We start from the raw sequence: 55,815 nt of genomic DNA, 5'->3' as shown, positions 1-55,815 counted from the left end.
TCCTTGCCGTAGCCCAGGCGCTTGCCGATGACGTAGGCACCCACCAGACCGGCCACGCCGGCGTTGATGTGCACCACGGTGCCGCCCGCGAAGTCGAGCGCGCCGTCACCGCCCAGCAGACCGCCGCCCCACACCATGTGGGCGATCGGGATGTAGCTGAAGGTGAACCACAGGATGGAGAAGATCACCACGGCGGAGAACTTGATGCGCTCGGCAAAGGAGCCGACGATCAGGGCGGTGGTGATGGCTGCGAAGGTGCCCTGGAAGGCCACGAACACATATTCGGGAATGGTCTTGAGCACGGCCGACAGGGTGTCGGGGGTGATGCCCGAGAGGAACAGCGCGCCGAAGCCGCCGAAGAAGGTGCCTTCGCCCACGAATGTCAGCGAGAAACCATAGATGGCCCACAACAGCGAGATCAGCGAGAACACCACAAAAACCTGCATCAGCACGGACAGCATGTTCTTGGAGCGGCCCAGGCCGCCGTAGAACAGCGCCAGGCCGGGGATGGTCATCAGGATGACCAGCAGGGTGGAGGTCAGCATCCAGGCGGTATCGCCAGAATCCAGCGCCGGGGCGGCGTCCTGCGCCATCGCCAGGCCGCTAGCGCCCAGCAGTCCCATGCCCAGCAGGGACATAACAAGCTTTTTCGTCATGACTAAAAATCTTCCTTCGTAGATGGTCTGTGCGGTAGGCCGACGCGGCGGCTTACAGCGCTTCCTTGCCGGTTTCGCCAGTGCGGATGCGGACCACCTGCTCCAGCTCGTACACAAAAATCTTGCCGTCGCCGATCTTGCCGGTGCGCGCGGCACTTTCGATGGCCTCGATCACACGATCGACCACGTCTTCGGAGACCGCGGCTTCGATCTTCACCTTGGGCAGGAAGTCGACCACGTATTCGGCGCCACGGTAGAGCTCCGTGTGGCCCTTCTGGCGACCAAAACCCTTGACCTCGGTCACGGTGATGCCTTGCACCCCGATCGCCGAGAGGGCTTCGCGAACTTCGTCAAGCTTGAACGGCTTGATCACAGCGGCAATAAGTTTCATTGTTCACCTCTACTAGATTTAACTGGGCAAGGCCGCCGGCACCGGCGGCCATCCACATCACAGGGTCTTGCTGACCGTCACGATGAAACGGTTCTTGTTGACACCGGGATAGCTGTCGCGCTTGTTGCCGCCATACAGGCCGCCGGCCACCGCAAAGCCTTCGCCCAGGTCGTAGCCCAGACCAACGCCGTAGTCGAAGTAACGCACGGCACCGTTGTCCTTGGCGTCGTTGGAGAAGCGGGTGTAGCCCACGGCAGCCTTCAGCGTCAGCTTGGGTGCGATTTCCTGTGCATAAGCCAGGTTCAGGTAACCGGTGTGACGGCCGTCTTCCACGCCGAAGTACTTCTTGCTCACGGTGTGCGAGTACTTCAGGGTGAAGGCGGTCCAGGTCAGGGCACCGTACAGTTCACCGGTGTTGGCCGAGCCGGCGCCGGAGTACAGGTAGGCCAGCGCGCCCACGTCGTAGGTCAGGCCGTTGCCCAGGTCACCCTTGAAACCGCCGTAGACGTCGGTTTCGAGGCTGTTGTTCTCGAGCCAGTCGACCGACGAGTTCCAGTTACCGACGTAGAAGCCGTTGCTGAAGGCGTAGTCGAAACCGCCCTGGAGCGCCGGCTTGACGGTCTTGTCCTTGGAAACGTCTTGGTCCTGACCGCGGAACTTGTAGTTGCTGGTCAAAGCGACATTGCCCGAGAGCTGGGCCGATGCCACGACGGGCAAGCCAGCGAGAGTCATAACCGAGGCAACTGCCAGCACGATTCTTTTCATAAATAACTCCTGCTCCAGATATATACGTATTAGTGATGGTGGGTGCGAATTCACGCCCCCACCACTTCAGCAGGAACCGTGCCAGACAAAACCTACAAAACGGGACACGGGGCCAGCGTTGCCTTTTTTGGAAAGCCCGTGGAACTTTTCGGCATGCACCGGCTTGGGTCGGCCTAAACCCCCGCGACATCAGCACCATGATGGTGCGCACCTCCCCACAAACGGGCAAATCCTCGGGAAATGCCGGAATTGATCTGATTTGGTGCGCCTCGCCACCGGCCGCTGTCGTCACTCTTGGTGCATGGCGGCATCAAACGCAAGGGAATGCCAGGAACCGCCATCGAACGGCCGGCCGTTTCCCGCTTTCCAAGATGCTTCGCCGTCAGTCGTGAAGGAGATGTGCCATGGATGTGGCCGTGATCAAGAGTCGTGCGTTGCGCGGCCTGGATGCCATACCCGTCACCGTCGAGGTGCATCTGGCCAACGGCCTGCCCTGCCTGACGCTGGTGGGCTTGGCCGACACCGAAGTCAAGGAAGCGCGTGAACGGGTACGCGCCGCGCTGCAGAGCTGCGGGCTCGAACTGCCTTTCAACAAACGCATCACCATCAACCTCGCGCCCGCCGATCTGCCCAAGAACAGCGGCGGGTTCGACCTGCCGCTGGCAGTGGGCCTGCTCACGGCCTGCGGCTGGCTCGATGCGGCGCGGGTGGCCGGCTACGAGTTCGCGGGCGAACTGTCGCTCACCGGCGATCTGCGCCCGACACGCGGTGCGCTGATCATGGCGCTGGCCCTGCACCGCATGCCCGAGCCCCCGGCGGCCCCCAGCCTGGTCCTGCCCCTGCACAGCGCGCACGAAGCGGCCCGGGTGCCGAATGCCCGCGTCTTCGGGGTGGGCCACCTGCTCGACGTGGTCGCCCATTTCGTCCAGGATCCCCTGCGCGACGACCTGCCACCGGCGCTGGCCGAACGCATCCAGAACCCGGGGCACGGTTGGCAGCGGATCCAGCCGGCCGCGGCCCGGCCTGCCGCAGAATCGTTGGACGGTGCGGATCTGAGCGAGGTCAAGGGCCAGCCGACGGCCCGGCGTGCACTGGAAATCGCCGCCGCGGGCGGACATGGCCTGCTGCTGGTGGGACCGCCGGGCACGGGCAAATCGATGCTGGCCCACCGGTTTGCCGGCCTGCTGCCGCCGATGTCGCTCGACGAAGCGCTGGAGGCCGCGGCCGTGGCCAGCCTGAACGGTCCGCTGGACGCCGCGCAGTGGATGCGCCGCCCCACGGCCAGCCCCCACCACTCGGCCAGCGCAGTGGCATTGGTAGGCGGCGCCTCGCCACCCCGGCCCGGCGAGATTTCGAAGGCGCACAACGGCGTGCTCTTTCTCGACGAGCTGCCGGAGTTTCCGCGATCGGCCCTCGAGGCCTTGCGAGAGCCGCTGGAAAACGGCTATATCCGCATCGTGCGCGCTGCGCGAAGCGCCGAATTCCCTGCCCGCTTCCAGCTCATCGCCGCCATGAACCCCTGCCCTTGCGGCTACCGGGGCAGCACGGTGCCCAGCCACCCGCCCTGCCGCTGCAGCCCCGACAGCATCCTGCGTTACCAGGGCCGCCTGTCGGGGCCGCTGCTCGACCGCATCGACATGCACGTCGAGGTCCAGCCGGTCTGCCACGGCGCCTTGCTGTCCGCGACGCGGGGCGAAGACAGCAACACGGTGCGGCAGCGTGTGGTGCAGGCCCATGCGCGGGCCCTGGCGCGTCAGGGACAGGCCAATCAATGGCTGGCCGGCGCGGCGCTCGACCGGCACGCTCAGGCCACGGCCGATGCGTGCCGTCTGCTCGAAGCGTCGGCCACGCGCCTGGGTTGGTCGGGACGCGGCCTGCACCGGGCCCTGAAGGTGGCACGCACCATCGCCGATCTGGCAGGCTGCACCGAGGTGCAGGCGGTGCATGTGGCCGAGGCGGTGCAGCTCAGGCGCGTGATGAAAAGCGAGTGAGCGGCCGCAGCCGCGCCCCGGGCGGCGTCAGAACCCTTCGAGCACGATCTTGCCCAGAGCCCGATTGCTTTCGAGCAGGGCGTGGGCACGGCGCAGGTTGGCGGCCCCGATCGTGCCGCCATGCCGGGCGGCGGTGGTGCGCAGTACACCCGCATCGACCAGATCGGCCACCCGTGTCAGCAGGCGGTGCTGGGCGGCCATGTCGGCCGTCTCGAACATCGAGCGCGTGAACATGAACTCCCAATGCACCGAAACGCTCTTGCGTTTGAACGGTACGACGTCGAGCGCCGCCGGATCGTCGATCAGGGCCAGCGCGCCCTGCGGGGCGATGAGCTCGGCGATCTGCGCAAGATGGCTGTCGGTGTGGGTCAGGCTGGCGACGTACTGCACGGGGCCCAGGCCCAGGGCGGCGATTTCCGAGGCCAGCGGCCGCGTGTGGTCGACGACATGGTGAGCGCCCTGGCGCAACACCCATTCGCGGGTTTCCGGACGCGAGGCCGTGGCGATGACCGTCAACCCGGTGAGCTGGCGAGCCAACTGGATCAGGATGGAGCCGACGCCGCCGGCGCCGCCGATGACCAGCAGGTGCTGCGGCTGGGCCGGATCGGCATGCTGGACCCGCAGGCGGTCGAACAGCAGTTCCCACGCGGTGATGGCCGTCAGCGGCAATGCGGCGGCGTCGGCATGGCCCAGCGTGGCGGGCTTGCGCGCCACCAGCCGCTCATCGACCCGATGCAGCGCGCTGTTGGTGCCGGGGCGGTTGAGCGCACCGGCATACCAGACCGCGTCGCCGGGCTTGAACAGCGTCACCTTGGCGCCCACGGCACGCACGACGCCCGAGGCATCCCACCCCAGGACACGGGCCTGGCCCGGCTCGGGCCGGGCATGGGCACGGATCTTCACGTCGACCGGATTGACGGACACCGCGCACACTTCGACAAGCAAGTCGCGTTCTCCGGGCTCAGGATCGGGCAGGTCGATGTCGAGCAGCGATTCTTCGCGGTCGATCGGCAGGTTCTGGCGGTAGGCGACGGCTTTCATGATGCGGTTCTTTCAGAGGGTGACTCGGGACAAGGCCTCATTGTTGGCGGTGTCCCTGCACAGGGAAAGTAGCCAATACGAGAAACTATTTCTGAATACCATTGAAAATAAAGAGGGCAAGACGATGGTGAGACTGGAAGACATTCAGGTGTTCGTGGCGGCCGTGGACCACGGCGGACTGTCGGCGGCTGCCCGTCGCCTGGACCTGACGCCGGCGGTGGCCAGCAGTGCGCTGGCGCGGCTGGAGAAGGTGCTGGGCGTGCGGCTGCTGCTGCGGTCGACCCGGCGCCTGCGGCCTTCCGAAGAAGGCGAGCGTTACCTGCCCCATGCGCGGGCCGCGCTGCAGGCGCTGGTCGACGGGCAGAGCGTGCTGCAGGCCGAAGGCAGCGCGCTGGTCGGCCAGTTGCGGCTGTCCATGCCGTCCGACCTGGGCCGCCACGTGCTGCTGCCCTGGATCGACGCGTTTCAGTTGCAGCACCCCCGCCTGCACCTGTGGCTGCAGGCCAGCGATCGGGCCGCCGATCTCTTCGAGCAGCCGCTGGCAGCGGCCATCCGTTATGGCCAGGCGCCCGACTCCACGCTGGTGGCACAGCCCCTCGCGCCCGACAACCGCCGCGTGCTGTGCGCTTCGCCCGCCTACCTGGCCCGCCATGGCCACCCCGAGAGCCTGGACGATCTGACCCGGCACAACTGCCTGTGTTTTGTCTGGGGCATGCAGGTGATGTCGCGCTGGCGATTTTTTCCGCAGCGCGACACATCGTTGTCTGCAACACCCGAATCGGCAATGCCGTCGCTGCAGGTCGTGCAGGTCAGCGGCGACCGCGTGAGCGACGATGCCGAGCTGGTGCGGCGCTGGGCGCTGGCGGGCCTGGGCATCGTGTACAAGTCCGCGCTGGACGTGGCCGACGATCTGGCGGCGCGTCGTCTCGTGGCCCTGCAACCCTATGCGACCGGCGAGCCCACGCCGCTGAACATGGTGTGCGCGCACCGCTCGATGCTGTCGCCCGCGCTGGTCCGCCTGCGCGACCATCTGCGGCCGCTGCTGGAACAACGCCTGGCGCTGGCGCGCGGCAGGCTCTGACACGGGCGGGCCGCAGGGCAGACCGGCGGTGTTCGCCGCTTGGGGGCGCCACGTGCTGCGGACGTCGCATCGTGTGCGGGTCACACCTTGTGAGCGTCACATCTTGTGAACGTCACATCTTGCAGTCGGCCGAGGCCGCGGGCACGATACCGGGGTCGTAGCGCTGTTCGACCACGGGCCGCAGGCTGCCCTCGACACGCTTCACCCGCGCGACGTAGTTGGGCAGCAGCAACTGGTTGTCATCCGCGCGCATCGTGACCGCGCCGTAGACGGTGTCGATGGTGGCCCCGCGCAGGGCCTTGCTCACATCGGCCGGCTTGACGCTACCGGCCTTGGCCACGCCGGCAAAGATGACCTGTGCGCCGTTGTAGGCCTGGGCTTCGTTGTCGGTGGGCAAGCGTTTGTACTGGGCCTGCCAGGCAGCGACGAACGCTTTGTTGCGCGGCGTGTCGATATCGGCGCTGTAGGTGGTGTTGCCCTGCACGTTGTCGAGGGCCGTGCCGCTGGCATCGATCATGAAGTTCATGATCAGCGCATGGCCGATCAGCCGCTGAGCCGGCGTCAATCCGAATTCCTGAGCCTGCTTGACGAAAGCGATGGCGTCGCGCCCGATTTCCGCCACCCAGATGGCCTCGGCACCGGAGGCCTTGAGCTGGGCGATGTAGGGCGAGAAATCCTTGGTTCCGATCGGCGGGTACAGCTCGAGCACCACCTGCTTGCCCTGGGCCTGGACGGCCTTGGCAAACGCTTCGCCCGAATCCCGGCCCCAGATGTAGTCGGCGGCAAGGACGGCGAACTTCTTCTCCGGAAACGTACTGGCCCATTGTTTGATCATCGCGATGTCCATGCCGTCGGAATGGCTGGTGCGGAAGCTGCGGGCCTTGCAGTTGTCGCCGGTCAGTCGGTCGGACTTGCTGGCGACGATGAAGTAGGCGGCGTCCCAGCGCTGCAGATTCTGCGAAATCGCCAGCGAGATGGACGAGGGGATGGCCCCGATCAGCAGCTTGTAGCCTTCGCGGGCGAGTTTTTCGGCGACGCGGCGTCCGGCGTCGGGTGTGCTCTCGTCGTCGGCCAGTTGCACCTCGACCTTGCGGCCGTCGATCCCGCCTTGGGCGTTGGCCTGTTCGATGGCGAACTGCACACCGCGGATGACTTCGGCACCCTGCTGCGAGAACACGCCGGACTGCGACGACACGAGGCCGATGCGCACCGGGTCCTTGCCCTGCGCGAACACCGGGCCGCTCATGCACAGGCCCAGCGCGAGGGCCGGGACGAGGCGGCTCAGGGCCGCAGTTTTCTGGAAGGTCTGGAACATCCGTCTGTCTCCTGTTGAATCTTGTCGGTACTTGAAATCCGATGGCCCGGCACACCCGGACCCGCGGGAACGTGCGGCCACGCCGGCGCTAGACCATGACGTGGCGGTGCAGTTGCTCGAGGCCCTCCTCTGCCACGCGGCCTTGCGCGACCACGGTGCCCTTGGCCATGGCCAGGTAGCGATCGGCCACCCGCATGACCAGGCTCATGTTCTGCTCGATCAGCAGCAGGGCGGTGCCTTGGTCTGCGACCGCCATGAAGATCTCGGCCAGTTGGTCGACGATGACCGGGGCAAGACCTTCGGTCGGCTCGTCCAGCATGACCAGCGCGGGATTGGCCATGAGGGCACGGCCGATCGCCAGCATCTGCTGCTGCCCACCCGACAGCGCGGTGCCGGGGGTGTGCGCGCGTTCGCGCAGGATGGGAAACAGGCGGTAGATGGCGTCCAGGTGCCAGGGCCCGGGCCGCTGCGTGGCGGCGCCCAGGCGCAGGTTTTCCTCGACGCTGAGATTGGCGACGATGCAGCGGCCCTGCGGCACCACGGCAATGCCGCGCCGGGCCGCATCGTAGGCTCGGGGCCGGCGCAGCACCTGACCGCCGACGCGCAGGGTACCGCCGCGCAGCGCGGCCACGCCCAGCAGGGTGTTGACCACCGTGGTCTTGCCGACGCCGTTGCGGCCGATGAGGGCCACCCGCTCGCCGGCTTCGATGCGCAGGTCGAGGTCGTGCAGGATATGGGCCGCGCCGTAGCAGGCGTTCACGTTTTCGAAACTCAGCAGGCTCATGCTGCACTCCCCAGGTAGGCTTTGCGCACGCGCGGATCGGCCCGCACCGCGGCGGGATCTCCGCTGGCGATCACACGGCCGAGTTCGAAGACCGTGATGGCATCCGAGATGCCGAACACCACGTCCATGTCGTGTTCGACCAGCAGCACCGACACCTGGCGCCGCCGCACCAGCGTCTTGAGATGGTGGGCCAGGTCTCGCGATTCCTGCACCGACAGGCCGGCCATGGGCTCGTCGAGCAACAGAACGGCCGGACGGCCGACCAGCGCCAGGGCCAGATCGAGCCGCCGCTGCTGGCCGTAGCCGAGATCGGCGGCCCGCACGTCGGCCAGCGCCGTCAACGCCAGTTCGGACAGGATGTCGTCGGCATCGGCCTGCGCGCCTTCGCGGTTCATCAGTTCGGAGGCCAGCACGACCTGTTTGCGCACGGGCATGTCGGCAAAGATGCTGGTGCGCTGGAACGAGCGAGACAGTCCGCGCCGGCGCCTTCCGCCGACGGCCAGGGCCGTCACATCCTCGCCCCGCAGCAGCACCTGTCCGCGGGTCAGCCGCCGCCGTCCGGTGATGGCGTCGATGACGGTGGACTTGCCCGCCCCGTTGGGGCCGATCAGTCCACGGATCTGGCCCGGGGCCAGCGTGAGATCGACGCCGTCGACGGCCTTGACGCCGCCGTAGTGAATGGCTACGTCGCGGGCCTCCAGTGCCAATGTCGGGTTCATGGATGACTCTTTCATGAGAACTCCCGGGCGGCGGTCCGCCGCAAGAACAGGCCCGCCAGGCCGCGTGGCGAGAACACGATGGTGACGATCAGCGCAATACCGAAGATCGCCATCCAGTGGCTGGCGTAATCGCCCAGGACGTCCTTGACCAGGAAGTACACGACCGCACCCAGTGGCGGCCCCCACAAGGTGCCGGAGCCCCCGACGACGACCATCATCAGTGCCACGCCGGACACGCTCCAATGGAGGCTTTCCGGCGAGACGAAGCCGGTATTGAGAGCGGCCAGCACCCCGGCCAGCGCGGTCACACCGGCCGACAGGGCAAACACGGCGGCACGCGGCACGAGGGTGCGTATGCCGATGAAGCGGGCGCGTTCCTCGTTGTCGCGAATGGCCTCGGTGATGGCCCCGAAACGCCCGGCCAGCAGCAGCGACAGCAGGGCAACGGTGAACACCAGTGCGCTCCAGCACACCAGGAACATGGCGTGCGGCTCCAGCAACCGGGACAGCTCGACGCCCCACAGCCGATCGGGCCAGGCGATATTCATGCCGTCGGCCCCGCCGGTCAGGCCGCGCGACCGGGATGCCGTGAGGAACAACATCTGCCCGACCGCCAGAGTCAGCATGCCGAAGGCGATGCCCGGCACGCGCACGAACACCAGTCCGAGTACAAAAGCCACGGCGGAGATGCCGAGGATGGACAGCACGATGGCCGACTCGGCGCCGGCCACGCCGGTCTCGATCAGCACGGCCACGCTGTAGCCGGCGCAGCCGAAGAAGGCGGCATGGCCAAAGCTGACCAGGCCGTTCTGCCGCAGCAGCAGTCCGACGCCCAAGGCGAACACGGCATAGATCACGGCCTGCGTGAGAAGCGACAGCACGGTGTCCGAACCGGTCAGTGCGGAGACCAGACCGCCCGCCAGCAGGGCCAGCAGAGTCCAGGACAAGATACGAATGCAGGATAGACGCATGGCGACGGTCCTCACGTACGGCTGCCGGCCAGGCCCGAAGGCTTCCACAGCAGCACGGCGATCATCAAGACAAAAGGCAGGATGGCGGAGAGCGCCGGCAGATAGACGGCGCCGATGGACTGCACCAGCCCCAGCACCAGCGCGGTGGCGAATGCACCGCCCAGGCTGCCCAGCCCTCCGATCACGACGACGACGAACGAATCGATCAGCACATCGCTGCTCATCGAAGGCGACAGGGCCAGGAAAGGCGCGGCCACCACGCCGGCCATGCCGGCCAGCGCAGTGCCCAGGCCGACCACCGTCGCCGACAGGGCGTCGGTGTTGACGCCTTGCATGGCGGTGGTCGCCGGATCGGTACTGGCCGCACGCACGAAAAGGCCGGTGCGTGACAGCCGCATCCACAACGTCAGGCCGACCGCGACCAGCAGCCCCATGGCGATGACGCCGATGCGATAGGCCGGTACGGGCGTGCCGAGCAGATCGACCGAACTGCCCAGCCACGCGGGTGCCGCCACGGACAGACTTTCCTTGCCCCAGATCGTCTGCACCGCGTCTTCGATGATGAGCAGCAGGCCGAAGGTGACAAGCACCACGGTGAGCGGATCGCGCCCCTGGAGCAGCCGGAAGCCGTAGCGGTCGAGCAGCACGCCGAGCAGCGCCATGAGGGCGGGCACCACGACCAGGGCGGCCCAGAAACCGCTGTGCAGGGCCACGGTGTAGCCCAGGTAGGCGCCCAGCATGTAGAGAGAGCCGTGCGCGAAGTTCACCACGCGCCGCAGGCCGTAGATGAGTGCCAGCCCCGAGCACATGATGGCCAGCAAGGCCCCGTAAACCAGGCCGTTGAAGAGATTGATGGTCAACACGTCGTTGTCTCCTGTCCTTGTTTGTCTGTCATGGTTTTGTCTGTCTGTTTTTTGTGTCTGCCGCAGCAGCCGCTGCGATCGGTGCCGAAGTCAGTGGGTGTCGAGTACGGCCTCGGGGGCGCCCAGCGCCAGCCATCCGCCATCGGCCTGCAGGCAGGTTCCGGTGATGAAGCTGGCTTCGTCGGACAGCAGGAACACGATGGCGGCGGCTATCTCGCCGGGCTCGGCCAACCGGCCCAGCGGCGTGCGCCGGGCCAGCGCCGAGATGTCCAGGGCACCTTCGCGCCCGAGTTTGTCGACCAGCGCGGTGTGCACGTAACCCGGTGCCACCGCGTTGACGCGCACGCCGCCGCGCGCCCACTCGCAGGCCTGTGCGCGGGTCATGCCCACGAGGCCGGCCTTGGCCGCGCTGTAGGCGTTGCGGCCGGGAATGCCGGCCCAGCCGGCGATGGAGCTGAGATGGACGATGGCACCCCGGCCCTGTGCCAGCATCGACGGAGCGACCGCCCGGCTGCAGAGAAAACTGCCGCGCAGATGGACCGACAGCACGCGGTCGAAACCCGCCACGTCCTGCTGCAAGGTGGGCAGAGGCTGCTCGCCGATGCCGGCGTTGTTGACCAGCGCGTCGAGACCGCCCCAGTCCCGCACCAGAGTGCCCACGGTGTGCACGACCTGCTGCTCGTCGCTGACATCGCAACCCCAGCCGACATGAGACGGACCCAGGCTCTCGGCCCGGCCCTGCGCGGCGCTGCCGTCGAGGTCCAGCAGCGCCACGCGCCAGCCCTTGCTCGCCAGCCGTTGTGCAGTGGCCCAGCCGATGCCGTCGGCCGCGCCGGTGACGATGGCGCGCTTCATGGCAGGGCTCCGGATGGCCGCAGGCTGGCGAGATCGAGGCGGCGGATCAGGCGGTTCTCCTGCGCCACGATGAGGTGCTCGGAAGCCGACAGGTAGGCCGGGAAATCCGGGTGGGTGTCGCGCGCCGAACTGCGGCTCTCGTAATCGGCCAGGCTGGCATAGGCCCACAGATGCACGAACTGGTTGAGCGGGCCGATCTGGCTGGTGTAGAAGCCCAGGGGGTGGCCCAGCGTCTGCAGCAGCACCGGCATGGCGAAGCGGTCGAAGACGTCGATGAACTCGTCCATCTTGCGCAGGCGGATGGTGTAGATGCGGTGATCGACCAGCGGCAGTGCGCAAGCCGGGCGGGCCGGGGTCATGGCGGATGTCGAGTTCATGCGGCGGTTTCCTGGCGACTGCGTGCGGATGCGGATGCGGATGCGGGTGCGGCAGGCGAGACCGGCGCGTCGCCGGCGCCCTGGGCCTGGGCCTGGGCCTGGGCCTGGCGCGCACGCTCGGCGATATGGCGGGCCGTGAGGTAACCGAAGGTCAGGATGGGGCCGAGCGTGATGCCGGCACCGGGGTAGTTTCCACCCATGATGCTGGCGCGGTCGTTGCCCACGGCATAGAGACCCGGGATGGGGCTGCCGGCGCCGTCCAGCACCTCGCCCTGCACGCTGGTGAGCAGGCCATCGAAGGTGCCCAGATCGCCCATCACCAGCTTGAGTGCGTAGTACGGGCCTTGGCCGATGGGCGCGACGCACGGATTGGGCCGGTGCTCGGGATCGGCGAGGTAACGATTGAAGCTGGTGGTGCCGCGGCCGAACTGGCGATCGATGCCGTCCACGGCCCCGATGTTGTACTCGCGCACGGTGGCCGCCAGCGCCACCGGGTCGATGCCGGCACGGTGCGCCAGTTCCTCGATCGTGCGCCCTTTGCTCAGGTAGCCGTTGCGCAGCAGCGGGCCCTTGGGCAAGGGCGCGGGCTTGGCGTAACCCAGTCCGTATTGGTCGAGCGTGGCCTGATCGCAGATCAGCCACATCGCCGTCTCGGTCTCGCCTTCGCAAGCCCGGATCATGGCCGCACCGACGTCGTGATAGGACTCGGATTCGTTGGTGAAGCGCCGGCCCTGCCGCGTGACGCCGATGATGCCGGGTTTGTAGCGGTCCAGCAGATGCGGGAACACGCCCGGCGGCCCGTTCTTGCGCGGCACCAGCGAGACCGGCATCCACGCGGCCGGGCTGGGAAAGCGCAGGGGCACGCTGCCGCCCACGGTTTCGGCCAGGCGTCCGCCGTCACCGGTGTTCTCGACCGGCGCGGGCGAATGATGGGTGCCGCCTCGGCGCACGTGTGCAAAGGCGGCGCACACCCGCGCCGCATCGTGCGGAAAACCGCCGCAGGCCAGCACCACGCCGTGCCGCGCTTCGAAGGCGACGAGACCCTCGGCGCCCTGGGCGCGCACGCCGCTCACCCGGCCGTGGCTGGTGACCAGTTCCTTGACGGCGGTTCCGGTGTGGATGGGGATGCCCAGATCGAGCGCCGACTGGGCCAGGCGGGCGGCCAGCGCGTTGCCGCTGGTGACCTGGATGCCACGCCGATAGAGCAGCAGTTCCTTGAGGTGATGCGCCAGTCGCCCGGCCACGTACCGGAAGGAGGTCCATGATCGGGTGGCCTTGAAGAAATGCTTCAGGTCGGCATTCGACGAGTTGAACATCATGCCGATGAAGGTGATGGTCTTGAGAGGCGGACGCAGGCGACGCATGTCCGGCCCCAACTGGCGGATGTCGTAGGGGGCGGCCAGGATGGAACGGCCGACATCGACGCCGCCCGGCGCCGTGGGGTGGTAGTCCGGATACAGCGTGGGGACGAATTGCACGGCAGTCTCGCGGGCGAAGAAATCCACCATCTCGGGGCCGTGGTCCAGGAAGGCGTCGATCGCCTGCGCGTCGAAGCATTCGCCGGTTTCGTGCTGCAGGTAGCGGCGAGCGGCCTCGCGGCTGTCGGCCGCACCGGCGCGCCGCGACACCGCGTTGCCGGGTATCCACAGCACACCGCCCGAGTACGCGGTGGTGCCGCCGAAGACATCGGCTTTTTCGAGCACCACGACATCCAGGCCCTGCAGGGCGGCCGTCACGGCCGTCGAAAGACCGCCGGCACCCGAGCCGACGACGACGAGATCACAGACGCGGGCAGCGCCGGGCAAGGAAGGCTTGGACATGGCTTTACTCCTGGCCCGCCGATGCCGGCGATGCCGACCCCGACGTGCCGCTGTTGAAGCCGGGACGCGGCACGAGATCCATCAGCATGTTGGGCATGCCGCCGTCGACCGCGAGTTCGGCGCCGTTGACGTAGGCCGAGCGCGGGCTGGCCAGGAACAGCGCGGCGTTCGCGATGTCGACCGGCTCGCCGATGCGGCGGCTGGCGGTGGCCGCCGCGCGTGCGGCCTCGACGCCGGGCTGCCGGTAGAAGGACTGCGACAGGGCCGTGCGGATCATGCCGGGGCACACCGCGTTGCTGCGGATGCCCTGCCCTGCCCATTCGACGGCCAACTGGCGCGACAGCAGCAGCACACCGGCCTTGCTGGCGCTGTAGGCGCCGCTGTGGCTCTGCGGATAGCTGGCCGAGATGGAGGCCACATGCACCACGCTGCCCGCACCGCGTTCGATCATCTGCGGGGCCAGGCTGCGTGCACACAGCAGGTAACCGGTGAGATTGACCGCCAGCACATGGTTCCAGTCCGCCAGGCTGATGGCGGACAGGCTGCCGGAGCGCAGCAGCCCGGCGTTGTTGACGAGCACATGAGCGGCCCCCAGCGTCTCGCGCACGGCCTGGGCGGCGCGCAGCACGCTGGCCTCGTCGGCGGTGTCGCAGGGCTGGGCCAGCACCTGGGCGCCCTGGGCCTTCAGCGCCTGCGCGGCCTCGGCCAGCCGTTCGGCGTCGCGGTCCCACAAGGCCACGCGGGCCCCGACGCCGGCCAGGGCATGCGCCAGCGCCAGCCCGATGCCGCTGGCCGCGCCGGTCACGACACAGACCTTGTCTTCCAATTCCAGCCATGTGCCATGGCCTGCTGTTGCCTGCTTATCCGCCACTGCGGTCTCCTATGTGGACTGTTCAGCGGCAAATTGTGGAAGCGCAAGGCCGGGACGACACGCCACAAAACCGGCCATTGACTGGACGATTCGTGCATATCCTTTAAAACAAGGGTTAGCACCATATGACGGAATCTGCGACAGGCCGGACATTTCGTGCATGCACATTTCGACAGACGGCAAGGCGCTCCTGCCCCGCGCCCACACCATTCCGCATTACGCCCTCTATGGCGACAACGCACCGGCGGGCTGGAGCAACATGTTCAACTTCGAGTGGATCCCCGAACGCTCGAGCCTGTACGAATGGGAGATCCAGCCGCACCTGCACGGCGCTTTCCTGCAGGTTCTGTTCATGAGCGAGGGCGAAGGACACACGCTGCTCAACGACAGCCGCTGGACCATGCGGGCGCCCGCGCTGGTGCTGGTTCCGGCGGGCCATGTGCACGGTTTCGAATTCAATCCGCGCGTCAACGGCGTGGTGGTGACCGCCGCGCAGAGGCCGCTCGAATCGATGGCGGGCGTGGTGATGCCCGAGCTGATGCAGACCTTGCGCACGCCCATGGTGATGAACCTGCCCGAGGGCGGACGCCATACGGAAGGACTCATGCCGCTGTTCCGAGCCATCGAGCGGGAATGGCGCATGCCGGCGGCCGGCCAGGTGGCGGCGGGCCTGTCGCTGCTGACGGCCCTGATGGTGCAGGTGGCACGCCTCAACGACACCCTCGAGCCATCGGTCTGGCCGGCGTCGTCACGCAAAGGCCAGCAGCTCGAGGTGTTTCGACGGCTGGTGGACGAGCATTTCCGCGAGCGTCTGGGCGTGGCGGACTACGCGGCGCGGCTGGGCATCACGGCGGGCCAGCTCACCCGCCTCACGCGGGAAAGCCTGGGCATGTCCAGCATCGACGTGATCAACGACCGGGTGCTGCACGAGGCCCAGCGCGACCTGATCTACACCGTCAGCAGCATCAAACAGATCGCTGCGAGCCTGGGTTTCGAGGACGAGGCGTACTTCGGCCGCTTCTTTCGCAAACACACCGGACTCAGTCCGCAGGCCTACCGCATGCAGGCGCTGGCGCGGCTGGGCAGCGGCTGAGCCTGGCGCTGGACTGCGGCGGGCACCGCCTTGCCGTCGCCCGTTGCCCGTTACCGCTCCCCGGCTTGGCCTGGGGCCCCCGGACAGACGCCGGGCCAGCGGCCGCCTTGGGGCAAGGCTCAGGCCTTGATCGGCAGGCCCACGTAGTTCTCGGCCAGCGCGGTCGAGGCCGCGGCCGAGCCCACCAGGTAATCGAGCTCGGCTTCCTGGATCTTCTGGCCGAACTCGCCGGTCTCGGGAAAACGGTGCATGAGGCTGGTGAACCACCACGAGAAGCGCTCGGCCTTCCAGATGCGCGACAGGCAGCGCTGCGAGTAGTGGTCGATGCCGGCTTCGCTGCGTTCGCGGTAGAACTCGATGAATGCCGTCGAGAGGTACTTCACGTCCGAAGCCGCCAGGTTGAGGCCCTTGGCGCCTGTCGGCGGCACGATGTGACCGGCATCGCCGGCCAGGAACATGCGGCCGAAGCGCAGCGGTTCGGTCACGAAACTGCGCAGCGGCGCGATGCTCTTTTCGAGCGAAGGACCGGTGACCAGGCGTTCGCGGGCCTCGTCGTCCAGGCGCAGGCTCAGTTCGGCCCAGAAGGCGTCGTCCGACCAGGCCTCGACCTTGTCGGTCAGCGGCACCTGCAGGTAGTAGCGGCTGCGGGTGAGGCTGCGCTGCGAGCACAGGGCAAAACCGCGCGGCGTGTTGGCGTAGATCAGTTCCTCGGAGACCGGCGGCGTGTCGGAGAGCAGGCCCAGCCAGCCGAAGGGGTAGACCTTTTCGTACTCGGTGATGGCGCCTTCGGGCACGCTGGCACGGCAGACGCCGTGGAAGCCGTCGCAGCCGGCAATGAAGTCGCAGCGGATCTCGTGGACCTGTCCGTCCTTCTCGAAGGTCACGCGCGGCTGGCTGGAATCGAAGTCGTGCACGGCGACCTGGCTGGCCGAGTACACGGTCTGCAGGTCGGCGGCGGCACGGGCCTCCATCAGGTCACGGGTCAGTTCGGTCTGGCCGTAGACCATCACGTTCTTGCCGCCGGTGAAACCGTTGAGGTCGATGCGGTGACGCTCGCCCTTGAACAGCAGTTCGATGCCGCCGTGCACCAGGCCTTCGGCGTGCATGCGCTGGCCCAGGCCGGCTTCGTCGACGAGGTCGATGGTGACTTGTTCGAGGATGCCGGCGCGGATGCGGCCCAGCACATAGTCGCCGCTCTGGCGCTCCACGATGATGTTGTCGATGCCGGCCTTGTGCAGCAGCTGGCCCAGCAGCAGGCCTGCGGGGCCCGCACCGATGATGGCGACTTGCGTACGCATGTCTTGTCTCCAGATGTCTATTGGTTGTTCGATGGCCCTAGCGTAGGCTTTGGATGCCGTCGGCACCAGCGCCCGCATGACGACATTGCGCGATGATCGGATCAATTGCGCGATAATCGCGCAAAAGAAGACCTGACAGGAGATATCCCATGCCACGCACCCCCACGGGAGCGCCCGAGCCGGGCCCGGCGACCATCCAGAAAGCGGATTTCATCGAAGGCATGGCCAAGGGCATGGCCGTGCTCGAGAGTTTCGACACCGAACGCCAGCGCCTCAACGCCACCCAGGCGGCCGAGCGCGCGGGACTGACACGGGCGGCGGCACGGCGCCACCTGCTCACGCTGGCGCACCTGGGTTATCTCGAGAGCGACGGCCACGCATTCTGGCTGTCGGCCAAGGTGCTGCGCTTCTCGGGCAGCTACCTGGCCTCGGCGCGGCTGCCCCGCATGGTTCAGGCCACGCTCAACCGGCTGGCGGCGCAGACGCTGTCGTCGTATTCGGTGGTGGTTCGCGACGAGGCCGAGGTCGTCATCGTGGCCCGCAGCGCCACCTACAGCGGCGCCGAGCGCATCCTGGCCTATGGCCTTCATCTGGGGGCGCGCCTGCCGGCGCATGCCACCTCGACCGGGCGGGTGCTGCTGGCCGCACTCGACAGCCGCGCGCTGCTGGCCTGGCTGCGCGTGCGCGATGCGGACGGCCGATCCGCCCCGCGCGAGCTGGCCCGCCTCACGCCGCTGACGGTGACCGACCACAAGGCCTTCAAGGCCCGGATCGCGCAGGTGCGCGCCGACGACTACTGTCTGGCGAGCGAGGAGCATGAACTGGGTGTGCATGCGCTGGCGGTGCCGCTGCGCAACATGCAGGGACAGACCCTGGCCGCGCTCAATCTGGTGGCCTCGCCGCGCACCCACACGCCCGAGCAGTTGCTGCGCGAGCAACTGCCGGTGATGCAGGATGCGGCCCGGGAACTGCGGGCGTTGCTCTAGGCCAGGCCGGCCGTTGCGTCAGGCCACGGCCTGCGCTGCTCGTGCCTCGCAGGCATGGGCCTCGCCGGGGGCCGCATCGGCCGGCTCCAGCAGCATCAGGCCCGAGGCCGTGTTCGAGATCGGGATGTGGTAATTGCGATGCAGGCAGCGCGCATGCTCGCCCAGCGCGCCCCGTGCGGCCAGCCACATCAGGCATTCGACGCCTTGGGTGCCGGTGCGTTCGACCAGTTCGTGGATGCTCAAGCGCGTGGCCCAGCGCGGATCGGCGGTCAGGCTGTCCATGAAGGCCTGGTCGAAACGCCGGTTGATGAAGCCGGCCCGCTCGCCGTCGAGCTGGTGCGACAGCCCGCCCGTGCCCAGGATCAGCACGCGCTGGTCGGTCGGCCAGGCGCGGATGGCCTCGCCGATCGCCGCGCCCAGGTTGTAGCAGCGCCGGGCCGAGGGCAAGGGGAACTGCACGGTGTTGATGCTCACCGGCACCACCTTCACCGGCCATTCGCGGTGCGGCCACAGCAGCTCCATGGGCAGCGTGAAGGCATGGTCGACATCCATTTCCTGGCACGAGGTGATGTCGAATTCGGCCGCCACCAGGTGCTCGATGAGATGCCAGGACAAGGCCGGATCGCCCGCGAAAGGCGGAACCTGCGGGATGCCCCAGCCCTCGTCCCGATTCGTGTAACGCGGTGCCGCACCGACGGCAAAGGTCGGCAGCTTGTCGAGGAAGAAGTTCAGGCCATGGTCGTTGTACAGGCAGACGACCACATCGGGCCGGGCTGTCTCGAGCCACTGCCGGACCGGCACGAAGCCGTCGAAGAAAGGTTTCCAGTAGGCATCCTGCTGCAGGCCCTTGGCGATGGCCCGGCCGATGGCGGGCACGTGCGAGGTGGCGATGGCGCCGACGATATGGGCCATGGTCAGAGCACTCCCGTTTCGTCGTGGGCCGCAGCCAGAAGCCTGGCCTTGAAGGCGTCCTTGCTCATGCCCGTCTGCTGGGCGCCGAGATCCTGCACATCCAGGCCAAGGATGCCGGCGAACTTGGCCAGGTAATACACATTGCCGCCGGCCTCGATGAGATCGCGCACCTGCCGGCTGCGGATGGCGCTGCGCTGGCTGGCGTTCAGCCCGAAACGCGCACAGTAGGCCTCCTCGTCGCGCAGGAATGCGTTGCGGTTGGCCGCGTCGTTGAAGGAATAGCACATCTTGTTGAGGGCATATCCCTTGATGGCTTGATGTCCGTCAAACAAAACGGTGCCGGGTATGGGGCTGCACATGGCAAAGTCTCCTGGTTCGTCGATGCCGTCCAGTGTTGCGGCGCCAGGCCCGGCGATCAACCGGCTTTTTTTCATGATGCCCATGAGCACATACGATCATTTGGACCTCGACGGTCATCTGCTGACGCTGCTGCTGGCCGTGTACGACGAGCAATCGGTGACGCGTGCGGCGCAGCGCCTGGGGGTGACGCAGTCGGCGGTCAGCCATGGGCTGGACAAGCTGCGGGCCATCACGGGCGACGCGCTGTTCGTGCGCGCGGGGCGCGGCATCACGGCCACCAGCCAGGCCGCGCTGCTGGCCGGCCGCGCACGCGAGCTGCTGGCGGGGCTTCAGGGCTTCTCGACGGCCGTGGCCTTCGCCCCCGAGCGCCTGGATCTGTGCCTGACGCTGGCGGCCAACGACCTGCAGCGCGACCTGCTGCTGCCCGCGCTGCTGCGCCGGCTGAGGGCCCAGGCGCCGGGCGTGGTCCTGCGCATCGTGCCCTCGGGCGCCCCCGAGCCGGCTCTGCTGCGCGAAGGCAACTGCCAGTTGCTCATCACGCCCCGGCCGCCGAATGCCGCGGACATCGTGCAGAAACGCCTGTTCGACGACCGCTACGTGGTGTTCTACGATGCCGGCGAACGCGCCGCGCCCACCCGCCGGGAGGACTATCTTGCGGGCGAACACCTGTCGGTCAGCTACGAGATGGGCTCGATGCTGGACATCGACCAGTGGCTGCTGGCCGAAGGCGTGCAGCGCCACGTCGTGGCCACCGTGCCCGGCCTGGCGGCACTGGGCGCCATGCTGCGCGGCAGCACCTGGCTGGCGACGGCGCCCTCGCTGCTGGCGCGGCAGTCGCTGGCCGGCCTGGCCACGGCACCGCTGCCGCTGGCCACGCCCCGGCTGGCGATGTACATGGTGTGGCACGAACGGGTGCGCCACGATCCTGCCCATCGCTGGCTGCGCGGCGAACTCGAAGCCGTGGCGCGCGAGGTTCAGGCGACTTCTTCGGTATCGACCTCGGTACGGGCCTGCGCCGCATAACGGTGGCCGGCCACGGTGCCGGTGTTGACCAGGGCCTCGACCCGCTCCAGCACTGCAGGCGACAGTTGCACCTGTGCCGCGCCCAGGTCGTCCTGCAGATGGTCGACGCGGGTCGTCCCGGGGATGGGGATGATGTGCGGCGCCTTGTGCAGCAGCCAGGCCAGGGCCAGTTGGGCGGGGCTGCAGCCGGCTTCCTCGGCCAGTGCGCGGTAGGCCGGCAGCCACGCCAGATTCCTGGCCAGGTTGTCGGGCTGGAAACGCGGCATGGCGACGCGGATGTCCTTGGCATCGAGCTGCGCGGCATCGGTCACCGCACCGCACAGGAAACCCCGTCCGACAGGGCTGAAAGCCACGAATGCCGTGCCCAGTTCACGGCAGGCCTCGAGCACGGCCACCTCGGGATTTCGGGTCCACAGCGAATACTCGGTCTGCACTGCGGCGATCGGATGTTCGGCATGGGCCCGGCGCAAGGTGGGGGCCGACACTTCCGAGAGCCCGACCGCGCGGATCTTGCCTTCGCGCACCAGGTCGCCCAGGGCGCCCACGCTTTCTTCGATGGGCACCTGCTTGTCCCAGCGATGCAGGTAGTAGAGGTCGATGACATCGGTGCGCAGCCGCTTGAGCGCCGCCTCGCAGGTGGCCTTGAGCGTGGCCGGCCGGCCATCGATCACCCGCTTGCCGTCCACGCCCTGCATGCCGCACTTGCTGGTCAGGGTGAAGCGCTTGCGATGAGGCGACAGCACCTCGCCCACCAGGGTCTCGTTGGCGCCGAAGCCGTACAGCGCTGCCGTGTCGAACAGCGTGACGCCTGCATCGAGCGCGGCCAGCAGGACACGCTCGGCCTGCTCGCGCGCGGGCGGCACGCCGTAGGCATGGCTGAGGTTCATGCAGCCCAGACCGATGGGGCTGACGGAAAAGGGCCCGAGGGCGCGGCTGGCAGTCATGGCGATTCCTTGCAGGGGATGGGGTGGAAAAAACAAAAAGGGCCGGAAGCCCTGCTCGCATGAAACAGGTCCTCCAGCCCGATGGCTGTGGCGGCGCCGGACGGGGCGGCTGTGCAGGGGGATGCCGCGGCGGGCAATGCCCCGCTGCACGTCTGCTTCAGGCCAAGGCCCGAAGCCCCGGCATCAAGCCGCCGCGTTGAGCTGCTGCTCCAGCTGGTGCAGGACACGGTAGCACGGCAGCACGCTCTGCACGCTGGAGTTGGGCTCGCGGCCTTCGCGGATGGCCGCGAAGAATTCGCGATCCTGCAGCTCGATGCCGTTCATGGAGACATCGACCTGGGAGACGTCGATCTTCTCTTCCTTGCCGTTGACCAGATCGTCGTAGCGGGCGATGTACGTGTCGCTGTCGCCGATGTAACGGAAGAACGTGCCCAGCGGGCCGTTGTTGTTGAAGCTCAGGCTCAGGGTGCAGATGGCGCCGCTCTTGCTCTTGAGCTGGATCGACATGTCCATCGCGATGCCCAGCGTGGGATGGATGGGGCCCTGGATGGCGTTGGCCTGCACGATCTCGCCGGCCTGATACGCAAACAGATCGACCGTGTGCGCGGCGTGGTGCCACAGCAGGTGGTCGGTCCAACTGCGGGCCTGGCCCAGCGCATTGGTGTTGGTGCGACGGAAGAAATAGGTCTGCACATCCATCTGCTGGACGTTGAACTCGCCGGCCGTGATCTTGTTGTGCACGTACTGGTGGCTGGGGTTGAAGCGGCGGGTATGGCCCACCATGGCCACCAGGCCGGTTTCCTTCTGAACGGCGGCGACGGCTTCGGCGTCGGCCAGGCTGTCGGCCAGGGGAATCTCGACCTGCACGTGCTTGCCGGCCTTCAGGCACTGGATGGACTGCGCCGCATGCATCTGCGTGGGCGTGCACAGGATGACGGCATCGAGCTCGGGCAGGGCCAGGCTGTCGGCGAGGTCGGTGGTGACATGGGCGATGCCGTACTTGTCGGCGACTTCGCGGGTCTTCTCGAGATCGCGGCTGATCAGCGAGACGACTTCGACTCCGTCGATGTTCTTGATGCCGTCGAGGTGCTTGATGCCGAAGGCGCCTGCACCTGCGAGCGCGACTTTGATGGTCTTCTGGGTCATGGGTTTTCCTGGAAGCAGCTCCGCGCGGACGGGACCGGCGCGGAGCCTGGGATGGACGGCTGAAGCGGACGCGGGGTCCGGATCAGTTCTCGAGCACCAGGTGGCCGACTGCCGTATTGGAGGCGGGCACGTGGTAGAAGCGGTGACGCACGGTGGGAGCCGGACCGCCATCGATGTCGTTCATGGCACCGCGGGCGATATGCCACATCACCAGTTCGATGCCTTCGGAGCCGGCCTCGCGCACATAGTCGATGTGCGGCACGGCGGCCAGGCCCTTGGGGTCGGCGATCATGCGGTCGAGGAAGGCGTTGTCCCACTCGCGGTTGATGAGACCGGCGCGCGGTCCCTGCAACTGGTGGCTCATGCCGCCCGTGCCCCAGATCTGCACGTTGAGGTCCTTGGGGAAGCTCTCGATCGCGCGGCGGATGGCAGCGCCGAGGTTGAAGCAGCGCTGGCCCGACGGAACCGGATACTGCACCACGTTGACGGCGAAGGGGATCACCGGGCAGGGCCAGACGAAGTCTTCTTTCGAGGGCTGGCCGCAGACCAGCGACATCGGCACCGTCAGGCCGTGGTCGACGTCCATCTTGTTGACGATGGTGAGGTCGAAGTCCTGCTGGATCACGGACTGCGCGATGTGGGCCGCGAGTTCGGGATGGCCCACGACCTTGGGCACGGGGCGCGGACCCCAGCCTTCGTCGGCCGGCTGGTATTCGGCCGCGGTGCCGATGGCGAAGGTGGGGATCAGGTCCAGGCTGAACGCCGTCGCGTGGTCGTTGTAGACCAGGAAGATGACGTCGGGCTTGTTCTCCTTGAACCACTCCTTGGTGAACTCGTAGCCGGCGAACACGGGCTTCCAGTAGTCTTCCTGGGTCTTGCCGAGGTCGATGGCGGCGCCCACGGCGGGGATGTGCGAGGTGTAGACGGATGCGGTGATGCGTGCCATGTCAGATGCTCGCTTTCTTGCCGGCCTGGCCTTGGGGTTGGTGCTGGGTCTGTGCGTCGCCGTCCTCGCCCACGTAGCGGTTGCCCTCGGCGGAGCGGCCGCCCTGGATCATCATGTTGCGGTACTCTTCCTCGGTCATGCCGGTCATCGAGCCGGCCATCTGCTGGAAGCTCTTGCCGTCGGTGGCGCCGATCTTGGCCAGGAAGTAGATGTTGCCGCCCAGCGAGATGCAGCGGTTGAGGTCGCGATCGAGCACGGCCTGCTTCTGCGCCTCGCTCATCGGCCATTCGTTCAGATAGGCCCGCTCGTCGGCCTTGAAGCGCACGCGGTTCTCGGCCTTCATGAGCGACATGCAGAACTGGTTCAGGTGATAACCCAGCCGCGACTGTTCGGCGTCGAAGATGGTCGTGCCGGGCACGTCGGTATACGGTTTCTCGAGTGACATGTCAGTCTCCCCAATAAAGTCTCGTCGGATTGTCGACCAACAGCTTGCGCTGGAGTTCGGGCGTCGTGGCAACGTGGGGTATGAAATCGACCAGCAGCCCATCGTCGGGCATGTGGTTCTTGAGATTGGGATGCGGCCAGTCGGTTCCCCACAGCACGCGGTCGGGGAACGTCTCGACGATGCGGCGGGCGAAAGGAATCACGTCGCGGTAGGCATTCTGCTCGCCGTCGAGCGCGGCCGGGCCGGTGAGCGACAGGCGCTCGGGGCAGCTGACCTTGCTCCAGACGTTCTCGTGCTCGCGCATGAACTTCACGAAGAGCTCGAATTCCGGTCCGTCGACGGGCTGGCTCACGTCGGGCCGGCCCATGTGGTCGACCACCACGGTGGTCGGCAGGCTGGTGAAGAAGTCCCACAGCTCGGGCAGGTCGACGGCTTCGAAATAGATGACCACATGCCAGCCCAGGGGCGCGATGCGGTTGGCGATCTCGAGCAGTTCGTCCTTGGGCGTGAAGTCGACCAGGCGCTTGACGAAGTTGAAACGCACGCCGCGCACGCCGGCGGCATGCAGCTCCTGCAGTTCCGCATCCGAGATGCTGCGCTTGACCGTGGCCACGCCCTTGGCGCGGCCGTTCGAGGCCTTGAGCGCATCGACCAGGGCGCGGTTGTCGGCGCCGTGGCAGGTGGCCTGCACGATCACGTTCTTGTCGAAGCCCAGGTGGTCGCGCAGCGCGAACAGCTGGTCCTTGGAGGCATCGCAGGGCGTGTATTTACGCTCGGGCGCGAAGGGGAACTGGTCGCCCGGACCAAAGACGTGGCAGTGGGCATCGACGGCGCCGGCGGGCACCTGGAAACGCGGCTTGGAAGGACCGGCGTACCAGTCGAGCCAGCCCGGTGTTTTTTCGAAACTCATTCGGGGTCTCCTTGGATGATGGATGGGCGCGGGGCTCAGTCGATGTAGCGCAGGCCGGCTTTTTCGAGCGGTTCGCGCATCTTGTACATGTCCAGGCCGAGCACGCCCGAGGCCAGCTTGGCGCGCTTCTCGCCTTCGAAGGATTCGCGTTTGGTCGCGGCCTCGAGGGTCTGGACGGCGAGAGCGGCCGGCACGCAGACCACGCCGTCGTCGTCGGCGACGATGACATCGCCGGGGGTCACGAGCATGCCCGCGCACACCACGGGGATGTTGACCGAGCCGATGGTGGCCTTGATGCAGCCCTTGCTGCTGATGGCCTTGCTCCAGACGGGGAAGTTCATTTCCTGCAGCGTGTTGACGTCGCGCACGCCCGCATCGATGATCAGCGCGCGGGCGCCACGGGCCTGGAAGCTGGTGGCCAGCAGGTCGCCGAAATAACCGTCGGTGCATTCGGCCGTGATGGCGGCCACCACGATGTCGCCGGGCTGGATCTGCTCGGCGGCCACGTGCATCATCCAGTTGTCACCCGGATGCAGCAGCACGGTCACGGCCGTGCCCGAGACTTTCGCGCCGGGGTAGATCGGACGCATGTAGGGCTTGAGCAGGCCGACGCGGCCCATGGCCTCGTGCACCGTGGCCGAGCCCAGCGCGGCCAGGCCGTCGGCGGCAGCGCGATCGGCGCGCTGGATGTTGCGGTAAACGACTCCGAGTTCGTACATCTTGTTCTCCTGAAAGAGGTTGGGCGGGCTCAGTGGCCGCGGGCCTTGAGGGCGGCATCGAGACGCGGGAAGACGCGCCGTGCGTTGCCCTCGTAGATGCTGTGGCGATCCGCGTCGGTGAGGATGGTGGACGACTCGATGTAGCGCTTGGTGTCGTCGTAGTAGTGGCCGGTGGTCGGGTCGATGCCGCGCACCGCACCGATCATTTCGGAGGCGAACAGGATGTTCTTGACCGGAATGACCTTGGTCAGCAGATCGATGCCCGGCTGGTGATAGACGCAGGTGTCGAAGAAGATGTTGTTGAGCAGGTGCTCGTCGAGCAGGGGCTTCTTGAGCTCCTGGGCGAGACCGCGGAAACGGCCCCAGTGGTAGGGCACTGCGCCGCCGCCGTGGGGGATCAGGAACTTCAGCGTGGGGAAGTCCTTGAAGAGGTCGGAGGTCAGGCACTGCATGAAGGCCGTGGTGTCGGCGTTGAGGTAATGCGCGCCGGTGGTGTGGAAACACGCGTTGCAGCTGGTGCTCACGTGGATCATGGCCGGGATGTCGAACTCGACCATCTTTTCGTAGATGGGGTACCAGTGGCGGTCGGACAGCGGCGGGCTGGTCCAGTGGCCGCCCGAGGGATCGGGGTTCAGGTTGATGCCGACGTTGCCGTATTCGTTGACGCACTTCTCGAGTTCGGGAATGCAGGTGGCCGGATCGACGCCGGGCGACTGCGGCAGCATGGCGGCAGCGATGAAGTTGTCGGGGAAGAGCTGGGAGACGCGGTAGCACAGCTCGTTGCAGATGGCGGCCCAGGTCGACGAGACGTTGAAGTCGCCGATGTGGTGGGCCATGAAGCTGGCGCGCGGCGAGAAGATGGTGAGGTCGGAGCCGCGCTCCTTCATCTTGGCGAGCTGGTTGAGCTCGATGCTCTCGCGCAGTTCGTCGTCGCTGATCTTCAGCTCGCTGGCCTTGGGGCCCAGTTCGGGCGTGTTGAGGTTGGCGATCTGTTTGTCGCGCCAGTCGGCAAGCGCCTTGGGCGCGGTGGTGTAGTGGCCGTGGCAGTCGATGATCATGTGTAGTCCTTGTTCAACTCTGGATGAGAAAAGCGCGGGTGAAAACGTATCGGTGCGGAACTCAGTGCGCGGCGGTCGCGGCGCGGGCACCGGCGCCGCGGCCGGATTCTTCCGGGTGGGCCCACTGCTTGACCAGCAGCGCGACCACGGCGATCAGGCCGGGAATGGCCACCACCGTGAAGATGCCGCCAAAGCCCATCTGGTGTGCCGACAGCTGGGCCACCAGGAACGAGCCGGCGATGCCGCCGAAGCGGCCGATGCCCAGCATCCACGACACGCCCGTGGCGCGGCCCTGGGTCGGGTAGAAGGCGGCGGCCAGCGCCGGCAGCGAAGACTGCGCGGTGTTCATGATGGTACCCGCCACGAAGACCATGACCACCAGCAGGCCGTCATGGCCGACCGTCTGTCCGATGAGGTAGATGGACACGGCGGTCAGCAGATAACCCAGGGCGATGATCTTGTTGGCGTTGTAGCGGTCCATCAGCCAGCCGAAGAACACGGCACCGACGCCGCCGAGCGGGAACAGCGCGGCGATCAGCGTGGCGCGATGCGGTTCCATGCCGGCCTCGCGGAACAGCACCGGCATCCAGTTGATGAGGGCGTAGAAGATCACCAGGCCCATGAAGTAGGCGACCCACAGCATCAGCGAGCCGATCCGGTACTCGGCGCTGAAGACCAGACGCAGACCGGTCTTTTCCTGGCCGTCGGCGTTCATGATGGCCTGCTTGCGTTCGCTCAGGCGGAAGGATTCGATGCCGTTGGCCGACGGGGAGATACGCGCCAGCACACGCCGGATGCGCGCCACCGGCTGGCCCCGCGCCACCATGTAGCGCACGGATTCGGGCATGGCCAGCAGCATCAGCACGGCCAGGCCCAGCGGCACCACGCCGCCCAGCACCAGCACGCTGCGCCAGCCGAAATGCGGAATCATCCAGGCGGCCAGGAAACCGCCGAAAGCGGCTCCCAACGGAAAACCGCAGAACATGGCATTGGTGAGCGTGGCGCGGCTCTTGTCGGGGCAGTACTCGCTCATCAGCGTGACGGCATTGGGCATCGCTGCACCCAGGCCCAGGCCGGTGACGAAACGCCAGCCCACCAGATGCTCGAGCGTGCCGCTGAAGGCCGAGGCCAGGCAGGCGCCGCCGAACACCAGCACCGAGCCGATCAGCACCCGCTTGCGCCCCAGCCGGTCAGCCAGCGGGCCGGCCGAGAGTGCGCCCGCCGCCAGGCCGAAGAGCGCGGCACTGAGCACCGGGGCCAGGGCCGGCTTGCTCACGCCCCATTCGGCGATCAGCGAGGGCGCGATGTAGCCGATTGCCGCGGTATCGAAGCCGTCGAGCAGCACGATCAGGAAACAGATGCCGAAGATCAGCCACTGATAACCCGAGAAACGATGGGCGTTAAAAAAGGCCTGGACGTCCACGGCCTGCTTCGTATCCGACATGATTTTTTGTCTCCGCTGCGCAGTTGCACTGCATTGGTTTGCCGCCGCGCGTGCTCGAAGCCGGGCGGCCGTGACAGCCCGGCCGCGCACGGGCGCCCCGGGATCTGTCTTGCTGTCCATTGTCTCGGGGGCGCATGGCTGCGGCTACCAAGCCTGGGCGCTATCAGCTATGCCGAATTGATATGATAGACAGGAAACCTCGACGAATACATATACTTCGCCCGCCATGGACCTCAAACAGCTCGAATACTATGTGCACGTCGCCGAACTGGGCAGCTTCACCCGTGCCGCCAATGTGCTCAATGTGGCACAACCGGCCCTCAGCCGCCAGATCCGGCTGCTCGAGGTCGAATTGCGGCAGAACCTGCTGGTGCGCAACGGCCGCGGCGTGACGACGACCGAGGCCGGCAAGCTGCTGCTCGAGCACGGCCGCGGCATCCTGCACCAGGTGGCCCGCACCGTCGAGGAGTTGGGGCGGGTCAAGGGCAGTCTGTCAGGCCGCGTGGCCATCGGCCTGCCGCCCAGCATGGCGCGCGCCATGACGCTGACGCTGACACGCGAGTTCCGCCGCCGCCTGCCCTACGCCACCCTGTCCATCACCGAGGGCCTGTCGCACAGCATGCAGGAAAACCTGCAGAACGGCCGCCTCGACATCGCCCTGCTCTACAACCCCCAGGCCTTGCCCGAGCTGGAGATCAAGCCGCTCATGCAGGACACGCTGTTCCTGGTGGCGCCGGTCTCGGAGGGCCTGGCCGCCGGTCCGCTGCGCCTGGCCGAAGTGGCGCGCATGCCGCTGGTGATCCCGGCGCGCCCCAACGCGATTCGTATGCTGGTCGAGACGCAGATGGCGGCGATCGGCCAGCGTCCGGCGATCGCGCTGGAGATCGACGGCGTCTCCACCATCCTGGATCTGGTCGCCGACGGCGCCGGCATGGCCATCCTGCCGCAGTACGCAGTGGCCAGCCATCCGGGCGAGTTCTCGATGCACGGGATCGTCGAGCCGGAGCTGCTGAGCCTGGTGGCCGTCGCCACCTCGGCGCGGCGCACCCACACCCTGACCCAGCAGACGGTGTTCAAGCTGATCGAGGACGTCTGCGCCAAGCTCTTCGCCGGGCGCATGCTGGACTGAAGCGGGCCGGCTGCCGGCCGCGCTCAGCCGACGACCCGCCGGCGCAGCGCGCTCAGCGGCTGGCTGCGGCGCAGCACATCCTCGGCCAGCCAGTCGGCAGCCCGCCGTGCGCGCCGGGCCACCACGCCGTCGGGCAGGATGCGGCAATCGGCCTGGACATCCCAGAACACGTAGTCGCCTGCAAAACCCACGCGGTGCAGCCGTTCGACCAGGGCCTGCAGGCGGGCGCGGTGCAGGCCCTCGCCCGGGAACAGCAGGTCGTCGGGCACCAGCGCGGCGCTCGGCCCCTCGGCCGGCGCGGCCACCGGCTGCAGGGCATCGGCAAGCTGGACCATAAAAATCGACTCGGGCGCTATGCCCTCGAGCTGCGACAGGTCGGCCGGCTCGGCCAGCCATTCGCGCACATCGAGCGCCAGGCCCAGGTTGGGCTGTTCGGCGGCCTGGATGAGATCGGCCGCGACCATGAAGTCGCGCACGTGGCTGGCCCCCGGATGGGCCCGCAGGGCGATCCGCAGGCCGGGCGGCACGGCCAGCAAGGCCAGCTTGCGCAGGTCGCGCACGGTGTGGGCAAAGTCGCGCGAAGCGGCCGCCAGCGTCGAGGCCTCGATCACCAGCGTGCGGCAGCGCAGACGCCGGCACTGCAGGAGCAGCGACTTGGCCACGTTGAGCTTGTGCTGGTGCAAGGCACCGTCCAACCCTTCGTAGTCCAGCGCCACGCTCAGGGCGGCCAGGCGCAAGCCCTGCCAGTCCTCGATCGCATCGCCCTGCCCGGCCAGGCCTTCGGCACGGGCCACGACGGCGGTGAGACCGGCCTTGCGCACCTCGGCCAGCCGCTGGGGCAAGGGACCGGCCAGCGAGTCCAGGTCGACGCAGAAATCGCCCACGGGCGTCATGGCGCGGGCCTCGCCGTGTGGTGGACCAGCTCGAAGCTCACGCCGCCCATCGAGGGCTGGGTGAGCGCACCCTTCTGTTCGACGTGCAGGATGGGCGACTCGACGAAATGCACGCCGCGCTGGCCCAGCTCGCGCACCAGCTCCAGCACATCCGGCGCACCGAAGGCCAGCCGGTGCAGGCTTTCCTCGCCGTTGATGTCGAGCGCGTCGAGCTCGGGCTCGATGAGCTGCAGGAAAAACTGGCCGCAGGGGCTCTCCAGCACGTAGCCCTTGGGCAGGATGCCGAAGCGGGTGTCCTGCGGCATGAGCTGGAAACCGAAGAGTTCGGCATAGAACGCCACCCAGTCGTCCGAGCGGCCCATGCCCACGTACTGCACCACACCGAAGAAATGCATGCCCGCCAGCGCCGGCGGGCGGCTGTCGATGGCGGGGATCGGTACGAAATCCACGTCGTAGATCGAGAACTCCCGGTAGCGGTCGATCAGGTAGATCTGGCTGTGGCCCACGCCGTGCACGGCGGGAATGTTGAGTTCCATCACCTCGACATGGCTGCGCACCGGCCAGGCGCCGCGATCCTGCAGCACCTGGTAGGCATAGGCGGCGTTGCGCACGCGCAGGGCGATGGCGGCAATGCGCGGCATGTCGGCCGGCCCTTCGGGGGCGGCGCCCTCCACATGGGCATTGACGATGACGTTCATGCTGCCCTGGCGGTAGAGCACGACCTCGCGCGAGCGGTGGCGGGCGATGGCACGGAATCCCATCGATTCGAGCACCTGCCCGAAAGCCAGCGGGCGGGCGGTGGCGTATTCGATGAATTCGATGCCGTCCAGGCCCAGGGGGTTGGGCATGTCGCCCAGGGTTTCGCGGGGCAGGCCGGGCGACGGGCCTTCGGACTCGGGGTGGGTGATCATGGTCAGGCGGGCGCAGGGCCCGGAACGCAAGAAAAGGAGATGGTCGCCATTGTCTTGCAAAAACGGCGAACCACCCCGAAGCGCGTGTCCGGCGCCTGCCCGTTCACCGGCCGGGCGGCCTCAGGCGCCGGCCAGACGGGCGGCGGCATTGATGCCGCCATAGGCGTCGTAGCCGTCCACGCGCTGCACCACTTCGAAGTTGAAGCGGTCGGCCACGGTGTCGGTGTAGCAGTGGAAGTAGTCGCCGTCGGGCGAGCGGTCGAACAGCACGCCGGCTTCGGCCATGCGCTCGATGAGCGGCTGGGGCAGGTCGGTGCGGGCGATGAGGTCGTCGTAGTAGTTGCGCGAGATCGGCACCAGCCTGACGCCCTGCGCCCGCAGCGCCTGGACCGCCGCGAAGATGTCGGCGCAGGCCAGCGAGATGTGGTGCACCGCGACGCCGCCCTGCGCATGGGCTTTGCGTGCGGTATCGGTCTGCTGGCTCTGCGACACGTTGAGCACGAACCGCAGGGCCTGGCCGGCGCCGCCCACGCCGGTGCTGGAGACCAGCCCGAACGGATCGGCGAACTCGACCGTGGCCGCCGGCTGCAGGCCGAGCACGGCGCGTGCGAACAGCATCCAGGTGTCGCGCTGGTCCACCGTCATGCCGAGCGCGATGTGGTCCAGTCCGGTGATGCCGGCGCTGCGCGGAACGGCGGCATCCGCCTCGAGCACGAAGTCGGCGGCGAACAGGCCGTCCTGGCCGAGCGCCCGGGGCACCCAGTGCAGCACGATGCCGCCCGGCGAGACGATGGCGGGCATGCGGGTTTCGCCCGGGCCGATGGGGCTGTCCAGGCGGGCCGAGCACAGCGCGGCGGCGCGGTCGGCGGCCTGCTGCGGGTCATCGGCCAGAATGCCCATGGCGCACACCGTCGGGCCGAAATGGCCGAAGCGCGAGCGGGCAAAGGAGCCCGGTTCGGCATTGAGGATGAGCGCGGCCTCGCCCTGCCGGTAGAGCGTGGCCTTTTTGCTGCGGTGCTCGCCGGCGCGGGCAAAACCCATGGCACGGAAGAGCGCGCCCAGAGACTGCGCGGCCTGTTCGTCGACGGCGAATTCGACGAAGGCCACACCGCCCAGAGCCTGCGGCTCGGGCGGCGCGAACAGCGGCACGGCCGGCAGCGGCTGGGCCTGGCCCGCGGCGCCCGCTTCGTGGGCCAGGCGTTCGCGCACGCGGTCTTCGAGGAACAGCAGCGAACGCATGGCATCCACGGCCGTCCGGCGGTTGGGGGTCTCGCGGAACACGTCGTTGAAGATCTCGAGCGACAGGTTGCCGCTGTAGCCCGAACGCAGGGTGTGATAGAAAAAATCCTGCACGTCGAGCTGCCCCTGGCCGGGGAAGTTTCGATGGTGGCGGGCCCACTGGATGACCGACATCTCGAGCAGCGGCGCATCGGCCATCTGCAGGAAAAAGATCCTGTCGCCGGGGATGTCGGCAATGCCTGCAGGATCGTCGCCCAGCGACAGCGTGTGGAAGCTGTCGAGGATCAGGCCCAGGTGGGCGTGATCGGCCTGCTGCACGATGGACCAGGCCTGCCCGTACAGGTTGACATGGCGCCCCCAGGCCAGCGCCTCGTAGCCGACCTTCAGCCCGCGGCGTGCCGCGCGCTCGGCCAGTTCCCGAAGCTGTGCGGCGCTGCGGGCCGGATCGTCGAGGGCCTGCGGCGAGGTGTTGGAACAGCACAGCACCAGCGGGCAACCCAATGCCTCCATCACGTCGAACTTGCGTTCGGCGCGCTCCAGGCTGCGCTGGAACAGCGCCTCCGGCATGCCCTCGAAGTCCCGGAAGGGCTGGTAGAGATCGATGCCCAGCCCCAGGTCGTCGGCGCGCTGGCGCAGTTCCCGCGCGCTGCCGGGGAAGTGCAGGAAGTCGTTCTCGAAGAGCTCGACGCCGTCGAAGCCGGCGGCCGCGATGGCCTGCAGCTTCTGCTCCAGCGATCCGCTGAGGGAAACGGTGGCAATGGATTTACGCATGGTGGTTGTTCACTCGCTGAAGAATGCGGACCCGGCCTCAGGCCTGGCGGCGGCCCAGTTCACGCATGGGCGTGCGATAGGTTTCGCGGGCGGTCAGGGCCGCGATCGAAGCCACCACGCAAGCCGCCAGCGTGAACACCGCGACCGGCATCCAGGCCATGTCGCCGGTGCCCTGCAGGGCGGTTGCAATCGTAGGCGCAAAACCGCCCAGCGCGAAGCCGAGCTGGGTGCCCACGGCCATGCCGGACAGGCGCACCTTGGTGCTGAACATCTCGCCGTAGAACGCCGGCCAGACGCCGTTGGAGGCGCTGTAGGCCACGCCCGACATCAGGATGCCGAAGACAAAGACCAGCGGAATATTGCCCTGGCCGATGGCCCACAGGTAAGGGAACATCAGCAGGCCCGGGACGATCGCACCCAAGATGAAGACCGGCTTGCGGCCGATGCGGTCGGCCAGGATCGCCCACAGCGGAATGGCGGCCAGCGCGACCACGTTGGTCAGGATCGCCACCCACAGCATGGTCGAGCGCGCGATGCCCATGGTGTTGGCCGCATAGGACAGCGCATACACGGCAAAGATGGTGCTCACCGCCGAGACCAGCGCCATCAGCACGATGCGCACGACATCGGCCTTGTAGTCGCGGAACAGCTCGACCAGCGGCATGCGCGGGGCCCGCTTGGCTTGTGCCTCTTCCTGGAACACGGGGGTCTCGTCGAGCGTGCGGCGGATGATCACGCCCAGCAGCACCACGGCGGCGCTCAGCCAGAACGGCACGCGCCAGCCCCACGACAGCAGTTGCTCTTCGGGCAGTTGCGAGATCGGCAGGAACACCGCGGTGGCCAGGATCAGCCCGGCCTGCGTGCCGCTGAGCGTGAAGCTGGTGAAGAACGCGCGGCGTTCTTCGGGTGCGTGCTCGAGCGACATCGAGTTGGCGCCCGCCTGCTCGCCCGAGGCCGAGAAGCCCTGGCACAGACGCAGGAACACCAGGCAAAGCGGTGCAGCGACGCCGATCTGGTCATAGCTCGGGATGCAGCCCACCAGGAAGGTCGAGACCCCCATCAGCAGCAGGGTGAAGACCAGCACCTTCTTGCGCCCGAACTTGTCGCCCAGATGGCCCATGAACAGCGCGCCGATCGGCCGCGCCACGTAACCCACGCCGAACGTCGCCAGCGCCAGCAGGGTGCCGGCATGCGCATTTTCGCTGGGAAAGAAGATACGGCCGAAGACCAGCGCGGCGGCGGTGCCGTAGATGAAAAAATCGTAGTACTCGAGCGCGCTGCCGATCCAGGCGGCCAGCGCGGCCTTGCGGGGTGTGCGGACAGCTCCCGCACCATTTAGTTCATGACTGCTCATAACGACTCCTCGTAACAGTGGATGGCGCCGCGCCTGGCGGTGCCGGATGGGTGGCGAAGGCGACCTGGCCTGCGCTCAGTTTTTCTTGTGTGCGCGTGCCAGCGCATGGATGGCGACGGCATAACCCTCGATGCCCAGTCCGACCACGATGCCGGCCGCGGCGGGCGAGATGTAGGAATGGTGGCGGAAAGGCTCGCGGGCGTGCACGTTCGAGATGTGCACCTCGATGAGCTTGACGCTCGCGCCCTTGATGGCATCGTGCAGCGCCACCGAGGTGTGGGTGTAGGCAGCCGGGTTCATGACCACGCCGATGCACTCGCCGGCGGCCATGGCGCGGCCGGCTTCCTGGATCCAGTCGACCAGCACGCCTTCGTGGTTGCTCTGCCGGAAGTCGATCTCCAGGCCATGCTGCGCGGCTTCCTCGCGGCACAGACGCTCGACGTCGGCCAGCGTGGCCGAGCCGTAGATGGCCGGCTCGCGCAGCCCGAGCAGGTTGAGGTTGGGTCCGTTGAGCACGGTGATGGTTGCCATGGGTCGATCTCCTGGAAGAGTGGATTGTGGGAGTTAATGCGGGCCGAGCGCCATCAGCAGCAGCGTGATGGTGACGAATGAAAAGCCGGTGGCCATCAGCAGCGCGGTGGCGCTCAGGCCCTCGTGCTGGTAACGCTGGGCGAGGACCGGGAAGATCGCGGCCGTGGGCATGGCCGCGAACACCACGGCGGCCAGATGCAGCGAGGGATCGGTCGCCGGCAGCAACCACAGGATGAGCAGCACCGCCAGCGGCTGCAGCAGCAGCTTGGCGCTGGCCATCTGCAGCGCGTCGCGCAGCATGCCGCCCGCCTTCTGGCCGAAGAGCGTGCCGCCGACGGCAAACAGCGCCACCGGGCTGGCCACGGCCGCCAGCATCTCGAGGGCCTTGTCGACGACCGGCGGCACGTGCCAGCCCAGCGCGGCCAGGGCCACGCCGGCGGCGATCGCCAGGATCATGGGATTGCGCACCAGGCCCGAGAGCGATCGCCGCAGGGCCTCGCGCCAGCCCCCGGCCGAGCCCGAGCTGTCGGCCAGCGCCAGGCACAGCGGCATGATCAGCAGGTTCTCCACCAGCATGCTCAGGGCCAGCGCGGGCGCCGCCAGCGGGCCGATCAGCTGCAGCACCACGGGGTAGCCGATGAAGGCCGAGTTGGGCATGGAGCTGCCCAGGGCCATCATGGCGGCCAGCGGCAGCGGACGGCGCGTCACGCGCAGCACGTAGAACAGCATCAGGCCCGCCACCAGCAGCGCACCGCCGGCATAGGCCGCCAGATAGACCATGTCGAGCGTCTGCCCCAGCGGCTGGCGCGACAGCGATCGCAGCAGCAGCGCCGGCACGCAGAACATGGCCACGAACCGGCCCAGAACCCGCACGCCGCCCTTGTCCACCCAGCCTTGGCGCACGGAGACGTAGCCGAGCGCGATCAGCAGGTAGATGGGGCCGGTGACGAGCAGGATCTGCAGCATGAAGTGGGGTTCCGGATCGTCAGGCGCCCGGGGCCGCCAGCGCGGCGGCACGCCGCCGCACGAAGGGGTAGGCAACGCCCAGCAGCGCGAACCACAGAGGGGCCACGATCAAGGCCTGCCGCGTGTCGTGTTCGAGCGCCAGCAGCACCAGCACGAACGCGAAGAAAGCCAGGCAGGCCCAGGCCATGCCGCGTCCGCCCGGCATCTTGAAACGCGAAGCAGCCTGCAGCGCAGGCCGATGGCGGCGATAGGCCAGGTAGGACAGCAGGATCAGCGACCACACGAACATGAACAGGATCGCCGACAGCGTGGTCACCAGCGTGAAGGCCTCGATCAGGTCGGGCACCAGGTACATGAGCGCGGCGCCGCCCAGCAGGCACACGCACGAGAACAGCAGACCGGCAGCCGGCACCTGGCGGCTCGACAGACGCTGGAAACGCGCCGGTGCATCGCCCTTGGCCGCCAGACCGTAGAGCATGCGGCTGGTCGAGAACACCCCGCTGTTGGCCGACGATGCGGCCGAGGTCAGCACCACGAAATTGATCACGCCGGCCGCGGCCGGCAGGCCCGCCAGCACGAACAGCTCGACGAAAGGGCTCTTGCCCGGCACCACGTCGCGCCAGGGCGTGACGGCCATGATGGCCACCAGCGCCAGCACGTAGAACACCACGATGCGCACGGGAATGGAGTTGATGGCGCGCGGCAGCGTGCGCTCGGGGTCGCGTGCCTCGGCCGCCGTGGTGCCGACCAGCTCGATGCCCACGAACGCAAAGACCGCGATCTGGAAACCGGCGAAGAAGCCCATCAGACCATGCGGGAACATGCCGCCGTCCTGCCAGAGGTTGGCCAGGCTCGCCGTGCGTCCGGCGGGCGAGACGAAGCCGGTGGCCACCATGTAGACCCCCAGCGCCACCAGGGCGGAAATGGCCACGATCTTGATCATGGCGAACCAGAACTCGATTTCGCCGAACAGCTTGACCGTCAGCAGATTGAGGCCGAGCAGCACGCCCACGCACGCCAGGGCCGGTATCCACTGCGGCAGATCGGGCCACCAGAACTGCGTGTAGGCGGCAATGGCGATGACATCGGCGATGCCGGTGATGATCCAGCAGAACCAGTAGGTCCAGCCGGTGAAGAAGCCGGCCCAGGGACCGAGCAGATCGGCCGAGAAGTCGATGAAGGATTTGTAGCGCAGGTCGGACAGCAGCAGTTCGCCCATGGCCCGCATCACGAAGAACAGCATGAAGCCGATGATGAGGTAGACCCAGATCACCGAAGGTCCGGCCAGGCTGATGGTCTTGCCCGAGCCCATGAAGAGGCCGGTGCCGATGGCCCCGCCGATGGCGATGAGCTGGATGTGGCGGTTGCTGAGGCTGCGCTGCAGGTCCTGTCCGTCTGCGGACGGATGGTCCTGGGAATTGCTGCGGGTCATGTCTGGGGGGTGCTCCACATGGCGGGCACCGTCCCGCGCGGCACCACTTTGGGCAGCGGGGTCCGGGCGCCGAGAAAAACCGCGCAGCATAAACCAAAGGAGGCCGTGAACACTTCCGTGTACAGTCCCGGCCCGGGCAGCAGCATGGCCATCAACCTTGCTTGGGAATATGGGCGCGTTCGATCACGCCGCCCCAGCGCCGGATCTCGTCGCGCAGCAGGACCGAGGCGTCCTGCGGCGTGCTGGCCCGGGGCTCGATATAGAGCGCCTCGAGCTGCTGGCGCACGGCGGGCGCGGCCAGGGCGGCCCGGATGGCCGCATTGAGCGCGTCGAGCGCGGTCTGCGGCGCGCCCGAACGCACCGCCAGCGCGTTCCACGACGTGGCGATCCACTGCGGCACACCGGCCTCGCGCGCCGAAGGCACGTCGGGCAGCGCCGACGAGCGCCGGTCGTTGGTGACCACCAGCGCACGCACCGCCCCGGCCTTGACGTGCGGCATCATGGGCGTGAGGATTTCCACCACGGCATCGAGCTGGCCGCCGCGCAGCGCGCTGAACACCGCCGGGCTGCCGTTGAACGGCACGACCTGGAAGTCGAGGCCCGCGGCCGTCTTCATCAGCTCGGCCGCCAGATTCTGCGTGCTGCCGATCTGGATCGTGCCGACATTGAGCGAACCGGGCTGCTTGCGCGCATGGGCCGCCAGATCGGACCAGCTCTTGAAGGGCGAGCCGGCCGGCACGAACAAGGCCAGATCGAACGTGCCCAGCGTGGAGACCGGCTGGAAATCGCGGACGGTGTCGAAGGGCAGCGACTCGAACAGGCTCACGCTGACCGCATTGGCGTTCGACATCAGCAGCAGCGTATGGCCATCGGCCGGTGCCTTGGCCACGCCGTCGGCTGCGACCACGCCGCCGGCACCCGGCCGGTTCTCGATGACCACGGGCTGACCGAGCGTGCCGGCCATGTGCTGGGCGACGACGCGGGCCGTCAGGTCGGCCACGCCGCCGGCCCCGAAAGGCACCAGCACCCGCAGCGGCCGCGAAGGGAAATCGCCGGCGGCATGGGCCATGCCGAAAGGCCAGGTGCCGGCGGCCAGCACGGGCACGGTTGCGGCCAGGAAGGCGCGGCGCGTGGAATGCACGGGAATGGGCATGGTGTCTTGTCTCCTGTTGCACGGGCGGGCCTGGCCGCCGGGGCTGTCGCCGAAGTCTGCCACGGATCGCACCTTGCTGTCGTGGCACCGGCGGCAGCTGGAATGTGTATCGCTCACTAGCAGATATAACAAAACTCGCCGATGGCCTGTGCGCCGTCAGGAAGGCGGCCTTTCCGAGTCCGGGCACGGTCTTTCGTGATATTGATAAATTGATCTCATAGAATACCGTCCCTTTTGTTCCTGAGAGACGGTGACCCCAGATGACGACACCTCCATGGCAGTTGCCACCGGCCGCGGCTGCGAGTTCCAACCCGCCGCGTGCGCGCATGCCCTCCATCGACGCCCTGCGCGGCCTGGTGATGGTCTTCATGCTGCTCGACCACGTGCGCGAGACGTTTTTCCTGCATGCCCAGGTCAGCGATCCCATGGATGTGACGTCGACCGGACCGGCCCTGTTCTTCAGCCGTCTGCTGAGCCACCTGTGCGCGCCGGTGTTCGTGTTCCTGACCGGTCTGTCGGCGTTCCTGTACGCCAGCAAACAGGTGGACGGGCGTGCCACGGCCTCGGCCTTCCTGTTCAAGCGCGGTCTGTTCCTGGTGGTGCTGGAGCTGACGCTGGTCAACTTTGCCTGGACCTTCCAGTTTCCGCCTTCGGTGATCTACCTGCAGGTCATCTGGGCCATCGGACTCAGCATGATCGCGCTGGCGGCGCTGGTGTGGCTGCCCCGGGCCGTGCTGGTGGCCATCGGCCTGGCGCTGGTGGCTGGCCACAATCTGCTCGACGACGTGCATTTCGCTGCGGGACACGCCTTGAGCGTGCCCTGGGCCATCCTGCACGACAGGGGCTGGATCGACGCCGCGGAAGGCCTGCGCCTGCGCACCTCGTACCCCGTTCTGCCGTGGATCGGCGTGATCGCGCTGGGTTATGCCGCCGGACCGTGGTTTGCCGCCGGCTTCGACGCCGCGCGCCGTCAGCGCCTGCTGGCCCTGACCGGCCTGGGCCTGCTGGCCGGCTTCGCGGTGCTGCGTGCCCTCAACGGCTACGGCGAGGCGCCGTGGATGCCGCAGAACGGCCCGCTCGCCACGCTGATGAGCCTGCTCAACATCACGAAGTACCCGCCCTCCCTGCTGTTCCTGCTGCTGACGCTGGGCGTCGGCCTGCTGCTGCTGAGGCTGTTCGAACGCCAGGCGCAGGCCCGGGGCGGCGAGCCGCCGCGCGCGCTGCGGGTGCTGGCCGTGTTCGGCGCGGCGCCGATGTTTTTCTACCTGCTGCATCTGTACGTGCTCAAGGCGCTTTACCTGGCGGCCGTCGGCATCTGGGGACTCAACCAGGGCCAGTACTTCGGTTTCGACGGCATGGGTGCAGTCTGGCTGGCCATGGCGGTCCTGGCCGTCGCCCTGTACGTGCCGGTGCGCGACTTTGCCGCTTTCAAGGCCCGTCGGCGCGACATCGCCTGGCTGAAATACCTGTGACGACGATGCCGATCCGGAAACCGATGCCCTCGGCTTTTCTCTCCGCCGCCCGGGCCGCCGCCGTCTTGCCGGGGCTGGCGATTCTTGCCGCCTGGCCCTTGCAGGCGGCCGCGCAGGTCGTGCCGGCACCGTCCGCTCCGCCGCTGTGGGGCTCGGCAGACGCGCCGTCGGCGGACACGGCCCTGCCCCCGGCCGGCGGCGAATCGCTCGCCCGCCTGCTCCCTGCGGGCACCACCTGGCGCCTGCTGCAGCGCAGTGTGTACGACGAACGCCGCTACCAGGACGGACAGGTCAACGGCGCCGCGCGCAACGCCTACCTGCCCCGTGCGCAGCGCAGCCACAGCGCGCGCGAATGGGGCTACGGCCTCATGGGCAGCCTGGAGTCGGGCTACACCCCCGGCGTGGTGGGCCTGGGTTTCGACGTGCATGTCGACCTGGCCCAGGCCCTGGGCGGCAACGACTACACGGCGGGCAAGGCCAGGCTGCTGGCGGTGGACGACCAGGGCTATCTGCAGGACCACATCGCACGGGCCGGCGCCGCCTTCAAGGTGCGTTTTGCCTCGACCGTGCTGCGGGTGGGCGAGCAGCGCGTGAAGTCGCCGGTGTTCTCGTCGTCCGACTCGCGCCTGCTGCCCGAGTCCATGCGCGGCTGGCTGCTGACCCACCGCAGCATCGACGGCCTGGCGCTGCAGGCCGGCCATTTCACCGGCTCGACCGACCGCAACGCACGCCGCAGCAACAACCCGCTCACCGTCAACTACGCCGGGGCGGCGCAGGGCCGGGCTTTCGATTTCGTCGGCGGCACCTACACCGGCCTGCCGAACCTGGCGGCCACGCTCTACACGGCCCGCTACGACGACAACTGGCGCACCCATTACGCGGGTGCCAGCTACACCCTGGCGCTGGCCGGCCGACGCTCGCTGGCTTTCGACGCCCACGTCTACCGCAGCACCGACACCGGCAGGGCCCGCTCGGGGCGCATCGACAACACCACCGGCAGCCTGACGGCCAGCCTCCGGCAGGGTGCGCACAAGCTGAGCCTGGGCTACCAGAAGGTGCATGGCGACACGCCTTTCGACTATGTGAGCCGGGGCGCGATCTGGCTGGGCAACGCGATGCAGCTGTCGGACTTCAACGCGCCGCACGAAGCCTCCTGGCAGCTCGGCTACCAGTACGATTTCGCGGCCTGGGGCCTGCCCGGCCTGGTGGCGGCGGCCGCCTATGTGCGCGGCAGCGGCATCGACGGCAGCCGGACCGATCCGTCAGGCGCCTACGCCGGGCTGGGTTACGGCGTCGGTGGCAAGCACTGGGAACGCGACCTGATGCTGCGCTACACCGTGCAGCAGGGGCGCGCCAAGGGCCTGGCCCTGTCGGCCCGCTACGACGTGCACCGCGCCAATGCGGCGCAGGCCGAGCTCAACGCCAACCGCATCCGGCTGGCTGCCGAATGGCCGCTGGGCGGAACGCTGCGCGAGTAGCCCGCGCGCGTGCCGGGCATCGGCCCGACGCGCTCGGCCGAGATCGGTTCAAACCGATCCGCTCAAAGATTGGGGGCCAGCAGACGCTGCAGATCGGCCACCGCCACGCCCTGCCGCGCGGCCAGTTCCTCGACCTGGTCCTCGCCCACCTTGCCGACATTGAAGTACTGGCTCTCGGGGTGGCTGAAGTAGAAGCCGCTGACGCTGGCGGCCGGCGTCATGGCCAGCGACTCGGTCAGGGCCATGCCGATGTCCGCACACTGCAGCAGTTCGAACATGTCGGCCTTGACGCTGTGGTCGGGGCAGGCCGGGTAACCCGGTGCCGGCCGGATGCCGCGGTACTGTTCCTTGATCAGCGCCTCGTTGGAGAGGTTCTCGGCCGGGTCGTAGCCCCAGAGGTCCTTGCGCACACGCTGGTGCAGGCATTCGGCAAAGGCCTCGGCGAGGCGGTCGGCCAGGGCCTTGAACATGATGGACGAGTAGTCGTCGAGTTGCTCGTCGAACAGCTTCTCGCGTTTTTCCGCCCCGATGCCGGCCGTCACGGCAAACATGCCGATGTAGTCCGCCGCCTGCCCCGCCGGGGCGATGAAATCGGAAAGGCAGCGGCTGGGCCGCATCACGCCGTTGACGGCCTGTTTCTCGGTCTGCTGGCGCAGGCCGTGCCAGGTCATGGCCACCTGGCTGCGCGATTCGTCGGTGTAGAGCGCGATGTCGTCGTCGGCCACGCAGTTGGCCGGGTAGAAACCCACCACGCCGTTGGCCGTGAGCCAGCGGCCTTCGATCAGGCGCTTGAGCATGGCCCGGCCGTCCGCCTGCACCTGGGTCGCCTGCACCCCCACCACCTCGTCGGTCAGGATGGCCGGATAGGGGCCGGCAAGATCCCAGGTCTGGAAGAAAGGACCCCAGTCGATGTAGTCGGCCAATTCCGCCAGATCGAAGTTGCGGAACACGCGCCGTCCCAGGAACTTGGGCACGGGCGGGGTGTAGCCGGTCCAGTCGACGGGGGTCTTGTTGGCCCGCGCACGGGCGATGCTCCACATCGGCACCTGCTTCTTGTTGGCATGCTGGTGGCGGACCTTGTCGTAGTCGGCCCGGATCTCGGCGATGTACTGATCCGCCTGATCGGACAGCAGGCTCTGCGCCACCCCCACGCTGCGCGAGGCGTCCGGCACGTAGACCACCGGACCGTCGTAGTGGGGAGAGATCTTGACCGCCGTGTGCACCCGGCTGGTGGTGGCCCCGCCGATCAGCAGCGGCATGTTGCGCAGGCGGAAATAATCGTCCTTCTGCATCTCGCTGGCCACGTACTGCATCTCCTCGAGGCTGGGCGTGATCAGGCCCGACAGGCCGATGATGTCGGCGCCCTCGGCCCGGGCCTTGGCCAGGATCTCGTGGCAGGGCACCATCACGCCCATGTTGACCACTTCGAAGTTGTTGCACTGAAGCACGACGGTGACGATGTTCTTGCCGATGTCGTGCACGTCGCCCTTCACGGTGGCGATCACGATCTTGCCCTTGGAGCGCACATCCAGCCCGGCGGCCTGGTGCTGCCGCTTCTCTTCCTCGATGTAGGGAATGAGATGGGCCACCGCCTGCTTCATCACCCGGGCGGACTTGACCACCTGCGGCAGGAACATCTTGCCCGCGCCGAAGAGATCGCCCACCACGTTCATGCCGTCCATCAGCGGCCCTTCGATGACGTGCAGCGGCCGGCCGCCGCGTGCCAGCACCTCCTGGTAGGCCTCCTCGGTGTCGGCCACGATGAAATCGGTGATGCCGTGCACCATGGCGTGCGACAGCCGCTGCCCCACGGAAACCGGCTGCTCGGGCGTGCCGCGCCACTCCAGTTTCTTGCTGTCGTCCTTGGCGCCGCTCTTGGCGGTTTCCGCGATTTCGACCAGGCGTTCGCCCGCATCGGGCCGGCGGTTGAGCACCACGTCCTCGACCCGTTCGCGCAGCACCGGCTCGAGGTCGTCGTACACGCCGACCATGCCCGCGTTGACGATGCCCATGTCCATGCCGGCCTGGATGGCGTGGTACAGGAACACCGTGTGGATGGCTTCGCGCACCGGATCGTTGCCGCGGAAGGAGAACGAGACATTGGAGACCCCGCCCGACACCTTGGCCCCGGGCAGGTGGCTCTTGATCCAGCGGACCGACTCGATGAAGTCGACCGCGTAGTTGTTGTGTTCCTCGATGCCGGTGGCCACGGCAAAGATGTTGGGGTCGAAGATGATGTCCTCGGGCGGGAAACCGACCTCGTCCACCAGGATGCGGTAGGCACGCTCGCAGATCTCGATCTTGCGCGCGTAGGTGTCGGCCTGCCCGCTCTCGTCGAAGGCCATGACCACGGCCGCCGCGCCGTAGCGGCGGATCAGGCGGGCATGGTGCTTGAAGGGCTCGACGCCTTCCTTCATGGAGATCGAGTTGACGATGCCCTTGCCCTGCACGCACTGCAGGCCGGCCTCGATCACGTCCCACTTCGAGGAGTCGATCATCACCGGCACCTTGGCGATGTCGGGCTCGCTCGCGATGAGGTTGAGGAACTTCACCATGGCCGCCTTGGAGTCCAGCATGGCCTCGTCCATGTTGACGTCGATGACCTGCGCGCCGTTCTCGACCTGCTGGCGGGCCACCGCCAGCGCGTCCTCGAACTGGCCATTGAGAATCATGCGGGCGAAGGCCTTGGAGCCCGTCACGTTGGTACGCTCGCCGATGTTGACGAAAAGCGTGCCCGCATCGATGGCCACGGGCTCCAGGCCCGACAGGCGCAGGGCCGGCGGCTGCACGGCGGAAGAGGACGGAAGAACGACGGTCTCGGACATGGTGGGACTTTGGTATTCGGCAAGAAGGCGCGGCGGCCTGTGCCCGCCTGCGGCCCGGCTGGCGGGCACGCTGGACGAGCGAATACGCGATTTTAGAGGGGAGCCGTCGCGCCGACGGCCGCTCTTCCTGCACACGCCGCGGCCGCCTGCCGCCACAATGGAGAAGAGCGCTGCTTCGACATCGGCGTGGCGCGCGGCTCGCAGCCCCCATACACACACAACAACCGGGGCTCGCCCGAGCGAATTTCCACCGCCCCCTGCCAGCCGGCCGGTCGTCTGTCACACGATCGCCCCCCCCCGCATGGCAGGGTCGCAACAGGCACTTCGGGCTTTCCGCCCGCTTGAATGACACGGCAACCGTCCCGAGATGGAACTCATGAACACGACCACCACCCCGACTCCTCCCGCCCCGGCCAGCTCCGAGCACCGGGCCATCCTCACGCTGGCCCTGCTGGCGGCTTTCGCCGATGGCCGCAAGCACGACGGCGAACGCGAGCAGATCCGCACGCTGGCCGAATCGCTGGCGGGCGAAGGCGCCATTCCCGACCTTCCGCGCCTGTATCAGGATGTGCTGCTCAAGCGCGTCGACCTCGATCGGGCCTGCCAGGCGCTGGGCGACGATCTGGGCGCGCGCCAGCTGGCTTACGAGATGGCCGTGTGCGTGTGCGACGCCGACGGCAGCCAGTCACCCGAGGAACATGCGTTCCTCCAGCGCCTGCACCATGCCCTGCGGCTGGATACGAGCCACGCGCAGGTCGCAGCCGAGGCGGCGGCCGAGAACGAACGCCAGGCCGACGCCCTGGCCGCGCTGCCGCTGCCGGCGGCCCAGCCGCCGGAAAACCCCCTGACCCACCCGGTGCCCCAGCCCGGCGCGGCCGAGACCGCGCCGCCGCTCGTGGCCGCGCAGACCGGTGCCCTGCTGGTGCCCGAGGCCGAACTCGACAGCCGCATCCTCAAGGGCGCCATCCTGGCCGGTGCGCTCGAACTGCTGCCGCAATCGTGGGCCACCATGGCCATCATTCCGTTGCAGATCCGGCTGGTCTACCGGGTGGGGCAGGCCTATGGCCACGACCTCGATCAGGGCCACATCAAGGAATTCATCACCGCAGCCGGCGTCGGCCTGACCTCGCAGTACCTCGAGCAATTCGGCCGCAAGCTCATGGGCGGCCTGCTGGGCAAGGTGGCGGGCGGCCTGGGCCGCAAGGCCGGCGGCGCAGCCACCGGCATGGCCTTCTCGTTCGCGACCACCTATGCGCTGGCCCACCTGGCCAAGCGGTATTACGCCGGCGGCCGCCAGATGACGACGGCCACACTCAAGCAGACGTTCGACGGCCTGAAAGAACCGGCCGCACGGCTGCAGAGCCAGTACGCACCGCAGATCCAGGACCAGGCCCGCACGCTGGACGCGTCCAGCGTGATGCGCCTGGTCAAGGGGCTCTGAGCCCCGGCCGGGCGGGCGGCCGCCTGGCCGTCAGCGGGCCGGGCGCAGCGCCTGCGCCAGTGTGTCCAGATCGGGCACCACGCCATCGGCATCGATGCCGTCGACCGGCACGCCATGGTTGTAGCCGTAAGGCACCAGCACCACAGGGCAGCCGGCGGCCCGCGCGGCCTGCGCGTCGTTGACCGAATCGCCCACCATGAGCAGCGCCTGCGGCGCCACGCCGAGCAGACGCGCAGTGCCCACCAGGGGCATGGGGTCGGGTTTCTTGCGTTCGTAGGTGTCGCCGCCGGCGACGACCGCAAAGCAGTCCGCGATGTCTTTGCGCGCCAGCAGGGTGCGGGCAAACCCCTCGGGCTTGTTGGTCACGCAGGCCAGCGGCAGTCCGGCCGCGCGCAGCCGCGCCAGCCCCTCGAGAACGCCCGGGTACAGGGCGGTGTGCTGGCCGTTGAGCGCCTCGTAGTGGCGCATGTAGTGGCCCCAGGCCGCGGCATACAAAGACTGGGTGTCTTCGGGGGTACGGTGGGCGGACGACGCCACGCAGGCCAGCACGCTGTGCAGCAGGTGCTCGGTGCCCTTGCCGACGAAGTTCGATACCGTCTCGCGGGCGATGGGCGGCAGCGAGAGCTCGACCAGCATGGCCGAAATCGCGGCATGGAAATCCCCCAGCGTATCGGCCAGGGTGCCGTCGAGGTCGAAGGCCACCGCGCGGATCGCCGCCGCGTCGAAGGCCGGCACGGAAGTCGTCATGGCGCCCTTCCCGCTCACACGCCGGCCAGTTGCAGGCGCATCTGGTCGATCACGCCCTTGTAGTCGGGCTTGCCGAAGATCGCGCTGCCGGCGACGAACGTGTCCGCACCGGCCGAGGCGATGGCCGCGATGTTGTCGGGCTTGACGCCGCCGTCGATCTCCAGGCGGATGTCCTTGCCGCTGGCCAGGATGCGCTTTCTGGCGTCCTCGATCTTGCGCAGCGCACTGTCGATGAAGGACTGGCCGCCGAAGCCCGGGTTGACGCTCATGATGAGGATGAGGTCGATGTCGTCGATGACCCAGTCGAGCACGTCCAGCGGCTCGGCCGGATTGAACACCAGGCCGGCCTTCACGCCCTTGGAGCGGATGGCCTGGATGCTGCGGTGCACATGGCTGACGGCATCGGGATGGAAGCTGATGTAGTCGGCACCCGCATCGGCAAAGGCGGCGGCGAGCGCGTCGACGGGGCTGACCATTAGGTGCACGTCCATGGGCACGGGCTGGCCGTCGGGGGTCCGGGCATGCGGCTTGATGGCCTGGCAGATCATCGGGCCGAAGGTCAGGTTGGGCACGTAATGGTTGTCCATCACGTCGAAATGGATCCAGTCTGCGCCGGCGGCGATGACGTTGGAGACCTCCTCGCCCAGACGGGCGAAGTCGGCCGACAAGATGGAGGGGGCGATGCGGTAGGTCGGGTTCATGGGGCCGTATTGTCGCAGCCCCGCGAGGCGGACACCGCGGCATCGACATCGGCGCGGCGCAAGGACCGACCCTCGGTGGGCTATTGCTGTTTTTTCGCCGCTTTCGTTCATCTTCTCGCAGCGATCTGCAGTCTGTTGCACAATACCCGACCAAGATCAGCCCCAGCGGCCGCCCTGCGGCCACTTGCGCACATGCCCCTCTACCAATTCCAGGTCGAAACCGAACCCGCCTACCTGCCCGACCAGTCGGCGCCGGAACGCGGCATCTACAGCTTCGCTTACACGATCACGATCACCAACACGGGCGACATCGCGGCCCAGCTCATCTCCCGCCACTGGCATATTCAGGACACCAGCGGCCGCACCGAAGAGGTCAAGGGACTGGGCGTGATCGGCCAGCAGCCGCTGCTGCAGCCCGGCGAATCCTTCCAGTACACCAGCGGTTGCCGCCTGCGCACGGCCACCGGCACCATGCGCGGCAGCTATTTCTGCGTGGCCGAGAACGGCGAGCGCTTCGAGTCCGCCATTCCCCTGTTCGTGCTCGACGCCGGCGACGACGCCAGCGCATCGCGCGTGCTGCACTGAGCCGCAGCACCGCCTCTGCCGGCCGCCCAGCCCTCCACGACCCTGGCCCGGCCCTCCGGCCGCCGGTCTGTCCGACTCCAGCGCCGCAAGGACGCTTTCCATGAATTCTTTGTCTACTCTCTTGCAGCGGCTCGATCCGCAGGCACCGCTGGTCAGCCGGCATCTGATGCTGATCGAACTGCTGGACTGGCTGCGCGGCGACCGCCGCTCTCCGCAGGCCGCCGTGGCCCGCCTGCAGATGCTGGTCGATGCCCTCGGTTCCCATCCCGACGCCGCCCGGCGCCTGGCGGCGATCTGGGAAAAGCTGGTGACCACCGTCGACACGACGACGCTGCTGGCCGATTTCGGCTTTGCGCCGCGCAGCGCCTTCTTCAGCGAACTGGGTGAACGCCTGCGCTACAAGCTGCTGCCGGCCACGCCCGAGACGGCCGACGCCTCCGAACTGTTCATGCTGCTGCGCCCCACGGCTTTCGATGCCCAGTGGCTGGGTCAAGCCGACGAGGCGTTGCTCGAGCGTCTGCTGGGCTACCTGCGCGGCACGGGGCTGCCCGCAGCCGACCCGGGCGTCGGCGCCGTCTACAGCCCCCCGGCGACGGCCGAAGCGGCCCCGCCCGCCGCCACCGCCTGGCAGCACGCGCTGCTCGACGCCATCACCTATTGCGCCGGCCAGGTCAGTGCCACGGGCTTCGCCCCCGAGCTGCGCCTGCGCATGAACGAACCCGCGCGACTGGCGCGGCCCTTCCACGCCCTGCCGGCCGATGCCGAAGCGTTCCGTGCCGCCTACCTGGCCCTGCCGCGCGACGATGCACGGGTGCACGAGGCCCTGCAGCATCTGCGCGACCGTCTCGACGCCTGCCGCCAGGCGGCCAACAGCGTCTACGAACACCTGGAGCAGCACGGCATCTCGGTCGGCCTGGTGTTTCGCCTGCGGCAATTGCGTGAGCGGCTGCTGCGCATCCGCGAACTGCTGGATTGCCTGCGCTCGCCCTCGCAGGCCGCCAGTGCCGCACGTTTCTTCGTGCGCCTCATCCACGTCGGCCGCGAGCGGCGCAGCATCCGTGCGCTGATCGGCAGCAACTCCTCGCTGCTGGCTGCCAAGGTGACCGAACGCAGCGCCGAGACCGGCAGCCAGTACATCACCCGCACGCCCCGCCAGTTCGCCGCCATGTTCCGCAAGGCCGCCGCGGGCGGCGCGCTGATGTCGATCACGACCTGCATGAAGTTCGTGATCCTGGGCCTGGGGCTGTCGGCCTTCTGGGGCGGCTTCTACGCCAGCCTCAACTATGCGCTGAGCTTTGTGTTCATCCACCTGCTGCACTGGACCATCGCCACCAAGCAGCCCGCGATGACGGCACCGGCCATGGCCACCAAGCTCGCCGACATCAACAGCGAGGAGGGCGTGGAATCGTTTGTCGACGAAGTCACCCACCTGGTGCGCTCGCAGGCGGCGGCGGTGCTGGGCAACGTGCTGTTCGTGGCCCCCTGCGTCATGGCGATCAGCTACCTGATGCTGCTGAGCTCCGGCCGCGCGCTGATCGACCCCATCCAGTCGGTGCATGTGCTCGAGAACCTCACGGTGCTGGGCCCGACCGCGCTCTTTGCGGCCTTCACGGGCGTGCTGCTGTTTTCAGCCAGCATCATCGGCGGCTGGGTGGAGAACTGGTTCGTGCTGCACCGGCTGGATTCGGCCCTGCGCTACAACCCGCGCATCACCCGCGTCGTGGGCATCGCGCGTGCCGACCGCTGGGCCCATTTCATGCGGCGCAACATCACGGGCCTGACCTCCAACATCTCGTTGGGCTTCATGCTCGGCCTGATCCCGGCCTTCGCCAACTTCTTCGGACTGGGGCTGGATGTTCGCCACGTCACGCTGTCCACCGGGCAGGTCGCCGCGGCGGCCGCCTCGATGGGCTGGTCCATCGTGCACCTGCCGGTGTTCTGGTGGTGCATCGTGGGCGTGCTGATCACGGGGCCGCTCAACGTCATGGTCAGTTTCTACCTCGCCTTCCTGCTGGCCCTGCGGTCGCAGAACGTCAGCGGCCTCGAGCGCCGCCGCATCTACGGTGCGCTGCGCGCCCGCCTGTGGCGCAAGCCCTGGAGTTTCCTGTGGCCGTCGAAGGCGGTGGCTTCACCGCCCCCGGTCCAACCGCCCGCACCGCCGTCCACGCCACCGACCCCGACCTGAGGCCGCAGGCGAACCGGCCGCCGACGCCCCGATCAGAACCGATCCGAAACCCCACACCAGGAGCCAGCCGACATGGGTGAATTCGACCTCATCGCACGTTTCTTCACGCGCCCCGTGCAACGCGCCGCGCTGGGTGTGGGCGACGACTGCGCCCTGCTGGCGATGGGGCCCGGCGAGCACCTGGCCATTTCCAGCGACATGCTGGTCGAGGGGCGTCATTTCTTTGCCGGAACCGATCCGGTCGCACTGGGCCACAAGACCCTGGCCGTCAACCTCAGCGACCTGGCGGCCTGCGGTGCCGAGCCCCGCGCATTCACGCTGGCGCTGGCGCTGCCGCGTGTCGACGAAGCCTGGCTGGCCGGGTTTTCGCAGGGCCTGCTGGCGCTGGCCGACCGACACGGGTGCGAGCTGATCGGCGGCGACACCACCGGCGGGCCGCTCAACCTGTGCGTGACGGTACTGGGCGCGGTGCCCCGTGGGCAGGCCCTGCTGCGCAGCGGCGCCCGCGTGGGCGACGATGTGTATGTGAGCGGCTCGCCGGGAGACGCCCGCCTGGCCTTGCAGGCCCTGCGCACGCAGCATGCAGCAGCGGGCGGGGCGGCGTCGCCGGCCTCGTCGTCGTCACCGGCCGAAGACCCCAGCGCCGTGCACCTGCCGGAGACGACGCTGGCACGCCTGCGGCAGCGCCTGGAACGGCCGGAACCCCGGGTGGCCCTGGGCCTGGCGCTGCGCGGCACGGCCAGCGCCTGCGCGGACGTGAGCGACGGCCTGGTGGGCGATCTGGGGCATATCCTCCAGGCATCCCGCGTGGGCGCCCTGCTCGATGCGCGGCTGCTGGCCGAGGCCATGAGCCCGGCGCTGGCCGCCCTGGCGCCCGATCTGGCCTGGGCGTACGCGGCCTCCGGCGGCGACGACTACGAACTGGTCTTCACCGCCCCGGCCGATCGGCGCGCAGCCGTCGCGGCCGCTGCGAGCGCCGGCGGCACAGCCGTGACCCGCATCGGCCGCATCGAAGCCGAGCCGGGCCTGCGCTGGCTCGACAGCCAGGGCCGGTCAGCGACACCCGGCTGGAGCGCGTTCGATCATTTCGCCTGATCAGTAGACCTCGGCCTGGGGATCGGTGGCTTCCATCTCGTAGCTGGCCGCCAGCATGGCCAGGCGCGCGATCACGCCGTACATGTAGAAGCGGTTGGGCGCGCTGGCGCCGGGTTTTTCGCCCGGCTGCGGCAGGTGATGGCTTTCGGCGAAAGCCAGCGGCACATAACGCGAACCGGGCGCATTGGTGCTCTCGTCGCTGCTGCGCTCGGCATGGATGCGGTAGAAACCGCCCACCACGTAGCGGTCGAGCATGTAGACCACGGGCTCGGCCACGGCGTCGTGCACCCGTTCGTTGGTCAGCACGCCTTCGCGCAGGAACAGGTCGATGGGAGCGTTGGCGGCCTTGGCGCTGCCGGCCTTGCCGCGCGGCTTGCGCAGCAGGGCTTCGAGCTCGGACGAATCCCGCACCGTCAGCACCGGCGGCGAGCCGCCCAGCGGATCGCCATGCGCCGCGCCGTTGTTGGGTTTGATGACCACGAACGGCTTTTCGGAAATGCCGTATTCCTTGTATTTGCGCCGGACCCGCGCCAGCAAGGCGTCGACCTCGGTGCGCAGGCGCTCCATGTCGGCGGCCTTGCCGACCTGGATCTCGCCCAGGTGGGTGTGCATGGGGTTGATCAGCCAGGGATCGATGCCCAGCAGCTTGCCGAAGCGCTTGGCCACCTCTTCATAGGCCTTGAGATGGTTGGAGCGGCGGCGCTGCGACCAGCCCGCGTGCAGCGGCGGCAGCACGTACTGCTCGTGCAGGTCTTCCAGGATGCCCGGGACGCCGGCATGCAGGTCGTTGTTGAGCAGGATGGTGCAGGGATCGAAGTGCTTGAGCCCCAGCCGGTTGCGCGTACGCTGCAGCGGCTCGACCAGAATCGTCTCGCCCGAGTGCAGCTTGTACTCCTTGGCCGACTTGACCGCCGGATCCAGCGAGCCGAAACGCACGTTCAGTCCGGCATTCTCGAAAATGCGCTGCATCTGCAGCAGGTTGGCCAGGTAGAACGAGTTGTCGGTGCGCACATCCGGCACGATGAGCAGGTTGCGCGCCTCGGGGCAGATCTTCTCGATCGCCGCCTGTGCGGCCTGCACGGCCAGCGGCAGCATGTCGCGCGTGAGGCTGCTCCAGCCCCCCGGAAACAGGCTGGTGTCCACGGGCACAAGCTTGAAACCGGCGTTGCGGATGTCGACGGCGCTGTAGAAGGCCGGCGTGTGCTCCATCCACTCGAGCCGGAACCAGCGTTCGATGGCGGGCATGGCATCGAGCATGCGCTGCTCGAGTTCGTTGATGGGCCCCGTCAGGGCTGTGATGAGATGGGGGACCATAGAGTTGCTTTATACGTAGACGGACGACGATAGCCTGGTCGGGAACAGTCCATTCTAGTTGGGGCGGCGGGCCCGCTTCTCAAGACGGGGCCATCGCAGGCCGGGGCCCCGGCCCCGCCGCCCGGCTATTTTCGCCAGAAACCGGGCATCAGCAGCGCGATGAAACTGAGCATTTCCAGGCGTCCCAGCAGCATGCCCAGGGTGCAGACCGCGATCTGGAAGTCGTCGAGCACCGCAAAATTGGAATGCGGCCCGACCTCGCCCAGGCCCGGCCCCATGCAGTTGACGCTGGCCAGCACCGCAGAAAACGCCGTGACCAGATCGAGGTCGGTGAGCAGCAGCACCATCGTCAGCACCAGCACGGTACAGCCGTACATGAAGATGAAGGCCAGCACGGCAAAGATGACGTGGTTGTCGACCACCTTGCCGCCCAGCGTGACCGGACGGATGGCGCGCGGATGCGACAGCCGCTGCAGTTCGCGCTTGGCCTGCTTGAGCAGCAGCAGCAGGCGGACCATCTTGATGCCGCCGCCGGTCGAGCCCGCACTGGTGGCCACACCCGACAGCAGCAGCAGCATGACCGGTGCAAAGACCGGCCAGTGCAGATAGTCGGCGGTGGCATAACCCGTCGTGCTGGCCACCGAGATGGTGTTGAACATGCCGTAGCGCAGCGCCTCGGCCAGGGGGTAGATGTTCTTGTACCAGAGCAGCAGGCTCACGAACAGGCCGCTGCCCAGCATCACCAGCAGCGTGCCCCGCAGTTCGGGATCGTGCCAGAAACCGGCCAGGCTGCCGCGCCGCAGGGCGCTGAAATACAGCGCGAAGTTGCAGCTGGCCGCCAGCATGAAGACGACGGCGACCAGCTCCACGCGCAGCGACTTGAAATGCCCGAGGCTGGTGTCGTAGCTCGACAGGCCGCCCAGGCTGACGGTGGTGAACATGTGCATCAGCGCATCGAGCGGCCGCATGCCGGCCCACCAGTAGCCCAGCGCACAGAACAGCGACATGCCGGCGTAGACGCTCCACAGGCCCTTGGCGGTCTGCGCCATGCGCGGCGTGAGCTTGTTGTCCTTCATGGGGCCGGCCGCCTCGACCTTGAAGAGCTGGCTGCCGCCCACCCCCAGCAGCGGCAGCACCGCCACGGCCAGCACCAGCAGGCCCATGCCGCCCATCCACTGCAAGAAGGTGCGCCAGAAGTTGACGGAGACCGGCAGGCTGTCGAGCCCGGAAATCACCGTGCCGCCCGAGGTGGTGAGGCCCGAGACGGTTTCGAAATACGCATGGACAAAACTCAGCGGCCGGCCCATCTCGTGAAAGGCCAGCAGCAGCGGAATGGCCGCGAACAAGGGCATGACCACCCAGGCCAGCGTCACCAGCAGCAGGCCGTGGCGCGGCTGCATCTCGGTGCCGTGGCGGCGCAGTCCCAGCCACAGCATGCCGCCGGCCACCGCCGTCAGCACCATGCCGGCGATGTAGCTGTCGGCCATGCGGTCGCCCAGGTGAAGCGAGACGGCCAGGGGCGCGGCCATGGCGCCGGCCATCATCATCAGCAGCATGCCCAGCATGCTCAGGACAGGGAAGTGGTCGCGCATCGGAGTGCAGTCAGAAAGGGGCCGCGCTCAGCCGAAGAAGGTGGCGCGCGGCTGGAACAGCTTTTCGATCTCGCGCACCAGACGCTTGCGCGGCAGGAAGATCACCACGTGGTCGTTGCTCTCGATGACGAGGTCGTCGCTGGCGATCAGCACGCGCGGCCGGTCCTGACCGATGGCGCTGCGCACCGGCTTGGGCTTGCCCTCCTCGTCGTGGCCGGCGGGTTCGGGCATGCCGCGCACCACCAGGCCGATGGAGCAGCCCTCGGGCAGCTTCACGTCGCAGATGCGCTCGCCGACCACCCGCGAACTCTTGGCATCGCCGCGCACCACGATCTCGAGCGCTTCGGCCACGCCCCGGCGCAGGCTGTGCACGGCCTCGACGTCGCCGCGCCGCACATAGGCCAGCAACTCGCCGAGCATGGCCTGCGAAGGCGACAGCGCGATGTCGATCTGCGTGCCGTGCATCAGGTCGGCATAACTGCGCCGGTAGAGCAGCGACAGCACCCGCGTGGCCCCCATGCGCTTGGCCAGCAGGCACGACATGATGTTGTCCTCGTCGTCGCTGGTCAGGGCCAGGAACAGGTCCACGCCCTCGATGTGCTCTTCCTCGAGCAGATCCTCGTCGGTGGCGTCGCCGTTGAGCACCAGCACGTTGGAGGGCAGGCGCGAGGCCAGCTGCACGCAGCGCTCCTTGTCGGCCTCGATGATCTTGAGCGGCATCTTGCGGGCCAGCGCCAGCGCCACGCTTTCGCCGACCCGGCCGCCGCCGGCGATCATGATGCGGCGCACCGGCTGCTGCGCATGGTGCAGCGCGGCCAGCACCGGCTCGACGTGTTCGCGTGCCGACAGCACAAAGACCTCGTCGCCCGCCTCGATGCGCGTCGAGCCCTTGCAGACGATGAAACGGTCGGGCTGATCGGCCAGGCGTCGGTAGATGGCCACGATGCGCATGGCGGCATTGGGCACCCGCGCCGCCAGTTCGGAGATGCTGTGGTGCACCATGGGCGCACCCAGCACCGCGCGCACCGACAGCAGGCAGGCCGCGCCGCCGGCGAACTCGCGCACCTGCAGGGCCTCGGGGTAGTCGACCAGCTTGTCGATGTAGCGGGTGATCGACTCTTCCGGGCAGATCACGCAGTCGACGGCAAAGTTCTCCTTGGACAGCAGCGTGGCGTCCTCGCGGAAATCGGGCGCACGCACCCGCGCGATGCGGGTGGGAACGTTGAAGCTGGCGTGGGCGATCTTGCAGGCGGCCAGATTGGTCTCGTCCAGCGCCGCGCAGGCGATGAAGAGGTCGGCGTCGTGGGCTCCGGCCTCGGCCAGCACGCGCGGCTGGATGCCGCTGCCGACCACGCCGCGCAGGTCGAACCGGTCTTCGAGCGAACGCAGGCGCTGCGCATCGGTATCGATGACGGTGATGTCGTTGCCTTCGAAGACCAGACTTTCGGCCACGCTCTCGCCGACACGGCCGGCGCCCAGGATGATGATTTTCATGCGAAGGGTCGAGTGAGGGTGCGGGAGCGGACCGGGTCGGCGGTCACTGGCGGATTTCGCCCTGGCCCAGAACCACCCACTTGAGCGAGGTCAGGCCTTCGATGCCGACCGGCCCGCGGGCGTGGAACTTGTCGGTGCTGATGCCGATCTCGGCACCCAGGCCGTATTCGAAACCGTCGGCAAAACGGGTGCTGGTGTTCACCATGACGCTGGCCGAGTCCACCTCGCGCAGGAACTGCTGTGCATGCACATGGTCGCGCGTGAGGATGGCATCGGTGTGACGCGAGGAATACCGGTTGATGTGGGCGATGGCTTCGTCGACGCCGGCCACCACCTTGACGCTGATGATGGGGGCCAGGTACTCGGTCGACCAGTCGGCCTCGGTCGCGGCTTCGAGCCGGGCACCGGGGACGTCGCGCAGCAGCGCCAGGCTTTCGGGGCAGCCGCGCATCTCCACGCCCTTGTCGGCGAAGACACGGCCGATCAGCGGCAGGAAGGCCGCCGCCACGCCGCGCGCCACCAGCAGGCCTTCGCTGGCATTGCAGGGGCTGTACTTCTGGGTCTTGGCGTTGTCGGCGACCTTGACGGCGAGTTCGAGGTCGCAGGGGTCGTCGACGTAGGTGTGGCAGTTGCCGTCGAGGTGCTTGATCACGGGCACACGCGCGTCACGGCTCACGCGTTCGATGAGCGAACGCCCCCCCCGCGGGATGATGACGTCGACGT

General features: G+C 67.9%; 51 protein-coding genes (2 of these 51 running past the window's edge). 12 read left to right on the top strand and 39 right to left on the bottom strand.

The annotated features are described in order from the left end of the window. The 3 genes in view from amt to EC845_RS21690 are tightly spaced (at most 57 nt apart) and all read right to left on the bottom strand, a layout consistent with a single transcriptional unit that may run on beyond the window. A protein-coding gene (amt, locus tag EC845_RS21700; protein WP_123300505.1) for an ammonium transporter crosses the window boundary here: on the bottom strand, window positions 1-656 show its 5' portion. The gene continues 655 nt to the left of window position 1, outside the view; only the first 656 of its 1,311 coding nucleotides appear in the window; it begins with the start codon at window positions 654-656; the stop codon falls past the left edge of the window. Window positions 657-708: 52 nt separating this feature from the next. Further along, window positions 709-1,047: a P-II family nitrogen regulator gene (gene glnK / locus EC845_RS21695; RefSeq protein WP_123300503.1), complete on the bottom strand. Its 339-nt coding sequence runs from the start codon at window positions 1,045-1,047 to the stop codon at window positions 709-711. Window positions 1,048-1,104: 57 nt separating this feature from the next. Beyond that, a complete protein-coding gene (locus EC845_RS21690) occupies window positions 1,105-1,812 on the bottom strand; it encodes a TorF family putative porin (protein WP_123300501.1) in 708 nt (235 codons plus the stop codon). Between the two features lie 404 nt (window positions 1,813-2,216). Between EC845_RS21690 and EC845_RS21685 the strand changes: the two genes are divergently transcribed. Then, complete coding sequence (locus EC845_RS21685; RefSeq protein WP_123300499.1) at window positions 2,217-3,803, top strand: YifB family Mg chelatase-like AAA ATPase; 1,587 nt, start codon at window positions 2,217-2,219, stop codon at window positions 3,801-3,803. A 27-nt stretch (window positions 3,804-3,830) separates the two neighbouring features. On the opposite strand, the gene EC845_RS21680 is transcribed toward EC845_RS21685, so the two are convergent. After that, window positions 3,831-4,844 carry a zinc-binding alcohol dehydrogenase family protein gene (locus EC845_RS21680; protein ID WP_123300497.1) on the bottom strand — a complete coding sequence of 338 codons (1,014 nt, stop codon included), beginning with the start codon at window positions 4,842-4,844 and terminating at the stop codon, window positions 3,831-3,833. 124 nt (window positions 4,845-4,968) lie between these two features. Between EC845_RS21680 and EC845_RS21675 the strand changes: the two genes are divergently transcribed. Continuing rightward, complete coding sequence (locus EC845_RS21675) at window positions 4,969-5,925, top strand: LysR family transcriptional regulator (protein ID WP_123300495.1); 957 nt, start codon at window positions 4,969-4,971, stop codon at window positions 5,923-5,925. 112 nt (window positions 5,926-6,037) lie between these two features. On the opposite strand, the gene EC845_RS21670 is transcribed toward EC845_RS21675, so the two are convergent. From EC845_RS21670 to EC845_RS21630, 9 genes are all read right to left on the bottom strand, one after another. Continuing rightward, a complete protein-coding gene (locus EC845_RS21670) occupies window positions 6,038-7,240 on the bottom strand; it encodes an ABC transporter substrate-binding protein (RefSeq protein ID WP_233598216.1) in 1,203 nt (400 codons plus the stop codon). Window positions 7,241-7,328: 88 nt separating this feature from the next. After that, window positions 7,329-8,024: an ABC transporter ATP-binding protein gene (locus tag EC845_RS21665; protein WP_123300493.1), complete on the bottom strand. Its 696-nt coding sequence runs from the start codon at window positions 8,022-8,024 to the stop codon at window positions 7,329-7,331. After that, window positions 8,021-8,743: an ABC transporter ATP-binding protein gene (locus tag EC845_RS21660; RefSeq protein WP_123300491.1), complete on the bottom strand. Its 723-nt coding sequence runs from the start codon at window positions 8,741-8,743 to the stop codon at window positions 8,021-8,023. The genes EC845_RS21665 and EC845_RS21660 overlap by 4 nt, the downstream gene beginning before the upstream one ends. An 11-nt stretch (window positions 8,744-8,754) precedes the next feature. Continuing rightward, window positions 8,755-9,690, bottom strand: coding sequence for a branched-chain amino acid ABC transporter permease (locus tag EC845_RS21655; protein ID WP_233598215.1), 936 nt, complete (start codon window positions 9,688-9,690; stop codon window positions 8,755-8,757). Between the two features lie 35 nt (window positions 9,691-9,725). Further along, window positions 9,726-10,577 (bottom strand): branched-chain amino acid ABC transporter permease, encoded by an 852-nt coding sequence (locus tag EC845_RS21650; RefSeq protein WP_123300487.1) that lies wholly within the window; start codon window positions 10,575-10,577, stop codon window positions 9,726-9,728. 90 nt (window positions 10,578-10,667) lie between these two features. Beyond that, window positions 10,668-11,432: an SDR family NAD(P)-dependent oxidoreductase gene (locus tag EC845_RS21645; RefSeq protein WP_123300485.1), complete on the bottom strand. Its 765-nt coding sequence runs from the start codon at window positions 11,430-11,432 to the stop codon at window positions 10,668-10,670. Then, window positions 11,429-11,809, bottom strand: coding sequence for an NIPSNAP family protein (locus EC845_RS21640; protein ID WP_233598214.1), 381 nt, complete (start codon window positions 11,807-11,809; stop codon window positions 11,429-11,431). Before EC845_RS21640 ends, EC845_RS21645 begins: the two co-directional genes overlap by 4 nt. Beyond that, window positions 11,806-13,629 (bottom strand): FAD-dependent oxidoreductase, encoded by a 1,824-nt coding sequence (locus EC845_RS21635; protein WP_123300483.1) that lies wholly within the window; start codon window positions 13,627-13,629, stop codon window positions 11,806-11,808. Before EC845_RS21635 ends, EC845_RS21640 begins: the two co-directional genes overlap by 4 nt. 4 nt (window positions 13,630-13,633) lie before the next feature. Continuing rightward, window positions 13,634-14,500 carry an SDR family NAD(P)-dependent oxidoreductase gene (locus tag EC845_RS21630; protein ID WP_123300481.1) on the bottom strand — a complete coding sequence of 289 codons (867 nt, stop codon included), beginning with the start codon at window positions 14,498-14,500 and terminating at the stop codon, window positions 13,634-13,636. A 160-nt stretch (window positions 14,501-14,660) separates the two neighbouring features. Between EC845_RS21630 and EC845_RS21625 the strand changes: the two genes are divergently transcribed. Beyond that, window positions 14,661-15,593 carry a helix-turn-helix domain-containing protein gene (locus EC845_RS21625; RefSeq protein ID WP_123300479.1) on the top strand — a complete coding sequence of 311 codons (933 nt, stop codon included), beginning with the start codon at window positions 14,661-14,663 and terminating at the stop codon, window positions 15,591-15,593. Between the two features lie 119 nt (window positions 15,594-15,712). Here EC845_RS21625 and pobA read toward each other — a convergent pair whose 3' ends face one another. After that, entirely contained in the window at window positions 15,713-16,891 is a 1,179-nt protein-coding gene (pobA, locus tag EC845_RS21620; protein WP_123300477.1) for a 4-hydroxybenzoate 3-monooxygenase, read from the bottom strand. A 149-nt stretch (window positions 16,892-17,040) separates the two neighbouring features. On the opposite strand from pobA, the gene EC845_RS21615 reads away from it, so the two are divergent. After that, window positions 17,041-17,877 carry an IclR family transcriptional regulator C-terminal domain-containing protein gene (locus EC845_RS21615; RefSeq protein ID WP_123300475.1) on the top strand — a complete coding sequence of 279 codons (837 nt, stop codon included), beginning with the start codon at window positions 17,041-17,043 and terminating at the stop codon, window positions 17,875-17,877. 18 nt (window positions 17,878-17,895) lie between these two features. On the opposite strand, the gene EC845_RS21610 is transcribed toward EC845_RS21615, so the two are convergent. Together EC845_RS21610 and EC845_RS21605 are read right to left on the bottom strand one after the other, a co-directional pair. Beyond that, a complete protein-coding gene (locus tag EC845_RS21610) occupies window positions 17,896-18,789 on the bottom strand; it encodes a class III extradiol dioxygenase family protein (RefSeq protein WP_123300473.1) in 894 nt (297 codons plus the stop codon). 2 nt (window positions 18,790-18,791) lie between these two features. Next, complete coding sequence (locus tag EC845_RS21605) at window positions 18,792-19,148, bottom strand: protocatechuate 4,5-dioxygenase subunit alpha (protein WP_123300471.1); 357 nt, start codon at window positions 19,146-19,148, stop codon at window positions 18,792-18,794. 82 nt (window positions 19,149-19,230) lie between these two features. Here EC845_RS21605 and EC845_RS21600 point away from each other — a divergent pair, with 82 nt between their 5' ends. After that, window positions 19,231-20,172 (top strand): LysR family transcriptional regulator, encoded by a 942-nt coding sequence (locus tag EC845_RS21600; RefSeq protein WP_123300630.1) that lies wholly within the window; start codon window positions 19,231-19,233, stop codon window positions 20,170-20,172. On the opposite strand, the gene EC845_RS21595 is transcribed toward EC845_RS21600, so the two are convergent. The 8 genes from EC845_RS21595 to EC845_RS21560 form a co-directional block, all read right to left on the bottom strand. Continuing rightward, window positions 20,124-21,116 carry an aldo/keto reductase gene (locus tag EC845_RS21595; RefSeq protein ID WP_123300469.1) on the bottom strand — a complete coding sequence of 331 codons (993 nt, stop codon included), beginning with the start codon at window positions 21,114-21,116 and terminating at the stop codon, window positions 20,124-20,126. The genes EC845_RS21600 and EC845_RS21595 overlap by 49 nt on opposite strands. 183 nt (window positions 21,117-21,299) lie before the next feature. Further along, a complete protein-coding gene (locus EC845_RS21590; protein ID WP_123300466.1) occupies window positions 21,300-22,262 on the bottom strand; it encodes a Gfo/Idh/MocA family oxidoreductase in 963 nt (320 codons plus the stop codon). A gap of 82 nt (window positions 22,263-22,344) precedes the next feature. Further along, window positions 22,345-23,208: a class III extradiol dioxygenase subunit beta gene (locus EC845_RS21585; protein ID WP_123300464.1), complete on the bottom strand. Its 864-nt coding sequence runs from the start codon at window positions 23,206-23,208 to the stop codon at window positions 22,345-22,347. Window position 23,209: 1 nt separating this feature from the next. Beyond that, a complete protein-coding gene (gene ligA / locus EC845_RS21580) occupies window positions 23,210-23,653 on the bottom strand; it encodes a protocatechuate 4,5-dioxygenase subunit alpha (RefSeq protein ID WP_123300462.1) in 444 nt (147 codons plus the stop codon). A 1-nt stretch (window position 23,654) separates the two neighbouring features. Beyond that, window positions 23,655-24,563: an amidohydrolase family protein gene (locus EC845_RS21575; protein ID WP_123300460.1), complete on the bottom strand. Its 909-nt coding sequence runs from the start codon at window positions 24,561-24,563 to the stop codon at window positions 23,655-23,657. A 35-nt stretch (window positions 24,564-24,598) separates the two neighbouring features. After that, complete coding sequence (gene ligK, locus EC845_RS21570) at window positions 24,599-25,282, bottom strand: 4-carboxy-4-hydroxy-2-oxoadipate aldolase/oxaloacetate decarboxylase (protein WP_123300458.1); 684 nt, start codon at window positions 25,280-25,282, stop codon at window positions 24,599-24,601. A 29-nt stretch (window positions 25,283-25,311) separates the two neighbouring features. After that, window positions 25,312-26,340, bottom strand: coding sequence for an amidohydrolase family protein (locus tag EC845_RS21565; RefSeq protein ID WP_123300456.1), 1,029 nt, complete (start codon window positions 26,338-26,340; stop codon window positions 25,312-25,314). 61 nt (window positions 26,341-26,401) lie between these two features. Continuing rightward, complete coding sequence (locus tag EC845_RS21560) at window positions 26,402-27,784, bottom strand: MFS transporter (RefSeq protein WP_123300454.1); 1,383 nt, start codon at window positions 27,782-27,784, stop codon at window positions 26,402-26,404. 226 nt (window positions 27,785-28,010) lie between these two features. Here EC845_RS21560 and EC845_RS21555 point away from each other — a divergent pair, with 226 nt between their 5' ends. Further along, window positions 28,011-28,913, top strand: a complete 903-nt coding sequence (locus EC845_RS21555; protein ID WP_123300452.1) for a LysR substrate-binding domain-containing protein — start codon at window positions 28,011-28,013, stop codon at window positions 28,911-28,913. A 23-nt stretch (window positions 28,914-28,936) separates the two neighbouring features. Here the strand turns inward: EC845_RS21555 and EC845_RS21550 are convergent, their stop codons facing one another. The 8 genes from EC845_RS21550 to EC845_RS21515 all read right to left on the bottom strand — a co-directional run bounded on the left by EC845_RS21550 (window position 28,937) and on the right by EC845_RS21515 (window position 38,163). After that, complete coding sequence (locus tag EC845_RS21550) at window positions 28,937-29,806, bottom strand: sugar phosphate isomerase/epimerase (RefSeq protein ID WP_123300449.1); 870 nt, start codon at window positions 29,804-29,806, stop codon at window positions 28,937-28,939. Further along, window positions 29,803-30,717, bottom strand: coding sequence for a VOC family protein (locus tag EC845_RS21545; RefSeq protein WP_123300628.1), 915 nt, complete (start codon window positions 30,715-30,717; stop codon window positions 29,803-29,805). Before EC845_RS21545 ends, EC845_RS21550 begins: the two co-directional genes overlap by 4 nt. Before the next feature lie 120 nt (window positions 30,718-30,837). Beyond that, the gene (locus EC845_RS21540; RefSeq protein WP_123300448.1) at window positions 30,838-32,727 is read right to left on the bottom strand and encodes a bifunctional sugar phosphate isomerase/epimerase/4-hydroxyphenylpyruvate dioxygenase family protein; all 1,890 of its coding nucleotides are present in this window, start codon (window positions 32,725-32,727) and stop codon (window positions 30,838-30,840) included. Between the two features lie 37 nt (window positions 32,728-32,764). After that, window positions 32,765-34,081, bottom strand: coding sequence for an MFS transporter (locus EC845_RS21535; protein ID WP_123300446.1), 1,317 nt, complete (start codon window positions 34,079-34,081; stop codon window positions 32,765-32,767). A 75-nt stretch (window positions 34,082-34,156) separates the two neighbouring features. Then, entirely contained in the window at window positions 34,157-34,612 is a 456-nt protein-coding gene (gene aroQ, locus EC845_RS21530; RefSeq protein ID WP_123300444.1) for a type II 3-dehydroquinate dehydratase, read from the bottom strand. 33 nt (window positions 34,613-34,645) lie between these two features. After that, complete coding sequence (locus EC845_RS21525) at window positions 34,646-35,578, bottom strand: AEC family transporter (protein ID WP_123300626.1); 933 nt, start codon at window positions 35,576-35,578, stop codon at window positions 34,646-34,648. Between the two features lie 19 nt (window positions 35,579-35,597). Then, the gene (cycA, locus tag EC845_RS21520; RefSeq protein ID WP_123300442.1) at window positions 35,598-37,010 is read right to left on the bottom strand and encodes a D-serine/D-alanine/glycine transporter; all 1,413 of its coding nucleotides are present in this window, start codon (window positions 37,008-37,010) and stop codon (window positions 35,598-35,600) included. A gap of 151 nt (window positions 37,011-37,161) precedes the next feature. Beyond that, window positions 37,162-38,163 (bottom strand): tripartite tricarboxylate transporter substrate binding protein, encoded by a 1,002-nt coding sequence (locus tag EC845_RS21515; protein ID WP_233598213.1) that lies wholly within the window; start codon window positions 38,161-38,163, stop codon window positions 37,162-37,164. Between the two features lie 260 nt (window positions 38,164-38,423). Here EC845_RS21515 and EC845_RS21510 point away from each other — a divergent pair, with 260 nt between their 5' ends. Together EC845_RS21510 and EC845_RS21505 are read left to right on the top strand one after the other, a co-directional pair. Continuing rightward, window positions 38,424-39,635 carry a DUF1624 domain-containing protein gene (locus EC845_RS21510; RefSeq protein WP_123300440.1) on the top strand — a complete coding sequence of 404 codons (1,212 nt, stop codon included), beginning with the start codon at window positions 38,424-38,426 and terminating at the stop codon, window positions 39,633-39,635. 23 nt (window positions 39,636-39,658) lie between these two features. After that, window positions 39,659-41,113: an OprD family outer membrane porin gene (locus EC845_RS21505; RefSeq protein ID WP_199739885.1), complete on the top strand. Its 1,455-nt coding sequence runs from the start codon at window positions 39,659-39,661 to the stop codon at window positions 41,111-41,113. 62 nt (window positions 41,114-41,175) lie between these two features. On the opposite strand, the gene metH is transcribed toward EC845_RS21505, so the two are convergent. Next, window positions 41,176-43,938, bottom strand: a complete 2,763-nt coding sequence (gene metH / locus EC845_RS21500) for a methionine synthase (RefSeq protein ID WP_123300438.1) — start codon at window positions 43,936-43,938, stop codon at window positions 41,176-41,178. Window positions 43,939-44,314: 376 nt separating this feature from the next. Between metH and EC845_RS21495 the strand changes: the two genes are divergently transcribed. Then, on the top strand, window positions 44,315-45,379 hold the full coding sequence (locus EC845_RS21495) for a DUF533 domain-containing protein (RefSeq protein ID WP_123300620.1): 1,065 nt from the start codon (window positions 44,315-44,317) through the stop codon (window positions 45,377-45,379). Between the two features lie 30 nt (window positions 45,380-45,409). On the opposite strand, the gene gph is transcribed toward EC845_RS21495, so the two are convergent. Together gph and rpe are read right to left on the bottom strand one after the other, a co-directional pair. Further along, entirely contained in the window at window positions 45,410-46,126 is a 717-nt protein-coding gene (gph, locus tag EC845_RS21490; protein WP_123300436.1) for a phosphoglycolate phosphatase, read from the bottom strand. A 14-nt stretch (window positions 46,127-46,140) separates the two neighbouring features. Continuing rightward, entirely contained in the window at window positions 46,141-46,827 is a 687-nt protein-coding gene (gene rpe, locus EC845_RS21485; RefSeq protein ID WP_123300434.1) for a ribulose-phosphate 3-epimerase, read from the bottom strand. 192 nt (window positions 46,828-47,019) lie between these two features. Between rpe and apaG the strand changes: the two genes are divergently transcribed. The 3 genes from apaG (at window position 47,020) to thiL (ending at window position 50,692) form a co-directional block, all read left to right on the top strand. After that, a complete protein-coding gene (gene apaG / locus EC845_RS21480) occupies window positions 47,020-47,412 on the top strand; it encodes a Co2+/Mg2+ efflux protein ApaG (protein WP_123300432.1) in 393 nt (130 codons plus the stop codon). Window positions 47,413-47,512: 100 nt separating this feature from the next. Then, on the top strand, window positions 47,513-49,597 hold the full coding sequence (locus tag EC845_RS21475) for a site-specific recombinase (protein ID WP_123300430.1): 2,085 nt from the start codon (window positions 47,513-47,515) through the stop codon (window positions 49,595-49,597). A 72-nt stretch (window positions 49,598-49,669) separates the two neighbouring features. Continuing rightward, window positions 49,670-50,692 (top strand): thiamine-phosphate kinase, encoded by a 1,023-nt coding sequence (gene thiL, locus EC845_RS21470; RefSeq protein ID WP_123300428.1) that lies wholly within the window; start codon window positions 49,670-49,672, stop codon window positions 50,690-50,692. Here thiL and gshA read toward each other — a convergent pair whose 3' ends face one another. From gshA to EC845_RS21450, 4 genes are all read right to left on the bottom strand, one after another. Next, a complete protein-coding gene (gshA, locus tag EC845_RS21465; RefSeq protein WP_123300426.1) occupies window positions 50,693-52,006 on the bottom strand; it encodes a glutamate--cysteine ligase in 1,314 nt (437 codons plus the stop codon). Between the two features lie 125 nt (window positions 52,007-52,131). Then, entirely contained in the window at window positions 52,132-53,598 is a 1,467-nt protein-coding gene (locus EC845_RS21460) for a TrkH family potassium uptake protein (protein ID WP_123300424.1), read from the bottom strand. A gap of 27 nt (window positions 53,599-53,625) precedes the next feature. Next, window positions 53,626-55,092: a Trk system potassium transporter TrkA gene (trkA, locus tag EC845_RS21455; RefSeq protein WP_123300422.1), complete on the bottom strand. Its 1,467-nt coding sequence runs from the start codon at window positions 55,090-55,092 to the stop codon at window positions 53,626-53,628. Between the two features lie 43 nt (window positions 55,093-55,135). Beyond that, window positions 55,136-55,815, bottom strand: the 3' portion of a protein-coding gene (locus EC845_RS21450) for a glutamate-5-semialdehyde dehydrogenase (protein ID WP_123300618.1). Its footprint extends 601 nt past the window's final position; 680 of the gene's 1,281 nt are visible here — the last part of the coding sequence; its start codon lies beyond the right edge, outside the window — the gene reads right to left on this strand; the stop codon is at window positions 55,136-55,138.

This window comes from Comamonas sp. BIGb0124 (assembly GCF_003752175.1).
GTDB lineage: Bacteria > Pseudomonadota > Gammaproteobacteria > Burkholderiales > Burkholderiaceae_C > Comamonas_F.
Note: the sequence above shows the minus strand (reverse complement) of the source record. Positions and strands in the feature narration are given on the sequence as shown.

What these genes read in the sequence shown, in the direction of transcription:
- EC845_RS21680 (WP_123300497.1), bottom strand. Translation starts at nt 4,844, where the DNA reads ATGAAAGCCGTCGCCTACCGCCAGAACCTGCCGATCGACCGCGAAGAA.
- EC845_RS21525 (WP_123300626.1), bottom strand. Translation starts at nt 35,578, where the DNA reads ATGCTGCAGATCCTGCTCGTCACCGGCCCCATCTACCTGCTGATCGCG.
- EC845_RS21605 (WP_123300471.1), bottom strand. Translation starts at nt 19,148, where the DNA reads ATGTGCAGCCCCATACCCGGCACCGTTTTGTTTGACGGACATCAAGCC.
- EC845_RS21685 (WP_123300499.1), top strand. Translation starts at nt 2,217, where the DNA reads ATGGATGTGGCCGTGATCAAGAGTCGTGCGTTGCGCGGCCTGGATGCC.
- pobA (WP_123300477.1), bottom strand. Translation starts at nt 16,891, where the DNA reads ATGCGTACGCAAGTCGCCATCATCGGTGCGGGCCCCGCAGGCCTGCTG.
- glnK (WP_123300503.1), bottom strand. Translation starts at nt 1,047, where the DNA reads ATGAAACTTATTGCCGCTGTGATCAAGCCGTTCAAGCTTGACGAAGTT.
- ligK (WP_123300458.1), bottom strand. Translation starts at nt 25,282, where the DNA reads ATGTACGAACTCGGAGTCGTTTACCGCAACATCCAGCGCGCCGATCGC.
- EC845_RS21550 (WP_123300449.1), bottom strand. Translation starts at nt 29,806, where the DNA reads ATGACGCCCGTGGGCGATTTCTGCGTCGACCTGGACTCGCTGGCCGGT.
- EC845_RS21660 (WP_123300491.1), bottom strand. Translation starts at nt 8,743, where the DNA reads ATGAACCCGACATTGGCACTGGAGGCCCGCGACGTAGCCATTCACTAC.
- EC845_RS21460 (WP_123300424.1), bottom strand. Translation starts at nt 53,598, where the DNA reads ATGCGCGACCACTTCCCTGTCCTGAGCATGCTGGGCATGCTGCTGATG.
- ligA (WP_123300462.1), bottom strand. Translation starts at nt 23,653, where the DNA reads ATGTCACTCGAGAAACCGTATACCGACGTGCCCGGCACGACCATCTTC.
- EC845_RS21610 (WP_123300473.1), bottom strand. Translation starts at nt 18,789, where the DNA reads ATGGCCCATATCGTCGGCGCCATCGCCACCTCGCACGTGCCCGCCATC.
- cycA (WP_123300442.1), bottom strand. Translation starts at nt 37,010, where the DNA reads ATGACCCGCAGCAATTCCCAGGACCATCCGTCCGCAGACGGACAGGAC.
- thiL (WP_123300428.1), top strand. Translation starts at nt 49,670, where the DNA reads ATGGGTGAATTCGACCTCATCGCACGTTTCTTCACGCGCCCCGTGCAA.
- EC845_RS21565 (WP_123300456.1), bottom strand. Translation starts at nt 26,340, where the DNA reads ATGATCATCGACTGCCACGGCCACTACACCACCGCGCCCAAGGCGCTT.
- EC845_RS21515 (WP_233598213.1), bottom strand. Translation starts at nt 38,163, where the DNA reads ATGCCCATTCCCGTGCATTCCACGCGCCGCGCCTTCCTGGCCGCAACC.
- rpe (WP_123300434.1), bottom strand. Translation starts at nt 46,827, where the DNA reads ATGAACCCGACCTACCGCATCGCCCCCTCCATCTTGTCGGCCGACTTC.
- EC845_RS21590 (WP_123300466.1), bottom strand. Translation starts at nt 22,262, where the DNA reads ATGACCCAGAAGACCATCAAAGTCGCGCTCGCAGGTGCAGGCGCCTTC.
- EC845_RS21585 (WP_123300464.1), bottom strand. Translation starts at nt 23,208, where the DNA reads ATGGCACGCATCACCGCATCCGTCTACACCTCGCACATCCCCGCCGTG.
- EC845_RS21670 (WP_233598216.1), bottom strand. Translation starts at nt 7,240, where the DNA reads ATGTTCCAGACCTTCCAGAAAACTGCGGCCCTGAGCCGCCTCGTCCCG.
- gph (WP_123300436.1), bottom strand. Translation starts at nt 46,126, where the DNA reads ATGACGACTTCCGTGCCGGCCTTCGACGCGGCGGCGATCCGCGCGGTG.
- EC845_RS21560 (WP_123300454.1), bottom strand. Translation starts at nt 27,784, where the DNA reads ATGTCGGATACGAAGCAGGCCGTGGACGTCCAGGCCTTTTTTAACGCC.
- EC845_RS21625 (WP_123300479.1), top strand. Translation starts at nt 14,661, where the DNA reads ATGCACATTTCGACAGACGGCAAGGCGCTCCTGCCCCGCGCCCACACC.
- aroQ (WP_123300444.1), bottom strand. Translation starts at nt 34,612, where the DNA reads ATGGCAACCATCACCGTGCTCAACGGACCCAACCTCAACCTGCTCGGG.
- EC845_RS21635 (WP_123300483.1), bottom strand. Translation starts at nt 13,629, where the DNA reads ATGTCCAAGCCTTCCTTGCCCGGCGCTGCCCGCGTCTGTGATCTCGTC.
- EC845_RS21575 (WP_123300460.1), bottom strand. Translation starts at nt 24,563, where the DNA reads ATGAGTTTCGAAAAAACACCGGGCTGGCTCGACTGGTACGCCGGTCCT.
- metH (WP_123300438.1), bottom strand. Translation starts at nt 43,938, where the DNA reads ATGTCCGAGACCGTCGTTCTTCCGTCCTCTTCCGCCGTGCAGCCGCCG.
- EC845_RS21555 (WP_123300452.1), top strand. Translation starts at nt 28,011, where the DNA reads ATGGACCTCAAACAGCTCGAATACTATGTGCACGTCGCCGAACTGGGC.
- EC845_RS21495 (WP_123300620.1), top strand. Translation starts at nt 44,315, where the DNA reads ATGAACACGACCACCACCCCGACTCCTCCCGCCCCGGCCAGCTCCGAG.
- EC845_RS21545 (WP_123300628.1), bottom strand. Translation starts at nt 30,717, where the DNA reads ATGATCACCCACCCCGAGTCCGAAGGCCCGTCGCCCGGCCTGCCCCGC.
- EC845_RS21665 (WP_123300493.1), bottom strand. Translation starts at nt 8,024, where the DNA reads ATGAGCCTGCTGAGTTTCGAAAACGTGAACGCCTGCTACGGCGCGGCC.
- EC845_RS21505 (WP_199739885.1), top strand. Translation starts at nt 39,659, where the DNA reads ATGCCCTCGGCTTTTCTCTCCGCCGCCCGGGCCGCCGCCGTCTTGCCG.
- EC845_RS21540 (WP_123300448.1), bottom strand. Translation starts at nt 32,727, where the DNA reads ATGCGTAAATCCATTGCCACCGTTTCCCTCAGCGGATCGCTGGAGCAG.
- EC845_RS21475 (WP_123300430.1), top strand. Translation starts at nt 47,513, where the DNA reads ATGAATTCTTTGTCTACTCTCTTGCAGCGGCTCGATCCGCAGGCACCG.
- EC845_RS21675 (WP_123300495.1), top strand. Translation starts at nt 4,969, where the DNA reads ATGGTGAGACTGGAAGACATTCAGGTGTTCGTGGCGGCCGTGGACCAC.
- EC845_RS21615 (WP_123300475.1), top strand. Translation starts at nt 17,041, where the DNA reads ATGCCACGCACCCCCACGGGAGCGCCCGAGCCGGGCCCGGCGACCATC.
- trkA (WP_123300422.1), bottom strand. Translation starts at nt 55,092, where the DNA reads ATGAAAATCATCATCCTGGGCGCCGGCCGTGTCGGCGAGAGCGTGGCC.
- EC845_RS21645 (WP_123300485.1), bottom strand. Translation starts at nt 11,432, where the DNA reads ATGAAGCGCGCCATCGTCACCGGCGCGGCCGACGGCATCGGCTGGGCC.
- EC845_RS21600 (WP_123300630.1), top strand. Translation starts at nt 19,231, where the DNA reads ATGAGCACATACGATCATTTGGACCTCGACGGTCATCTGCTGACGCTG.
- apaG (WP_123300432.1), top strand. Translation starts at nt 47,020, where the DNA reads ATGCCCCTCTACCAATTCCAGGTCGAAACCGAACCCGCCTACCTGCCC.
- gshA (WP_123300426.1), bottom strand. Translation starts at nt 52,006, where the DNA reads ATGGTCCCCCATCTCATCACAGCCCTGACGGGGCCCATCAACGAACTC.
- EC845_RS21595 (WP_123300469.1), bottom strand. Translation starts at nt 21,116, where the DNA reads ATGACTGCCAGCCGCGCCCTCGGGCCCTTTTCCGTCAGCCCCATCGGT.
- EC845_RS21690 (WP_123300501.1), bottom strand. Translation starts at nt 1,812, where the DNA reads ATGAAAAGAATCGTGCTGGCAGTTGCCTCGGTTATGACTCTCGCTGGC.
- EC845_RS21510 (WP_123300440.1), top strand. Translation starts at nt 38,424, where the DNA reads ATGACGACACCTCCATGGCAGTTGCCACCGGCCGCGGCTGCGAGTTCC.
- EC845_RS21535 (WP_123300446.1), bottom strand. Translation starts at nt 34,081, where the DNA reads ATGAGCAGTCATGAACTAAATGGTGCGGGAGCTGTCCGCACACCCCGC.
- EC845_RS21640 (WP_233598214.1), bottom strand. Translation starts at nt 11,809, where the DNA reads ATGAACTCGACATCCGCCATGACCCCGGCCCGCCCGGCTTGCGCACTG.